At 41.4% G+C, this 57671-nt stretch carries 56 protein-coding genes and 1 tRNA gene (2 of these 57 cut by a window edge); 28 read left to right on the top strand and 29 right to left on the bottom strand.

What is annotated here, in order from left to right; translation table 11 throughout:
- Both U0R10_RS10450 and U0R10_RS10455 read left to right on the top strand, forming a co-directional pair.
- Window positions 1-785 carry the 3' portion of an AGE family epimerase/isomerase gene (locus tag U0R10_RS10450; RefSeq protein WP_377983917.1) on the top strand. The gene continues 460 nt to the left of window position 1, outside the view, so 785 of the gene's 1245 nt are visible here — the last part of the coding sequence; its start codon lies off the left edge, out of view; its stop codon occupies window positions 783-785.
- Window positions 782-1558 carry a TonB-dependent receptor plug domain-containing protein gene (locus U0R10_RS10455; RefSeq protein WP_377983918.1) on the top strand — a complete coding sequence of 259 codons (777 nt, stop codon included), beginning with the start codon at window positions 782-784 and terminating at the stop codon, window positions 1556-1558. Before U0R10_RS10450 ends, U0R10_RS10455 begins: the two co-directional genes overlap by 4 nt.
- A gap of 52 nt (window positions 1559-1610) precedes the next feature.
- Here the strand turns inward: U0R10_RS10455 and U0R10_RS10460 are convergent.
- Both U0R10_RS10460 and fabD read right to left on the bottom strand, forming a co-directional pair.
- Window positions 1611-1681: transfer RNA gene (locus U0R10_RS10460), tRNA-Gln, on the bottom strand.
- A 96-nt stretch (window positions 1682-1777) separates the two neighbouring features.
- Window positions 1778-2665, bottom strand: coding sequence for an ACP S-malonyltransferase (fabD, locus tag U0R10_RS10465; protein ID WP_377983919.1), 888 nt, complete (start codon window positions 2663-2665; stop codon window positions 1778-1780).
- Between the two features lie 81 nt (window positions 2666-2746).
- Between fabD and U0R10_RS10470 the strand changes: the two genes are divergently transcribed.
- Window positions 2747-3862, top strand: a complete 1116-nt coding sequence (locus tag U0R10_RS10470; protein WP_377983920.1) for a sialate O-acetylesterase — start codon at window positions 2747-2749, stop codon at window positions 3860-3862.
- Here the strand turns inward: U0R10_RS10470 and U0R10_RS10475 are convergent.
- Window positions 3846-4226 (bottom strand): thiol-disulfide oxidoreductase DCC family protein, encoded by a 381-nt coding sequence (locus U0R10_RS10475; protein ID WP_377983921.1) that lies wholly within the window; start codon window positions 4224-4226, stop codon window positions 3846-3848. The two genes, U0R10_RS10470 and U0R10_RS10475, sit on opposite strands and share 17 nt — an antisense overlap.
- Window positions 4205-6979, bottom strand: coding sequence for a T9SS type B sorting domain-containing protein (locus U0R10_RS10480; RefSeq protein ID WP_377983922.1), 2775 nt, complete (start codon window positions 6977-6979; stop codon window positions 4205-4207). The genes U0R10_RS10475 and U0R10_RS10480 overlap by 22 nt, the downstream gene beginning before the upstream one ends.
- Before the next feature lie 184 nt (window positions 6980-7163).
- Here U0R10_RS10480 and U0R10_RS10485 point away from each other — a divergent pair, with 184 nt between their 5' ends.
- The 11 genes from U0R10_RS10485 (at window position 7164) to U0R10_RS10535 (ending at window position 18135) form a co-directional block, all read left to right on the top strand.
- Window positions 7164-7832, top strand: a complete 669-nt coding sequence (locus U0R10_RS10485; RefSeq protein ID WP_377983923.1) for a succinate dehydrogenase cytochrome b subunit — start codon at window positions 7164-7166, stop codon at window positions 7830-7832.
- Between the two features lie 19 nt (window positions 7833-7851).
- The gene (locus U0R10_RS10490; RefSeq protein WP_377983924.1) at window positions 7852-9831 is read left to right on the top strand and encodes a fumarate reductase/succinate dehydrogenase flavoprotein subunit; all 1980 of its coding nucleotides are present in this window, start codon (window positions 7852-7854) and stop codon (window positions 9829-9831) included.
- Between the two features lie 9 nt (window positions 9832-9840).
- Window positions 9841-10599 (top strand): succinate dehydrogenase/fumarate reductase iron-sulfur subunit, encoded by a 759-nt coding sequence (locus U0R10_RS10495; RefSeq protein ID WP_377983925.1) that lies wholly within the window; start codon window positions 9841-9843, stop codon window positions 10597-10599.
- A 48-nt stretch (window positions 10600-10647) separates the two neighbouring features.
- Window positions 10648-11232 (top strand): thymidine kinase, encoded by a 585-nt coding sequence (locus tag U0R10_RS10500; RefSeq protein WP_377984090.1) that lies wholly within the window; start codon window positions 10648-10650, stop codon window positions 11230-11232.
- 1 nt (window position 11233) lies between these two features.
- Window positions 11234-11692 carry a YkgJ family cysteine cluster protein gene (locus tag U0R10_RS10505; RefSeq protein ID WP_377983926.1) on the top strand — a complete coding sequence of 153 codons (459 nt, stop codon included), beginning with the start codon at window positions 11234-11236 and terminating at the stop codon, window positions 11690-11692.
- Window positions 11693-11757: 65 nt separating this feature from the next.
- Window positions 11758-12675, top strand: a complete 918-nt coding sequence (locus tag U0R10_RS10510; RefSeq protein WP_377983927.1) for an ROK family protein — start codon at window positions 11758-11760, stop codon at window positions 12673-12675.
- A gap of 154 nt (window positions 12676-12829) precedes the next feature.
- Entirely contained in the window at window positions 12830-13066 is a 237-nt protein-coding gene (locus U0R10_RS10515; RefSeq protein ID WP_377983928.1) for an acyl carrier protein, read from the top strand.
- A gap of 120 nt (window positions 13067-13186) precedes the next feature.
- Window positions 13187-14434, top strand: coding sequence for a beta-ketoacyl-ACP synthase II (gene fabF / locus U0R10_RS10520; RefSeq protein WP_377983929.1), 1248 nt, complete (start codon window positions 13187-13189; stop codon window positions 14432-14434).
- Window positions 14435-14437: 3 nt separating this feature from the next.
- Entirely contained in the window at window positions 14438-15181 is a 744-nt protein-coding gene (rnc, locus tag U0R10_RS10525; protein WP_377983930.1) for a ribonuclease III, read from the top strand.
- A gap of 8 nt (window positions 15182-15189) precedes the next feature.
- Window positions 15190-16143 (top strand): hypothetical protein, encoded by a 954-nt coding sequence (locus U0R10_RS10530; RefSeq protein ID WP_377983931.1) that lies wholly within the window; start codon window positions 15190-15192, stop codon window positions 16141-16143.
- 69 nt (window positions 16144-16212) lie between these two features.
- A complete protein-coding gene (locus tag U0R10_RS10535; protein WP_377983932.1) occupies window positions 16213-18135 on the top strand; it encodes a ComEA family DNA-binding protein in 1923 nt (640 codons plus the stop codon).
- On the opposite strand, the gene kdsA is transcribed toward U0R10_RS10535, so the two are convergent.
- Genes kdsA through U0R10_RS10550 form a run of 3 tightly spaced genes read right to left on the bottom strand, consistent with a single transcriptional unit; the run spans window position 18132 to window position 20713 of the window.
- Entirely contained in the window at window positions 18132-18941 is an 810-nt protein-coding gene (kdsA, locus tag U0R10_RS10540; RefSeq protein WP_377983933.1) for a 3-deoxy-8-phosphooctulonate synthase, read from the bottom strand. The genes U0R10_RS10535 and kdsA overlap by 4 nt on opposite strands.
- A gap of 1 nt (window position 18942) precedes the next feature.
- Window positions 18943-19983, bottom strand: a complete 1041-nt coding sequence (murB, locus tag U0R10_RS10545; protein ID WP_377983934.1) for a UDP-N-acetylmuramate dehydrogenase — start codon at window positions 19981-19983, stop codon at window positions 18943-18945.
- 1 nt (window position 19984) lies between these two features.
- Entirely contained in the window at window positions 19985-20713 is a 729-nt protein-coding gene (locus tag U0R10_RS10550; protein WP_377983935.1) for an ABC transporter ATP-binding protein, read from the bottom strand.
- 146 nt (window positions 20714-20859) lie between these two features.
- Between U0R10_RS10550 and U0R10_RS10555 the strand changes: the two genes are divergently transcribed.
- A complete protein-coding gene (locus U0R10_RS10555) occupies window positions 20860-21765 on the top strand; it encodes a prohibitin family protein (RefSeq protein WP_377983936.1) in 906 nt (301 codons plus the stop codon).
- Between the two features lie 29 nt (window positions 21766-21794).
- On the opposite strand, the gene U0R10_RS10560 is transcribed toward U0R10_RS10555, so the two are convergent.
- A complete protein-coding gene (locus tag U0R10_RS10560; protein WP_377983937.1) occupies window positions 21795-23015 on the bottom strand; it encodes a bifunctional 3,4-dihydroxy-2-butanone-4-phosphate synthase/GTP cyclohydrolase II in 1221 nt (406 codons plus the stop codon).
- Between the two features lie 89 nt (window positions 23016-23104).
- On the opposite strand from U0R10_RS10560, the gene U0R10_RS10565 reads away from it, so the two are divergent.
- The gene (locus U0R10_RS10565; RefSeq protein ID WP_377983938.1) at window positions 23105-23812 is read left to right on the top strand and encodes an ABC transporter ATP-binding protein; all 708 of its coding nucleotides are present in this window, start codon (window positions 23105-23107) and stop codon (window positions 23810-23812) included.
- On the opposite strand, the gene U0R10_RS10570 is transcribed toward U0R10_RS10565, so the two are convergent.
- Genes U0R10_RS10570 through U0R10_RS10580 form a run of 3 tightly spaced genes read right to left on the bottom strand, consistent with a single transcriptional unit; the run spans window position 23805 to window position 26733 of the window.
- Window positions 23805-24590: an amidohydrolase gene (locus tag U0R10_RS10570; protein WP_377983939.1), complete on the bottom strand. Its 786-nt coding sequence runs from the start codon at window positions 24588-24590 to the stop codon at window positions 23805-23807. The two genes, U0R10_RS10565 and U0R10_RS10570, sit on opposite strands and share 8 nt — an antisense overlap.
- Window positions 24591-24602: 12 nt before the next feature.
- A complete protein-coding gene (locus U0R10_RS10575) occupies window positions 24603-25973 on the bottom strand; it encodes a DUF4270 family protein (RefSeq protein WP_377983940.1) in 1371 nt (456 codons plus the stop codon).
- On the bottom strand, window positions 25924-26733 hold the full coding sequence (locus U0R10_RS10580) for a glycogen/starch synthase (RefSeq protein ID WP_377983941.1): 810 nt from the start codon (window positions 26731-26733) through the stop codon (window positions 25924-25926). Before U0R10_RS10580 ends, U0R10_RS10575 begins: the two co-directional genes overlap by 50 nt.
- 130 nt (window positions 26734-26863) lie before the next feature.
- On the opposite strand from U0R10_RS10580, the gene U0R10_RS10585 reads away from it, so the two are divergent.
- Genes U0R10_RS10585 through U0R10_RS10595 form a run of 3 tightly spaced genes read left to right on the top strand, consistent with a single transcriptional unit; the run spans window position 26864 to window position 29005 of the window.
- Window positions 26864-27856: a lysylphosphatidylglycerol synthase transmembrane domain-containing protein gene (locus tag U0R10_RS10585; RefSeq protein WP_377983942.1), complete on the top strand. Its 993-nt coding sequence runs from the start codon at window positions 26864-26866 to the stop codon at window positions 27854-27856.
- Window positions 27843-28319, top strand: a complete 477-nt coding sequence (gene rfaE2 / locus U0R10_RS10590) for a D-glycero-beta-D-manno-heptose 1-phosphate adenylyltransferase (protein WP_377983943.1) — start codon at window positions 27843-27845, stop codon at window positions 28317-28319. The genes U0R10_RS10585 and rfaE2 overlap by 14 nt, the downstream gene beginning before the upstream one ends.
- Window positions 28320-28324: 5 nt before the next feature.
- A complete protein-coding gene (locus U0R10_RS10595; protein WP_377983944.1) occupies window positions 28325-29005 on the top strand; it encodes a zinc metallopeptidase in 681 nt (226 codons plus the stop codon).
- Between the two features lie 125 nt (window positions 29006-29130).
- Here U0R10_RS10595 and U0R10_RS10600 read toward each other — a convergent pair whose 3' ends face one another.
- Window positions 29131-30849, bottom strand: coding sequence for an amino acid permease (locus U0R10_RS10600; RefSeq protein ID WP_377983945.1), 1719 nt, complete (start codon window positions 30847-30849; stop codon window positions 29131-29133).
- A 73-nt stretch (window positions 30850-30922) separates the two neighbouring features.
- Between U0R10_RS10600 and U0R10_RS10605 the strand changes: the two genes are divergently transcribed.
- Window positions 30923-31927, top strand: a complete 1005-nt coding sequence (locus tag U0R10_RS10605) for a glycosyltransferase family 2 protein (RefSeq protein ID WP_377983946.1) — start codon at window positions 30923-30925, stop codon at window positions 31925-31927.
- On the opposite strand, the gene U0R10_RS10610 is transcribed toward U0R10_RS10605, so the two are convergent.
- Window positions 31924-32145 carry a PspC domain-containing protein gene (locus tag U0R10_RS10610; protein ID WP_377983947.1) on the bottom strand — a complete coding sequence of 74 codons (222 nt, stop codon included), beginning with the start codon at window positions 32143-32145 and terminating at the stop codon, window positions 31924-31926. The two genes, U0R10_RS10605 and U0R10_RS10610, sit on opposite strands and share 4 nt — an antisense overlap.
- A 319-nt stretch (window positions 32146-32464) precedes the next feature.
- On the opposite strand from U0R10_RS10610, the gene U0R10_RS10615 reads away from it, so the two are divergent.
- Window positions 32465-32659: a cold-shock protein gene (locus U0R10_RS10615; RefSeq protein WP_130895221.1), complete on the top strand. Its 195-nt coding sequence runs from the start codon at window positions 32465-32467 to the stop codon at window positions 32657-32659.
- A 122-nt stretch (window positions 32660-32781) separates the two neighbouring features.
- On the opposite strand, the gene lysS is transcribed toward U0R10_RS10615, so the two are convergent.
- On the bottom strand, window positions 32782-34494 hold the full coding sequence (gene lysS, locus U0R10_RS10620) for a lysine--tRNA ligase (RefSeq protein WP_377984091.1): 1713 nt from the start codon (window positions 34492-34494) through the stop codon (window positions 32782-32784).
- A 152-nt stretch (window positions 34495-34646) separates the two neighbouring features.
- On the opposite strand from lysS, the gene U0R10_RS10625 reads away from it, so the two are divergent.
- The gene (locus U0R10_RS10625; RefSeq protein WP_377983948.1) at window positions 34647-36116 is read left to right on the top strand and encodes a Do family serine endopeptidase; all 1470 of its coding nucleotides are present in this window, start codon (window positions 34647-34649) and stop codon (window positions 36114-36116) included.
- 150 nt (window positions 36117-36266) lie between these two features.
- Here the strand turns inward: U0R10_RS10625 and U0R10_RS10630 are convergent, their stop codons facing one another.
- Entirely contained in the window at window positions 36267-37250 is a 984-nt protein-coding gene (locus U0R10_RS10630) for a pyruvate dehydrogenase complex E1 component subunit beta (RefSeq protein WP_377983949.1), read from the bottom strand.
- Window positions 37251-37393: 143 nt separating this feature from the next.
- Between U0R10_RS10630 and aroB the strand changes: the two genes are divergently transcribed.
- Window positions 37394-38422, top strand: coding sequence for a 3-dehydroquinate synthase (gene aroB, locus U0R10_RS10635; RefSeq protein ID WP_377983950.1), 1029 nt, complete (start codon window positions 37394-37396; stop codon window positions 38420-38422).
- On the opposite strand, the gene gatC is transcribed toward aroB, so the two are convergent.
- Genes gatC through U0R10_RS10655 form a run of 4 tightly spaced genes read right to left on the bottom strand, consistent with a single transcriptional unit; the run spans window position 38423 to window position 40768 of the window.
- Window positions 38423-38710, bottom strand: coding sequence for an Asp-tRNA(Asn)/Glu-tRNA(Gln) amidotransferase subunit GatC (gene gatC, locus U0R10_RS10640; RefSeq protein ID WP_377983951.1), 288 nt, complete (start codon window positions 38708-38710; stop codon window positions 38423-38425). It abuts the gene before it with no gap.
- Window positions 38691-38885 carry a hypothetical protein gene (locus U0R10_RS10645; protein ID WP_377983952.1) on the bottom strand — a complete coding sequence of 65 codons (195 nt, stop codon included), beginning with the start codon at window positions 38883-38885 and terminating at the stop codon, window positions 38691-38693. Before U0R10_RS10645 ends, gatC begins: the two co-directional genes overlap by 20 nt.
- Window positions 38882-40390: a glutamate--tRNA ligase gene (gene gltX, locus U0R10_RS10650; protein ID WP_377983953.1), complete on the bottom strand. Its 1509-nt coding sequence runs from the start codon at window positions 40388-40390 to the stop codon at window positions 38882-38884. The genes U0R10_RS10645 and gltX overlap by 4 nt, the downstream gene beginning before the upstream one ends.
- A gap of 3 nt (window positions 40391-40393) precedes the next feature.
- Window positions 40394-40768: a RidA family protein gene (locus U0R10_RS10655; protein WP_377983954.1), complete on the bottom strand. Its 375-nt coding sequence runs from the start codon at window positions 40766-40768 to the stop codon at window positions 40394-40396.
- A 69-nt stretch (window positions 40769-40837) separates the two neighbouring features.
- Here U0R10_RS10655 and U0R10_RS10660 point away from each other — a divergent pair, with 69 nt between their 5' ends.
- Window positions 40838-41734 (top strand): DMT family transporter, encoded by an 897-nt coding sequence (locus U0R10_RS10660; protein WP_377983955.1) that lies wholly within the window; start codon window positions 40838-40840, stop codon window positions 41732-41734.
- A gap of 136 nt (window positions 41735-41870) precedes the next feature.
- Here the strand turns inward: U0R10_RS10660 and U0R10_RS10665 are convergent, their stop codons facing one another.
- A complete protein-coding gene (locus U0R10_RS10665) occupies window positions 41871-42965 on the bottom strand; it encodes a chorismate mutase (RefSeq protein ID WP_377983956.1) in 1095 nt (364 codons plus the stop codon).
- A 113-nt stretch (window positions 42966-43078) separates the two neighbouring features.
- On the opposite strand from U0R10_RS10665, the gene U0R10_RS10670 reads away from it, so the two are divergent.
- Genes U0R10_RS10670 through U0R10_RS10680 form a run of 3 tightly spaced genes read left to right on the top strand, consistent with a single transcriptional unit; the run spans window position 43079 to window position 45590 of the window.
- Window positions 43079-44278, top strand: a complete 1200-nt coding sequence (locus U0R10_RS10670; protein WP_377983957.1) for a proline dehydrogenase family protein — start codon at window positions 43079-43081, stop codon at window positions 44276-44278.
- Window positions 44278-44859: a lipoprotein signal peptidase gene (locus tag U0R10_RS10675; protein ID WP_377983958.1), complete on the top strand. Its 582-nt coding sequence runs from the start codon at window positions 44278-44280 to the stop codon at window positions 44857-44859. Before U0R10_RS10670 ends, U0R10_RS10675 begins: the two co-directional genes overlap by 1 nt.
- A gap of 5 nt (window positions 44860-44864) precedes the next feature.
- Window positions 44865-45590 (top strand): sulfite exporter TauE/SafE family protein, encoded by a 726-nt coding sequence (locus U0R10_RS10680; protein WP_377983959.1) that lies wholly within the window; start codon window positions 44865-44867, stop codon window positions 45588-45590.
- Window positions 45591-45705: 115 nt separating this feature from the next.
- On the opposite strand, the gene U0R10_RS10685 is transcribed toward U0R10_RS10680, so the two are convergent.
- The 9 genes from U0R10_RS10685 to U0R10_RS10725 all read right to left on the bottom strand — a co-directional run bounded on the left by U0R10_RS10685 (window position 45706) and on the right by U0R10_RS10725 (window position 55534).
- Window positions 45706-46311: an OmpH/Skp family outer membrane protein gene (locus U0R10_RS10685; RefSeq protein WP_377983960.1), complete on the bottom strand. Its 606-nt coding sequence runs from the start codon at window positions 46309-46311 to the stop codon at window positions 45706-45708.
- Window positions 46312-46372: 61 nt separating this feature from the next.
- Window positions 46373-46912, bottom strand: coding sequence for an OmpH/Skp family outer membrane protein (locus tag U0R10_RS10690; protein WP_377983961.1), 540 nt, complete (start codon window positions 46910-46912; stop codon window positions 46373-46375).
- A gap of 2 nt (window positions 46913-46914) precedes the next feature.
- A complete protein-coding gene (locus tag U0R10_RS10695; RefSeq protein WP_377983962.1) occupies window positions 46915-49581 on the bottom strand; it encodes a BamA/OMP85 family outer membrane protein in 2667 nt (888 codons plus the stop codon).
- 26 nt (window positions 49582-49607) lie between these two features.
- A complete protein-coding gene (locus U0R10_RS10700) occupies window positions 49608-50369 on the bottom strand; it encodes an isoprenyl transferase (RefSeq protein WP_377983963.1) in 762 nt (253 codons plus the stop codon).
- 38 nt (window positions 50370-50407) lie between these two features.
- The gene (locus U0R10_RS10705) at window positions 50408-51091 is read right to left on the bottom strand and encodes a DUF6089 family protein (RefSeq protein ID WP_377983964.1); all 684 of its coding nucleotides are present in this window, start codon (window positions 51089-51091) and stop codon (window positions 50408-50410) included.
- Window positions 51092-51095: 4 nt separating this feature from the next.
- Window positions 51096-51998 (bottom strand): DUF6089 family protein, encoded by a 903-nt coding sequence (locus U0R10_RS10710; RefSeq protein ID WP_377983965.1) that lies wholly within the window; start codon window positions 51996-51998, stop codon window positions 51096-51098.
- A gap of 92 nt (window positions 51999-52090) precedes the next feature.
- Window positions 52091-53632, bottom strand: coding sequence for a DUF1501 domain-containing protein (locus tag U0R10_RS10715; RefSeq protein ID WP_377983966.1), 1542 nt, complete (start codon window positions 53630-53632; stop codon window positions 52091-52093).
- Between the two features lie 2 nt (window positions 53633-53634).
- Window positions 53635-55005, bottom strand: a complete 1371-nt coding sequence (locus tag U0R10_RS10720) for a DUF1800 domain-containing protein (RefSeq protein WP_377983967.1) — start codon at window positions 55003-55005, stop codon at window positions 53635-53637.
- A gap of 55 nt (window positions 55006-55060) precedes the next feature.
- Complete coding sequence (locus tag U0R10_RS10725; protein WP_377983968.1) at window positions 55061-55534, bottom strand: hypothetical protein; 474 nt, start codon at window positions 55532-55534, stop codon at window positions 55061-55063.
- 152 nt (window positions 55535-55686) lie between these two features.
- Here U0R10_RS10725 and secA point away from each other — a divergent pair, with 152 nt between their 5' ends.
- Window positions 55687-57671, top strand: partial view of a preprotein translocase subunit SecA gene (secA, locus tag U0R10_RS10730; protein WP_377983969.1) — the 5' portion only. Its footprint extends 1375 nt past the window's final position; the window shows 1985 of its 3360 coding nt (coding positions 1-1985); the start codon lies at window positions 55687-55689; its stop codon lies beyond the right edge, outside the window.

A 57671-nucleotide genomic window follows, 5' to 3' on the forward strand; every position in this document is an offset into this window, starting at 1 on the left:
GAGGTTACTGGGAATTTTTTGCGGAAGATTGGTCACTTATGGGACCAGGGGCTCCAGGTGGCGATCGCAAAACGTTGGATGTACACATGCATTTAATGGAAGCATTTACGACACTTTATGAGGCGAGTGGAAAATCCCTACATCGCCGGAAATTAGCGGAAGTGATTGAGATTTTGATATATAAAATCATGCATCCTGAAACAGGAACAGGCATTCCTCAGTTTTGGGCTAATTGGGAGGTTGCACCGCAAATAAAATTTGACATTGTGTGGGGTTGGGATCGATTTGCAGACGGAGGACAAAAAGCATCGTCGACAGATAATACGTCTTATGGACACAATGCTGAATTTGGATGGCTTCTGATGCATGCCATTAAAATAGGCCAATTTCATTTAGAAAAGTACCGTCCACATTTAGAAAAAGCTTTTTATCATGCACTTAACCATGGAATTGATTGGGAATATGGAGGCGTATTTGTGGAAGGCTCACATACGGGAGATGCCTCTGATTATGAAAAAGAATTTTGGCAACAAGCCGAAATGCTGATCGGCATGCTGGATGCATATAAATTAACGCATGACTCTCGTTTTATCGATGCATATAAACAAGTGCATCGATTTGTATTCGATAAAATGATCAATCAACAAACCGGTGAATGGTGGCCATTAATGACCCGCGAAGGCGAGCCTATTTGGCGCCACATGGCACATAATTGGAAAATCAACTACCATAACGTTCGTTCGATGATTCTCTCCTATGAGAAACTAGGCGAATTAAATCTATGAAAAATAAACTCCTTTTTTTAATGCTTATTAGTTTGCAAGCATTGGGACAATCTGAGTCAGCTGAAGGTATACTACAAAAATACTTTCATAGCGATCGCCAGCAGATCAGTATTCGAAAAGATACTTTATGGGTTATTTGGAATGAGCCTGCCGACAAAATAAATCCACAAGAATTTAGGGATACCTCCGCGATTCCATTGAATCAAATTAATCAGGTTAAGTTTATTAAAGGTCGAAATGCCCAAGGTGAGCCTGGAATTGGGATGCAATTAATTCCATGGGTTTCCGTTGAAAAAGTGAAATCAAAATCATTAAATGACGTGGATAATCAAACATTAAACCAAGTAAATGTTGCCACGGTCAATCAAAAATTGCAAGGACAAGTGTCCGGGGTAACCATAGGAAATGATAATTCACCTGGTGGTGGTGCCATGGTGCGCATTCGTGGAATTGGTTCAATCAACGCGAATAGTCCCTTGTATGTCGTCGATGGTGTACCAATTAGTGGTAATATTAACTCGATTAATCCAGGTGACATCGCCTCTGTTAGCGTGCTAAAAGATCCTTCTCAAACTGCCATGTATGGCGTTCGCGGAGCCAATGGGGTGATTGTCATTAGTACAATCAAAGGGGGAACAACAGCTACTGGAATTCCTGAGGAATTTCAACGAGGGGTAACCTTGCCGTTAACGCTATGGACTTGGGGAAAACAAAGTAAGGATTTTAAAAAATCTGGAAGCGACAAAAACCTCAAAAAATTACTCTCCGAGTAAAACAAAAAAAAGCCTTCTGCATTGCTGCAGAAGGCTTTAATCTGTTATTCTGTTGACCTACCAGGATTCGAACCTAGAAAACCAGAACCAAAAACTGGTGTGTTACCATTACACCATAGGTCAATACCAAAATGTGATGCAAAAGTAAGGTCTATCTCGGAAAAAATCAAATAAGACTCAAAAAAAAATGATTTATTTGACCTCTCGCAAGGCGACTCCCTATAAATCAGCTAATTCCATAGAAGACACAACTGCCTCCGCATGAATCTTACGAACCAATCCTTGTAAAACTTTACCTGGACCACATTCAATAAACTCAGTTGCGCCGGCAGCTACCATAGCTTCAACAGATTGCGTCCAACGAACCGCACCGGTTAATTGGTCAATCAAGTTGGCCTTGATTTGACCTGAATCTTGAGATGGCTGGGCATTTACATTCTGGAAAATCGGACAAACCGGATTAGCAATGGCGGTCGCTTCAATAGCCGCAGCTAATTCAATGCGTGCAGGTTCCATAAATGGTGAGTGAAACGCCCCTCCTACCGGCAATGGCAATACACGCTTCGCTCCTGCTTCTTTTAGTTGTATGCCAACTGCCTCAATGCCTTCCAAAGAACCAGAAATGACTACTTGACCCGGGCAATTATAATTTGCTGCAACGACCGAAGGGCCATATGCAGCACAAATCTCTTCAATTGTTGCATCAGGCAATCCTAAAACGGCTGCCATCGTAGATGGTTGAATTTCGCAGGCTTTTTGCATCGCTAAAGCACGCTTATAAACTAACTGTAAACCATCTTGCCAAGCCAATCCACCTGCCGCAACCAACGCAGAAAATTCCCCTAATGAATGCCCTGCCACCATACCTGGCATAAAATCTTTGCCTAATTTAGCAACCAAAACGGAATGCAAGTAAATGGCTGGCTGTGTCACGCGTGTTTGCTTCAATTCCTCTTCCGTCCCCTCAAACATCACCTTCGCTAATGAGAACCCTAAAATTGAATCCGCCTCATTGACAATGGAACGTGCCAACTCATATTGCTCGTACAAATCCTTGGCCATACCTGGAAATTGAGAACCTTGACCCGGAAAAATATATGCTTTCATATTATATTTATTAAATTTGGACTAAATTTTAGCTCGGCAAAGATAATTTTTTCTTGCTGCTTTTAAAAACAAAGCCAACTAATGCACAAACGATTATTAACCGTAAGCATTCTATTCATATCCATTTTTATCTTGGGTGCATGTTCCTCAGACAAGGAACCCATTTCACCTAATGATACCTTTTTAGCACCAGCTACTGCAAGCCTAGATCTTCAAAAAAGTAAAACTTTTGTGCAACGATCTAATACTAATGAAGGTGAAATTGTCATTCAAGGTCAAGCCGGCGCTGCCTTCCAAACAGCCAAAATTAAATTTACCAATAGAGTTGGCGGACAATCGACTGATTGGCAAAATTTGAATGTAGATGTGGCCAACAAGCAATTTTCGGGTAAGTATAAATTAATTGGCGGTGGATATTATGCGCAAATTCAGCTGATAGCTGACGGAAAAGTGGTGACCGATGGTTTGTTGCCCACTACAATCAATGTGGGTGAAGTATTTGCCGTTATTGGTCATTCGCTCGCAGAAGGACAAGAGCCCTATGTTATTTTGGATTACGACAGAACCTGGTGCCAGATTAAATTATGGCCAATTCCAGGCGCTAACCCAGGATTTTGGGGCCGCGTGGCAGAATACACGAAAAAGAATTTAAATGTGCCTGTTCTCATTTACAATACAGGCCAAGGCGGAACCACCTCCATTCAATGGGGAAAATCAGCTTACGGAGAACCTTTCGAAAATAAAATCTATGATTGGAAAATCCGCTATCCATATGCGCGTTTCGAACAAAGCTTATTAGCAGACATGAGCAAAACTGGCCTTCGTGCCATTTTAGTTGTTCATGGGGAAAACGATTATAACGAGTCAGAAAATGACATTATCTATTTTACCAGACGGTATATTCAAAAAACACGCGACCTGATCAAGCAACCCAACCTCCCATTTTTAATTGCATTATCCAATGCAGGCCAAGATACCCCTGATCAAATTAAAGTAAGGCGAGCACAAAAGAGAATCTTACAGGAAATTGATAACACATTTGAAGGTGCTAATCTGCAAGCAATTAAAGACGGAGGCATGCGCTGGGATGGTGTTCACTACAATTTTGCTGCTCTAGAAATAGCCGCAATCCAGTGGAAAGAAGTACTTACACCTTTATTCTTCCAGGTTTCAAAACCATTTACTCCTGCGAATTAATCTGACAAGCATTTTTTCCGTTGAAAAAGTATCGATGCTTGGCCACGAAATCATACATCCAATCCAATAGCCTTTCAGGCAACACAAATAACACCCTAAGGGGCAAAAACGGCCATTTTGCATGCTTGAGTACCTCGGAAATCGCTGCAGACTTAATGTACAATCGACCATCTGATATTACTTGTACTGTGGCTAAAGACCAACGAGCATCTGGAATTTTTTCTTGATAGGACCGACAAAGATCCGTGGATTGAGCATAAATAGCTAAGTCCTCAGCAGAAATCCGACGAAGGATACCACTGGCCCATTGACAAAAACCACAATCCCCGTCAATAAAAACGACTAACGAATTAACTCGACCCATCCCTTCAGTGATTTCTTTTTCTTCGATTCATCAACTACCTCAAACTGGACATCACAAGTATAAAAATAAGATCCCGGCGGAACATCGCGACCATTCAATCCTTTCCCATTCCAACCAAAACCGAGTAAAGGACCATTGTATTTATAAACAACCTGACCCAAACGGTCCACGATGGTACATGTGACTAGGTCAACAAATCGTGGGCAGCGCATCGGTAAGAACACATCATTCTTATTGTCTCCATTGGGACTAAATAAATTGGGCAAATCAAACGCAGGACAATTATCTTGACAAACCGTGTTACTCTTCGCACTTTCTTTCCCATCAAAATTTACCGCAGTGACATAATAGCAACCTACAAATGAAGTTGTTTGGCTATGTAAGAAAGTCAAATCCTTTTTCTCACCAACCAATCCATACCTTCCATCCGGAGTCTTCGAGAAATAAACACGATAGGTCTCTATTTGCGGATCACACAAATTTGTGACCGTAGGAGTCCAAGTTAAGGTATTTGTGAAGGTTGTTGGCAAACAATCCCCGCCCGGCGCATCACACGGATTTGAACCTATTTTCAATACAGGCGGACAGGGGTTCAACTGAATTACGGATTTGATTGACACCACTTGAGAGGCATTAACCAATCCCTTCGCCCAAACTGGCCGCGCATATTCACCTACGGTCTCTACAAAATAACTATACGTCGAATCAGGTGAAATGACCACATCGAATTTGCCATCTGTTGTCACAAAATCAACACCTAGATCTATGTATTGAAATGTACTTGGATCAGCAACGGAGATCTCATTAATTTGATTAAACTGGCCATTGGGGCGTGCGCGATAAATACGATGAACTTGAAATGAATTATTCCAAGGAACATTTGCCTCCCACGCTAATTTGATGGTCTTTCCAGCAGTCACCCCCTGCAATCGCACTGAACTAGCCGGCGAAGGCGAATCCAAAAGTTCCAATTTCTGGTTCTTGACAAAATAGACATCTACCTGGTAGCGGTAACCACGCTCCAGGGTATTTAAGCCTTTGTCAACAAACAGTGTATCGGTCATCGGAGTACCAATAGCTTTAAATTCCACCGCTGAAATACTTTCAGCACGCTTCAATTGATATTGATAAGGACCTGGAAATAACAACGTATCCAAATTGATCGGTCTGGACCATTGAACGCGAATTTCGCCAACAGTCTTCGAGGTCTTTACAACAGATACCTGCGTCATAACAGGTGCGGCCGTAGCAATCAAGGCACAAACACCCGTTGACATCGGACTAAAATCCTCCAATCCCTTCGAATTCGTAAATGCAACGACAATCACATAGGTATAATTGGTATTCTTCTGAAGTGACTTATCCTCAAAACTTGTTTCAGTAGCCTTCAAACGGCCAATCTCCACAAAACCAGGTAAGGTCATTCCAGTCCCACACGACTTATTGACAACGGTAACACATGGACCCGATTTTCGATAGATAATCAAAGAGGTATTGGGCAACAAACAAGTATAGGCGGTCCAGGATAAGGTAGCACTGGAAGTTCCTGTCACCACTTTTAACCCTTGAACAACAGGTGCTAAAACACGAATTTTCCATATTTTACTGTCAACTAATTTGATGGAATTCCCGATGGCCGTTGGCGGATTATCTTCCACTTTAAACAACACATCATACGACTCTTTTCGAATATGCTGACAGGCTGTCTGCCACGAAAAGCTTGCCCTGGCAGGAGATGTTTGGCGAGGAATCGAGTTAAATGACGCAAATGGCTGTAAAACAGCATAGATTGGATCAACATTCGCATACACATTTCCCGAACTAAATATCGTCAATGGGTCGATTCGTCCAGTCTTGGAGGCAATATCTTCTGCCGTTATCGTTTGAACAATGTTGGTTCCGGCTAACACACAGACATCGGCGGGAACGGTTAATTTGGGTGCTCTGTTATCCGCATCTTTCACCTCGATTTGCATATCACGAACCGTCTCGGAAATTTTGACACCATTGCGCCACTCCTCCACAATAAAAGCACAGTTATATAAACCTAATTCTTGCGGCGTATCCCACACTAAATCCCCGGTTAAAGCATCTATGTCAAACGTAGATTTGATGGATGAAACCTCATTTGGCTGACGAAAATTAGGAGTTGTAACCCCACGACTAACGGAATTACACGTTTCGCTTTCACCTGTTTTTGAAACAGATAAGCGATAGGCTAAACTATCTCCTTCAGCATCCACGGCATTGGCATTGTGAATGAATTTTTGACCCACAATCGCTGTTAGGTCCACAGCTGGATTTAGCAGTAAAGGAGTTGAATTTAACCCAAGGCCCGAATTAATGGAAAAACTTGTCTCTACATAAAAGGCAACATCCACAGATCGAGTCATATTCCGGACACCATCATTCCGATTCGGAATGGCAGCGGATACGCGGTAAACGAGTGAGGGCGCTGGATAAGTATATTCAATCTTATATATATTCTTTAAGGTTCCATTACCTAAATTAATAGGCGTCCCGCAGCAGCGTTTGGCTTTAAAAATTCCCGAGCCATCACCGAAACAAAAGTTAACTTCTTCTTGCTGATCATTCGCTGCGTTATTTTCAGTATAAGTAGTTAACGTAAACTCATACGTTAGTGATTTATCTGAAATACGCTTCACCGTAATCTCTCCACCTTTTAAATGTGTAGCCATCAAACGACTTCCTGAAAAGAGGAGTAAAAACAAGAAAAATATATATTTCCGCATAAAACAAATGAGAAGAGAGGCAAGTTAATAAGGGCAAATTGAATAATTAAAAAAAATAGATTTTTTAAGCGATTAATTTGATTGACAAGCGTTTGGATTGTAGTTTTGAGCGCTAAAATTCAGTAGCATAGTTTAAATCAACAATCGCTTAGATTGTTTTTACGTTAATCTAATAACCTTATTTATGGCTTGGCTAGCAAAATCATTTAATTCTTCCCTCGGAAAAAAGCTCCTCATGGCAATTACAGGCCTATTTTTGATTAGCTTCCTCATCGTTCACTGCGGCTTAAATGCAACTATTTTCCTTAATGACGGAGGTGTCGCATTTAATGAAGGTGCTGAATTCATGGCACACAATCCCATCATTCGTACCATGGAAATTGTCTTGTTCGGTGGGTTGTTACTCCATATTTTTGATGGCCTTCGTTTGTGGTTAGATAATAAAAAGAAAAGACCTGTCGCTTATGCCGTTGTAGATGGTGCGGCAAACAGCAAATGGTACTCGCGTTCGATGGGACTTTTAGGAACTTTATTATTATTGTTTCTAATTATGCACTTGAAGCATTTCTGGTATTTCTCCCGTTTGACAAACGACTTAACAGAGTCTCATACGTTGTACAACGAAATGCAAGTTGTCTTCCAAAGCCCAATCGTCGTTATTGTTTATGTGCTTGGTTGTATTTCCCTAGGATATCACTTATTACATGGTTTTCAAAGTGCATTCCAAACGATGGGTTGGAACCACCCAAAATATACGCCTACGATTAAGGCCATTGGGGCAATTTATTCAATTGTTATCGCCGCATTATTTGCTGCTATGCCAGTTGCCTTCTATTTTAATTTGATTCAATAATTCCTCAGCAGATACGGTTATGACAAAATTAGACGCTAAAATTCCAGAAGGTTCACTGGCTGAAAAATGGACCAAGTATCGCTCAAGCGTACCTTTAGTTAATCCGGCCAACAAGCGTTCACTAGAAATTGTGATTGTAGGCTCAGGTTTAGCTGGAGCTTCCGCTGCAGCCTCGTTAGCTGAGTTAGGTTATAAAGTAAAAGTATTTTGCTTCCAAGATTCTCCACGTCGTGCGCACTCCATTGCGGCACAAGGTGGTATCAATGCAGCAAAAAACTACCAAAATGACGGAGACTCTGTGTACCGTTTATTTTACGATACTATTAAAGGTGGTGACTACCGCGCACGTGAGGCAAACGTTCACCGTTTAGCTGAAGTATCTGGCAATATCATTGACCAATGTGTGGCTCAAGGTGTTCCTTTCGCACGTGAGTACGGCGGTTTGCTTTCTAACCGTTCATTCGGTGGAACGCAAGTTCAACGTACGTTCTATGCAGCGGGACAAACAGGCCAACAATTATTATTAGGAGCTTATTCTTCCTTGCAACGTCAAGTGGGAATGGGTAACGTAAAAATGTATACACGCCACGAAATGCTTGATGTCGTAACGATCGACGGAAAGGCTCGTGGAATTATCGCACGTGATTCAGTAACAGGAGCTTTAGAGCGCCACTTCGGACACGCGGTTTTATTGTGTACCGGTGGATACGGAAACGTATTTTATTTGTCGACAAACGCGATGGGGTCCAACGTAACAGCAGCTTGGAAAGCGCACAAAAAAGGTGCTTTCTTCGCTAACCCATGTTACACACAGATTCACCCAACGTGTATCCCAGTTTCTGGTGATCACCAATCGAAATTAACCTTAATGTCCGAGTCCCTTCGTAATGACGGTCGTATTTGGGTTCCTAAAAAGGAAAACGATACCCGCAAGGCGAATGAGATTCCAGAGGACGAAAGAGATTACTACTTAGAGCGTCGCTATCCTGCGTTCGGTAACTTAGTACCTCGTGACATTGCGTCACGTGCGGCGAAAGAGCGTTGCGATGCAGGTTTTGGTGTAGGAACGTCTAAAATGGCGGTTTACTTAGACTATGCTGCTGCGATCATCCGATACGGAAAAGGAGAAGCCAATAAAAACAATATGCACAATCCATCTGACGAAGAGATTCAAGCGATGGGTAAGGCAGTCGTAAAAGAGAAATATGGCAACTTGTTTGACATGTACAAGCAAATTACCGGTGAAGATCCTTACGAGGTGCCTATGCGTATTTATCCAGCGGTTCACTACACGATGGGTGGACTTTGGGTTGATTATAACTTAATGACGACAGTTCCTGGTTTATACGCTTTAGGAGAGGCTAACTTCTCTGATCACGGTGCTAACCGTTTAGGAGCTTCAGCCTTAATGCAAGGTTTAGCGGATGGTTATTTCGTGATTCCATATACTATTGGAAATTACTTAGCCTCTGAGATTCGCACACCTTCTATGTCAACGGATTCTGAAGATTTCGTCGCGGCAGAGAAAGCGGTTCGCGATCGTTTAGAGACTTTGATGAACATCAAAGGAAATAAACCAGTGGATTATTTCCACAAGCGTTTAGGAAAAATCATGTGGGATGAATGTGGAATGGCACGTAGCGAGAAAGGCTTAAAAGCGTCTATCAAAGAAATTCAAGAACTACAGAAAGAATTCTGGTCGGATGTGAAGATTCCAGGTGAGATTGACAACTTAAACCCTGAATTAGAGAAAGCAGGTCGCGTGGCCGACTTCCTTGAATTAGGCGAGTTAATGTGTATTGATGCCTTAGATCGCAACGAGAGTTGTGGAGGTCACTTCCGTACGGAATACCAAACAGAAGATGGGGAAGCCCTTCGTGATGACGAGAACTACGCTTATGTAGCCGCTTGGGAATACGAAAAACAATCGAAATTCAAACTTCACAAAGAAGAATTGAAATACGAAAACATCAAAATTGCTCAAAGATCTTATAAATAATTCGATACAATGGAAGGACATTTAAACCTGACACTCAAAATTTGGAGACAAAAGAATGCAAGCGTAGCTGGTAAGTTCGAAACTTATCAGGTAAGCGGCATCTCCACAGATATGTCATTTTTGGAAATGATTGACGTGTTAAACAACCGTTTGATCGAAGAAGGAGATGATCCGGTAGCATTTGACCACGATTGCCGTGAAGGTATTTGCGGTATGTGCTCGATGTACATTAACGGTCGTCCGCACGGACCAAACCGCGGTGTGACGACTTGTCAATTACACATGCGTTCATTCCAAGATGGCGAAACCATCACGGTAGAACCTTGGAGAGCAAGTGCGTTCCCAGTTATCAAAGACTTAGTGGTGAACCGTTCTGCTTTTGATCGTATTATTGCGGCGGGTGGATTCATTTCTATTAATACGGGAAATGCGCAAGATGCGAACTCATTACCTATTCCAAAAGAAGATGCGGATGATGCGTTTGCAGCAGCAGCGTGTATCGGTTGCGGTGCGTGCGTTGCCGCATGTAAAAATGCTTCAGCGATGTTATTTACATCAGCGAAAATCTCACAATTAGCGCTATTACCACAAGGTAAAGTAGAAGCTGCGAAACGTGCGGAAGCGATGGTTGCTCAAATGGATGAAGAAGGTTTCGGTGCTTGTTCTAATACAGGTGCATGCGAGGCGGAATGTCCTAAAGGTATTTCGCTTGAGAATATTGCACGCATGAATCGTGAATATTTCTCAGCTACTTTTTCTTCGAAATAACACTTAATTAATAGCCCCTGAATGCAATTTCAGGGGCTTTTTACGCCCTTGTTTTTAGAACCTACCCATTCACGCTCTGCCCAACATAAACCATCACTTGGATGGATTGAAGTTATCTGTGGTTCGATGTTTTCTGGTAAAACAGAAGAACTAATTCGACGCTTAAAACGGGCAAAAATAGCTCAATTGCGGGTAGAAATTTTCAAACCTGCTTCCGATACGCGGTATCACGACGAAGACATCGTTTCACACAATCAAAACTCCATTCGTTCCACGCCTGTACTTAGTGCCAGTGAGATCTTATTGCTTGCCGGCGATTGTGATGTAGTAGGTCTTGATGAAGTCCAATTTTTTGATGAATCCATTGTTGAAGTAGCTAATTCCCTAGCTAATCAAGGAAAGCGCGTTGTCATCGCAGGTTTAGATATGGACTTTAAAGGAATTCCTTTTGGCCCCATGCCACATTTAATGGCTATCGCAGAATATGTAACCAAAGTACACGCCGTTTGCGTGCAATGCGGTGACGTTGCCAATTACTCCTACCGGATTGTTGACAAAGAAGAAACCGTACTTCTAGGAGAAACCGAATCTTACCAAGCGCGGTGCCGAGCCTGCTTTCAAGCGTCCATTTAGTATGCCGAAAGATCCTAGCTTTAAAAAAGTGTTCCAACGGATCAAGGCCAAAAAGCCACGTGATCTTGATTTGCAATTTGAAAAGGCCCATAATCAAGTTTTTGAAGAGCTAGATTGCTTAACCTGTGGGAATTGTTGCAAAACAACGAGTCCCATGTGGAATGAAACGGATATTCAGCGTGTGGCCCATCTACTTAAGATGAAAGTGACCCAATTTCTAGATCAATATTTGATTAAAGATGCGGATGGCGACTGGGTATATCCTGCAGCTCCTTGCCCTTTTTTAACCACGGCTGACAATACGTGTCAGATCTATGAACACCGACCAAAAGCCTGTCGGGAATACCCACATACCAACCGCAAAAACATGCAGGGAATCATAGCCCTAACTCAAAAAAATGCAGTAATATGCCCTGGGGTCGCGCAAATCATGGAAAAATTGGAACGAATTTACAATTGAGGCACATCAGATTTGAAATTGACATGAAAAATCAGGAAATTGAACTTTCAATTTAATAGCACAACATGTCAGCAGCAGAATATTTAGGCATAGATGTCGGAGGTACCGGAGTTAAAATGGGTATTGTTCATTCCGACACAGGCCAAATAAATAACTTTCAAAGTTACGATACAGCCACTTGGCGCGAATCACATCATTTTTTAGATCGTTTAGCTGACGCGATTGCGTTGCAATTATACCAACATAAAAACGTCAAAAAAATTGGTATTGGTCTGCCAGGCATCCTGACAAAAAATCGCCGTACGTTAATTGAAATCACCGCAATTCCTGAAATTGATGGTTCTCCGATGATTGATATGCTGGAAAAAAGATTTCCTGAGCATCAATTTTTCATGGAGAATGATGCCAATGCAGCAGCATTAGGCGAGTTTTACTTCTCCCCTGAGAAGGCAACTATGCCAGAAGATTTTGTGTTCATCACATTAGGCACAGGTGTAGGTGGAGCAGCCGTGATTGACCGTAAAATATTTTTAGGTGGTGATGGCAATGCCATGGAGCCTGGACACGTACCTTCTAAAAATGGAAAGGTGCTGGAACGCAATGTGGGAAAAAAAGAATTACTTCAATTAGCCACTGAAATGCGTGCCGCATATACTGGAAAAACTGTATTAGCTTCTGATGGAACAATTTCAACCACCGCTTTAGTTGTGGCTGCCGAAGAAGGTGATGAATTAGCTTTAGCAGTATGGCATGAAGTAGGTACACTATTAGGCGACATGCTCGTTTCGCTGATTCGTATACTTGATATCAAGAATATTTTCATTGGCGGAGGTTTATCAGCCTCGTATGATTTTATTTTGCCTAGTATGGAGAAGCAATTAAACTATTGGCTTACCCCAGCCTACCTTGAAAAGTTAACGATAAAAAAAGCCTTACTAGGGAATGATGCAGGATTATTAGGTGCTGCGTCACTTTGTTTTTAATTGAAACAGCCTAGAGGAGTTGAATATTTTCGAAAAAGAATTAGATAGATTATACTTAATATTTTTATAGTGCAAAATGGAATAAAATTTGTTTGATATTGTAACATTTAATTCTAATCTTTGCATCGTTTTTGAACCCCAAAATTTTTATAAAATGTCAGATATTGCAGAAAAAGTTAAGAGCATCATCGTTGAGAAGTTAGGTGTAGAAGCATCAGAAGTTACTCCTGAGGCATCTTTCACAAACGATTTGGGAGCTGACTCCTTAGACACGGTAGAATTGATCATGGAATTCGAAAAAGAATTCAATGTTTCTATCCCAGATGACCAAGCTGAAAACATCCAAACAGTAGCACAAGCTGTTGCTTATTTGGAAGAAAACGCAAAGTAATCGAATTACGATAAAAAATGATGTCAATTGGTACATGGTAGTTCCTTCGGATGTAATCCTAAGTTAATACCCGTTACTAATTGACATTTTTTATTGGAACCAGTTTATTAATATCAAATTATGGAGTTAAAGCGAGTAGTAGTAACGGGTCTAGGAGCCCTAACACCGATTGGCAACACGGTAGATACATTTTGGGAAGGCTTAGCCGCTGGAAAAAGTGGATGTGCGCCAATCACCCGATTTGATGCGGAGAAATTCAAAACTCGTTTTGCTTGCGAATTAAAGGACTTCAAAGTAGAAGATTATATCAATACGAAAGAAGCTCGAAAAATGGATCCATTCACCCAGTATGCGGTGATTGCTGCCGATGAAGCCATTGCGGATGCGGCATTTGACATGGAGACATTAAATAAAAATAAGGTAGGTGTCATTTGGGGCTCGGGTATCGGCGGATTAAAAACCTTTGAAGATGAAATGATTTATTTCGGACAAGGGGATGGAACGCCAAAAATCAACCCTTTCTTCATTCCTAAAATGATTGCAGATTCTAGTTCAGGTCAAATTTCCATTCGTAATGGATTTCGCGGACCCAACTATGTAACAGTTTCTGCTTGTTCTTCGGCAAACAATGCCATCATTGACGCATTTAATTACATCCGCACGGGACGCATAAACGTCTGTGTCACAGGAGGTTCTGAGGCACCGGTAACCATCGCGTCTGTTGGTGGATTTACTGCCATGCACGCCATGTCTACACGTAATGACGATCCTACGACCGCTTCACGTCCATATGACGTTGATCGGGATGGTTTTGTCGTTGGCGAAGGAGCAGGTGCCCTTATTTTAGAAGAATATGAGCATGCCAAAGCACGAGGTGCAAAAATTTACGCAGAATTAATTGGCGGAGGATTTTCATCTGATGCCCATCACATAACAGCCCCACATCCAGATGGATATGGCGCATTATTATCCATGATTGACGCATTGGAAGATGCACAAATCAAACCGGAAGCCGTGGATTACATTAATACCCACGGTACTTCTACGCCAATTGGTGATCCACAAGAGATCAAAGCAATCGTAGATTGTTTTGGTGACCACGCCTACAAACTATCCATTTCATCGACGAAATCCATGACAGGCCACTTATTAGGGGGAGCTGGAGCCGTGGAAGCTGTTGCATCCGTTTTAGCGATTAAACATCAGTTTGTACCACCTACAATCAATGTCTTTAATCGTGATCCAGAGATCGATCAACGCATCGACTTGACAGAAAATGTGGGTAAATCACGTGAAATCAATGTTGCATTGAGCAATGGCTTTGGTTTTGGAGGCCATAATGCAACCGTTATCTTTAGAAAGATCTAGTTTATGACGATTTTTTCTCCGTTTTTCTTGTTCTTTCAAAAACCCAAAGACGAACGTGAGAAGCACCTTTATAAATCAGTCAAACATCTTATTGGGGCTAGTCCGTCAAATTTAAATTTGTACCGACTAGCCTTTTTGCATGCCTCTGCCTCCAAAGAATCTGTTGCCAAATCCTACAAAGAGTCAAATGAACGTCTCGAATTTTTAGGCGATTCCGTCCTTGGCATGATTACAGCCAGTTACCTTTTCCAAAAATTCCCATTTAAAGATGAAGGATTTCTAACCGAAATTCGCTCCCGAATGGTTAGTCGAGAATCGCTCAATGTACTGGGACGTAAATTAGGATTAGAGGAAGTAATCGAATATGAGAGCCTAAAACGCAGTTCCATGTCTCGCTCAAGTATGTATGGAGATGCATTAGAGGCATTTATTGGAGCTGTATACCTTGACAAGGGATTTGCCTTTACACAGCAATTTATTGTCAAGAAAATTTTGACACAGTATTTCGATTTGGATACGGTTGTTCAGAATAATCCTAACTTCAAGTCTTTACTCATCGAATGGGCTCAAAAAGAAGGAAAGAAAGTTCAATTCACCTTGGATGAAGAAGGCACGCATCACGATAAGGAATTTACAGCGCTTGTCCTGCTCGAGGGAGAAAAAATTAGTAGCGGCAAAGGATATTCCAAGAAAAAAGCCGAACAAAATGCAGCCATGAAGGCCTGCGAAGTATTAGCCATAAAATAACGCACACCATGCAAACGCCCAATATTTTTCTTCATTACTATAACAGCGACGAAGCGGCTGTCTCTTTTCTGGAAATCATGCAATCTGATGTTGCACCTGAAATATTAACAGTCATTCAAGAAGAATTAGTACATCAGTTATCGGGCGCGGTATTGGCTGAAAAATTACCGAATTTCGACTGGCAAAATGCCCGCATGCAAGAAAAATGGCAGTCGGCAGTGAACTTACTCCTACCCCATGTAATACTTCCAGACATGATTTGGCAAAGTTGGATCGCCTCCCTGAGTCAAGATAACTCAGCACCAGCCGATGAAATTCCAAGTTTTTCGGATCTATTAACCGCAGATGTGTATTATGCATCTCCAAGTGATTCACTTCCTGACCTAATTGAAGTCGCGGAGGAACCGATTCCTGAGGAAATAATTGAAGAGGAGATCGTGGTAGAAACACCAATCATCGAAGAGGAAATTGTGGAAGAAATACCTGCTGCTATCGAAGCAGAGATCGTGGAAGAAATACCGGCCGTAGCAGAGGCTATTCCAGACTATTTTGAGGTTAGTGATGAATTACCGGAAATACAGCCTATCGAAGAAATACAGGAAGAAGAACCGACTGAAATCGAAAAACCTAAGTCCATTAACGAACTTCACGCAGCATCAAGTGAAGAAAAAGTATTGGATACCATTCAGGTGACAGACCACTCATTGAAAAATATGGTGGAAATCAACATGACCAATTCGTTAGGAGAGAGCATTTCGTTGTTCCAAAAATTGAATTTCATCCAAGATTTGTTTGAAGGAAATGCCGATGAATTTCAGCGCCTGATCGAATTTGTAGATACACAAGCTTCAGCCACCAAATGGAAATCTGAAATTGAAGGCAAATTTGGCCAATATCTGAACGCTGAAAACGAAGATACGTGGAATGAATTCTACATTTTAGTAGATCGGAAATTCAACTAGTTGATATTCATTATCAGTTTTTAGGCTATAGTTGACATACACATAACCTAGTTTCGCAAAAACTAGTTTGTGAAGTATTTCATTCTATTACTAATCTGCTCTTTTCGTGCCCTAGCGCAGTCGCCTGCTCCAGACTCAGTACTTGAGGTGGAGGAAACCCGACTGCAATTTTTCCAACAAAACCCGTTTGATCTAAACCAGGTTAGCGCGGAGGAATTACAAGGCTTACATCTTTTCAGCTTAAGCCAAATACGTGCCTTCTTTGCATACCGTGCTTCCAACGGTCCACTACTATCTGTCCACGAACTGCAGGTGATTTCGGGGTGGGACGCGGAAACACTACGAAAAACAGTTGGCCTACTCATTTGCAATCCTCCTCAAAAAAAATGGTATCGACCTGAGGAGATGAGCCAACAGCTCTTACTGAAAACGGAACGAACCCTGGAGGAAAAGGTAGGATTTAGCCAGCCCACCGCGCGGTCGAAAACTCGGTATTTCGGTAATCCCTGGGGGCAAAACATACGCTACCGTGGCAAATGGAATAGCCATATCCGGGCTGGATTCACATTACAAAAAGATCCAGGCGAGGTGACATTGACTGATTTTGTAAGTTATTACGTGGAAATAAAACCTACTAAATGGATCGATAAACTAATACTGGGCGATTACATACATCAGTGGGGCCAAGGCTTACTGCAAGCAGGCGGCTTTTCGTTGGGCAAAACATACGAAAGTATTCGTGCCACACAAAAATTCAATTTGGGTAGCCTCCCCTATTCGTCGAGCGGGGAATCCACATTTTACAGAGGTATAAGCATGCAGGCTCATGGAGGACCCATCATATTTGCAGCATTTCGGTCGGTGAGATTCCTTGATGCATCGATATCCAAAGACAGTTTGAATCGTTCATTTTATCAAAGTTTGGATACCGACGGATTCCACAGAACAAGTACAGAAAGAACAAATAAAAACAGTCTGACTGAACACGCTTGGGGATTACAAGCGCTCATACCAATCAAGCAAGGATTTATTAGTTTTTCAACCACCCAACATCAATGGAATCATCCCAAAAGAAACACCTCCCTATACAATCAAGGTGAATGGCATGGGCAGGTTTTGACAAATTTTGCATTCGCACATCACATACCCTGGAAACAAGTTTTTATTGCTGGAGAATTCGCTTCTGCTAACCCAAAATCAATTGCCCTCACAGAATCTGTCGCATTCCCAATTTCACAAAAACTAGATTTTTCAGCCTTGTTTAGATATTACACTAAAGGGTATTTTAGCCCCATGGCACAAGCCCTTGGCGAAAGTTCACAAACTAAAAATGAAGTGGGGCTCTTTCTGGGGAATCAATTCCAAATTTCAAAATACAAACGGCTCTCATCCTATCTTGACTATTTCTTTTTCCCCAAGCGCAGTTTTACGTATGCATTTCCGGGAGCTTGGGGAATTGAAATGCTCACGCGTTTTCAATGGGATCGAAAACGCAAAGGTCAATACTTTGCGCAAATGAAATGGACGAATCAATCAATAACACATAACCAACGAAAAAACCATCTGCAAGCTAGTTTTGATGTACACTACGATGTACACAGCCGATTTAAATGGCACAGCAGAATTATGCTGAGCTACCTAGTTTCGCCCGTTCAAAATGAGTTGGGTGCCATGTGGCTACACGATATCACACTAATTCGCAAATGGTATCGAGTTCAAGCGCGTTTGGCATGGATTCAAACACCCAGTTACGATACACGCTTATATGCGTATGAACCCACCTTACGATATTCATTTAGCCTCCCTGCTTATTATGATCCCAGTATTCGAAATACGATTTTAATCAGCATCAACCCAACTAAACATTGGGATCTGGGCATAAAAATAGCCAGAACCCATTATTTCACAAGAGAAACGGTAGGTTCTGGCTTAGATTTAATCCCAACAAACCATAAATCGGATGTTGGTTTACAAATCGTTTATCAATATTAAGCGATTGCTTCGCGCACTTTTAATAACTTTTCAAGCAAGGCCTCTAGTTGATCCAATGGAAGCATATTCGCTCCATCTGATTTAGCTACCGAGGGATTCGGGTGGGTTTCAATAAAAAGCCCATCAGCTCCTACTGCAATCGCAGCTTTGGCAATCGTCTCAATCAAAGCCGGTTGGCCACCCGTCACACCACTTCCCTGATTCGGACGCTGCAACGAATGCGTACAATCCATAATAACAGGTACATTAAATGCCGACATCTCCGGCAAGTTACGGTAATCAACCACTAAATCACCATAGCCAAACGAATTCCCACGATCCGTTAAATACACGGGAGCATTAGGATTTTCATGTAACACTTTTTCAACGGCAAATTTCATCGAGGCGCCGGACATAAATTGACCTTTTTTGATGTTAACAGCTTTACCCGTTTGCGCGGCAGCGGCCAATAAATCTGTTTGTCGGCATAAAAAAGCCGGAATCTGCAACACATCCACATACGCAGCGGCCATGGCAGCTTCGCCACTCTCATGAATATCAGTAACAGTAGGAATATCATAATGCGCACCTACTGCCTTTAAAATTTCAAGTGCTTTGATATCACCTATCCCCGTAAATGAATCAATTTTCGTCCGGTTCGCTTTTCGATATGACCCCTTAAAAATATAAGGAATACCCATCGATTGGGTCATAAGATGAATACGTTCCGCAATCTCAAAAGCCAAATCATTACTTTCAATCGCGCAACTTCCGGCCATTAAAAAGAAAGGGCCCTTGCCGATGGATGCTAAACTAGGTAATTGCATGTTATATAATGTTTACTTCGGTCTCCAGAGGAACACCAAATTTGGCTAAAACGGAAGCTTTGATTTGTTCCGATAATTCTTTGATTTCATTGCCGCTAGCCTCCCCATAATTAACGAGCACTAAGGCCTGATTGAGGTGCACACCGGCATCACCCTTTCGGTAACCTTTCCAACCAGCTTGTTCGATAAACCAGCCAGCCGGAAACTTAATATCCGTACTTCCTGTCACGGCATAATGTGGAATACCAGGAAATTCATCTTGCAAACGCGAGGCCTCAGCAGCAGAAACGGTTGGATTTTTAAAGAAACTACCTGAATTACCAATGTCTTTGGGATCTGGTAGTTTACTTTGACGGATCGCAATAACAGCGTCAGCCACATCTCTGATACCAGGATTTGAAATTCCTTTAGAGGCTAATACGTCTTTAATGGCTCCGTAAGAGGTTTGAGGTGAAGGCTTTTTGGCTAATTTAAAACAAACTGAAGCGATCAAATAACGACCTTTACCAGCATGTTTAAAGAAGCTTTCGCGATATCCAAACTGACATGCAGCCGTATCAAATTGTTCAACCGCCAATGTCTCTAAATTAAATGCCTCCAAATGATCAAATGTATCTTTAATCTCCACCCCATAGGCACCGATATTTTGCATTGGAGCCGCACCTACCGTTCCAGGAATAAGCGATAAATTCTCCAAACCTGCCCAGTGATGATCTACGGTATATTGCACAAATTCATGCCAATTAACACCTGAACCCGCACGCACCCAAACAAAATCATCTGATTCGTCCAGTACTTCGATGCCAACAAATGAAATTTTTACAACAAGAGCCTCTACATCTTTGGTCAACAATAAATTACTACCACCACCTAGAAAAAGATGCGGAACGTGGCTATAGTTTTGTTCCTTTAAGAGCTGCACATATTCTTGCAAATGGTTAATTTCTACAAAATAGCGCGCAGAAACATCGATACCAAATGTATTATAAGGCTTTAATGATACATTTTCTAAGACAAGCGGTGCCGAATAAACTTGAGGCATACTAGGTTAATTTGGTAGATAAAAATTCTTGCAAATCGGGGATATCTGATAGTAACAGATTCGTATTGTTGCCTTCCCAGACTTTATGACCATCTTTTAAAAACATGATGTATTCCCCCATACGCATGACGGAGTTCATATCATGTGAAATGACAATCGTGGTCATATTAAATTCTTTGGTAATCTCTTGAATCAATAAATCAATCTTGACGGCTGTCAAGGGATCCAAACCCGAATTGGGTTCGTCACAAAAAAGGTATTTGGGATTCATGACAATAGCGCGGGCAATTCCCACGCGCTTTTTCATTCCACCAGATATATCTGAGGGCATTTGATGTGCAGAGGCTTCAAGACCTACACGTTGCAAGCAAAGCATGGCCTGCGCATTTTTTTCTTCAATCGTTTGAGAAGTCAAGGTATCCAAAGGAAAACGAACATTTTCCAATACCGTCTTCGAATCAAAAAGAGCGCCACCTTGAAACAATACGCCCATTTCCCGTCTAATCTCCTTCACTTGATCCAGATCAGATTTAATAAAATCCCGACCATCGTATAAAACAGCCCCTTTTTCTGGTGTCAAAATTCCGATCATGCACTTCAAAAGAACTGATTTCCCTGTTCCACTACCACCGATCACCATATTAACTTTACCTTGTTGAAAGGCAGCATTAATATCCGCTAATACAACGCGGCCATCAAATTCTTTGTGAATATTTTTGATCTCAATCATGCCCAAAATTAGGGATTTTTTGCCAATTTATCGTTGGCACGCAAAGAGTCCAACAAACTTATTATCTACTTTTCTGCCTATTTTAATTGCGAATTTAGTTGTACTATTGTGTTCTCACAGAGAAAAAACCTTAAATCAACAAGCGTATGTTTTTTATATTCATCGGCGTCATTCTATTCATTGCTAGTCGCGCCATCTCAAATCCAAATTTGATTTTCTCCAAATATGCTAATCCGTTACGGATAGTTGCTTTCGTACTTTTTCTTCTCGGACTTTCCAGCTCAGTAATCAAACAAGTAAACGCAGGTGAAGTTGGCGTTCAAAGTATCTTCGGAAAGGTTCAAAATCAAACACTTACCAGCGGACTAAACTTCGTGAATCCTTTAGCCTCAGTTACCGTATTTGATACCAAGACACAAAATTATACCATGTCGGCTGTGCATGACGAAGGAGATAAAAGCGGCGATGACGCCATTCGAGTACTTACTGCAGATGGACTTGAAGTGGTTGTTGACCTAACAATCCTCTACCGCATACTTCCATCAGAAACACCGCGCATACTTAAAGAAATCGGAGAAGATTATCGGGACAAAATTGTAAGACCAGTAACCCGCACCATGATCCGAGATAATGCTGTTTATTATGATGCAGTCGGCTTATACTCATTAAAGCGAAATGAATTTCAAGGAAGAATTTATGCTGACATTGAAAAGAACTTCAAAAAGCGTGGACTAGTATTGGAACAGTTATTAATTCGAAACATCAACTTACCGAATTCCGTAAAGCAGACGATTGAGTCAAAAATCAATGCCGAGCAAGATGCCCAGAAAATGCAATTTGTTTTACAGAAAGAAAAACAGGAAGCAGAACGAAAACGCGTTGAAGCACAAGGAATTGCAGACTATCAGAAGATTTTATCTACGGGTTTAAGTGATAAACAATTGCAATATGAAGCAATCATCGCACAGAAAGAACTTGCCAAATCACCCAATGCAAAAGTAATCATCATGGGTGGAGGGAAATCAACTCCTATCATACTCGGAAACAACTAACAAAAAAGGCTCCTAATTGGAGCCTTTTTTTATGATTTTAATATGGTGTGTCCCATTTTGTCTCGCTTAGTTGTTAAGTAAGCTTCATTATGCGGGTTCGATGGTATTTCAATCGGTAAACTTTCAACAATCTCCAGACCGTAACCTAATAGTCCAGCACGCTTCTTAGGATTATTTGAAATCAATCGAATTTTTTGAACACCTAAATCACGTAAGATTTGTGCTCCTACCCCGTAATCACGCTCATCCATTGCAAAGCCTAATTCTAAATTAGCTTCCACCGTATCTCGGCCCAACTCCTGAAGCTTATAAGCGCGTAATTTATTTAGTAAACCTATGCCTCTTCCTTCCTGGAACATATACAATACAACTCCTTTACCAGCTTTTTCAACCATTTCCATCGCCTTGTGTAGCTGACCACCGCAATCGCACCGACAAGACCCAAAAATATCTCCGGTCACACACGAACTATGAACACGCACTAAAACAGGTTCATTTTTTTCCCAGGTACCTTTCACTAAGGCTAAGTGGGTATCACCCGTATTTGTTTGTTTAAAGGCAATCAAATCAAAATGTCCCCACTCGGTAGGCATATCTACACCTATCTCCCGCTGGATCAATGATTCTGTATTTAATCGATATTCGATCAAATCTTTGATGGTCACCAATTTAAGATCAAACTTATCTGCAATTTTTCGTAGATCTGGTAGGCGGGCCATAGATCCATCTTCATTTAAGATTTCAATCAAGACGCCCGATGGCTTAAATCCTGCAAGTTTAGCGAAATCCATGGAGGCTTCTGTGTGACCAGTCCGGCGCAATACACCTTCTGATCTACTCTTTAGTGGGAAGATATGTCCCGGACGACCTAAATCAGTTGGCTTTGTCTCTGAGTCAACTAATGCTTTGATTGTTTTGGAACGATCCTGTGCGGAAATACCCGTTGTGCAGCCATGACCTAATAAATCAACAGATACGGTAAACGGAGTTTCATGCGAAGTGGTATTTTGATCCACCATCATTTCAAGACCTAACTCTGCGCAACGCTCATTGGTCAACGAAACGCACATCAGTCCGCGCGCTTCACGGATCATAAAATTAACGATCTCTGGTGTGATGGCTTCCGAAGCACAAATCAAATCCCCCTCATTTTCTCGATTTTCGTCATCAGCCACAATAATCATTTTCCCTTGGCGAATTGCTTCAATGGCATCCTCAATACGATCTAAACGTATACTTTCCTCTTGCATGTATTTGATTTTTGAAACGAAAACACAAAGGTAATCAGAATTAGTTCCCATTTTCCTACCTTTGTCAGATAAAATATGCCTTTGCAGCTATGCCCATTCAAGTTTTAAATTTAGGTAAAAAATATGGCCAACAATGGGCTGTAGAAGGATTGAATTTTCAAGCACAACCTGGTGAAATAATCGGGTTCTTAGGTCCCAATGGCGCAGGAAAATCGACCACACTTAAAATGCTTGTTGGCCTACTAAATCCATCCATAGGAACTGCCAGCATACATGGAATCGAAGTACAATCAGATGCCATTGCGCTCAAAAAACAAATTGGTTATTTAGCTGAAAACAATCCGGTTTACCAAGATATGTATGTTAAGGAATTTTTGGCGTTCATTGGTAATTTACATGGATTCTCTGCTGAAAATTGTGCTCGAAGAATAGCCGAAGTCATTGAACTCGTAGGCCTATCCCGTGAACAATCGAAAAAAATAGGTGAACTCTCTAAAGGCTACCAGCAGCGGGTTGGCATTGCGCAAGCCATATTTCACAACCCAGACATCTTGATTTTAGATGAACCAACGAGTGGACTTGACCCAAACCAAATGGAGGAAATACGTCATTTGATTCTATCGTTAAAATCGAATAAGACTATTTTATTTTCAAGTCATCTGTTGAGCGAGGTAGAGAGTATTTGCGATCGCATTCTACTTATCAATAAAGGTACATTAAGAGCTGATTGCAGTATGCAGGAGGCAAAGTCTTACCCGGGTGGATTACCAGCCTTTTTTCAAGATAAAACTAAATAAGTTGAAAGGAATCTGCATCTAAATGTGCAGGAAACGATTCCCTAAAAGATCTCAATTGATCTAGACTTAAGCTAAACGTTTGAATCGTAGCAGCAGAAGCCAGTTGGCCTATTTCCTCGCCTTTAAACGAAATCAAAGCAGAGCTACCTGAGTATTCCAGTGCATTTCCATCCAAACCAATTCGATTAACACCAGCCACATAGGCTAAATTTTCAATGGCACGCGCCTTTAATAAGACATCCCAGGCATGCGTCCTAGCTGCTGGCCAGTTCGCCACATAAACAGCCAAATCATACCCCAAATCTACATTTCGAGACCAAACAGGGAATCTTAAATCATAACAAATAAATGGAGAGATCCGCCATCCTTTTAAAGAAAAGATAAGCTTTTTAGTACCAGGCTGATAATGCTCCTGCTCGTTCCCCATCCGAAACAAATGCTTTTTATCGTAGGTCTGGATCGAGCCATCTGGAAAAGCGACAACCAGGCGATTAACTAAACCGAATTTCTCTTTGATTTTTAAACTTCCGATGATGACCGCTTGGGTGCGTTTGGCTTGCATCTGCATCCATTGGGTGCTAGGACCTTGAGGGATTTCGGCGTTTACTGCCGACATACTAAAGCCGGTGGTAAACATTTCAGGGAGGATAACTAGGTCTGTTTGACCTATTAGTTGCGTTAACTGTTCTTCTACATGTCCACAATTAGCGAGCGGACTATCCCAAACCAAATCGGTTTGAACTAAACTTACGCGTAAGTTAGAAGAAGCATCAGACATCTTGCCAGTAATTTATTTGGCAATATAAGAATAATACACACGCAACCTAGCTTTGAGCGCGTTCAAAGGCACAAAACGTGCACTTTCGCTGACCATTTTAGTCATGCCAGTAGTCGCAGTAGCTAAGGTAGGTGTAACTAGATAACCCACATTTGATTTACGACCAGCCATAATGGATTGTAACTCAGTCGTCACATTGAATGTGTAGGAATTAAATGCTGCATTGTAATTCGCAATTTGAATACCGCCACCACCTTCAGAAATTATGTAACCCAAGCCCGAGGCATTACGAATCGGTTTATTATTCCCATCCGCTTGTAACAAGGTCAACTGACCCAATGTGTTATTCAAATCCAAGCCGTCTACTCCCGAAAGAATTAGTTCCGCCTTATTGATCGCCACATTATTTTTACCTTTTAAATTTAACAGCGTAGGTAATTTAATTTGCGTCACGATACCAGATCCAGACTGCACATACGTCGTATTATTTGTCCTTGTGGAAGGAACCACATCACCAGGTTTTACAAGCGACGCAAGTACACCTGTTTTCGTGATTTGAAATTTATTGAATCTAGCTTGCACTTCCGCCGAAAGGGAGGTCGATAAACTAAAATAATAAGTCAACGAATATTGAGTCGCATCACCTGGATTACGCCAGTAGATTGTCATACTCGAATAAGTGGGTGAGAAGCCTAATAAGGCTGCTTTCGATGCACTGGTAGATTTGAAATACAAACCTGGGAAAGAAGCTCGAAACGTTTTTCCTCCTCCAGATAATGTCTTATCCGAAAAATTCTTAATCAATTCATTTCCCCATGCGGCCGACATGCGAAAAGATAGAGTATCCAATTTCAATGAATCTCCGTTGTTTGAACGTGCTCTAATCACGCGTGGCTTAAACGTGTGAACTGCCACCGGATTAGCGTCAAAAGGAATGCTAGAATTTGTATAATAACTCGCTGAAAGACTCAAACTATCCTTCAGTTTATACACAGAAATCGTCTGAGGCTGCAAAGTGTCACCCTGATATCCACTGTAAACCAAACTCATACGCACGGAATCCAATACCGATGTAGCCTTAGAAGTTAAGGTATCTGCATTCGAAATCTGTGCAAAAAAGGAAGATTGGAAGGTACCAAGTTCTGGATGCTGATAGGAACCAAGTAAGAATGTACTACCGCCACCTGTTTGAATCGAATCAACCAAAACAGTAGATGACTCAACGCGAAGGGTATCCGTTAAATTAAGACCTACCTCAACACTGAAAAGATCAGCACCAATTTCTTTAGGCGTATCACATGAAGCAAGAAAAAGGGAAATAATTCCCAACCATTTAATTGCCGGCCAGTTCAATGTAGGCTTTTTCGAAGAAATCGAGGTCATTTTCGGCAATATTTTGGAAGGTTTTATCTTGAAATTCATCAATAATCGATTGGATACGGGAATTATCCGCATTTTCTAAGGATACTATTCTGTCGGCAAACTCTGCCCCTATTTTAATAAATGCAGCATAATCTGCTGTCTTCAAACTGGACAATTCTGAATCATCCATATCGCCAATTTTCACTTTCTCATTCAAATCCTCTGATGAGAACGTAAAATCAAATCCAGAATTGTGTGGAGAGAAAATTGTTTTTGAATCTTTGAAAATTGGATGACTACGGTAGTACGTCGAAATGTATAAAGGAACCAAACTCGCCATCCAATCATTGCAATGTACAACGTCCGGTGACCAACCTAATTTAATTACAGTCTCTAATGCACCTTTACAGAAGAAGATTGCACGCTCATGATTATCTGCATAAAACGCATCCTCTTTGTCGGTCAATACATATTTCCGCTGGAAATAATCCTCATTATCAATAAAATACACCTGCAATTTAGCAGCAGGTATACTAGCTACTTTAATGGTTAAAGGTTTTTCCTCATCTCCCATCGGAATCGTAATTCCTGAAAGACGAACTACCTCATGCAAGCGATTTTTACGTTCATTTATAGAACCAAAACGAGGAACCAAAATTCGAATTTCCATTCCGCGCTCTTGCATCGCAGTAGGTAACGCGCGAACAAAATCAGCTATTTTGGAAGTGTTGAGGAACGGATCTACCTCGCTGGAAACGTAAAGAATACGTAATTTAGACATGCTAAAATTAGTTAGGGGAGTTTATCCCAAAAAACAAATGCAAAAATATAAAAAATTAATCGTAAATCCGCATCATTAATTCACTAAAGGTCTTTATTTTGCCCTTTGATATCGAATTCGCCACAGCTAAATGATCAAATCATTCCTCAAATACACCTTCTCAACCCTACTAGCAGCCGCATTGCTCTATTGGGCAATAGACAAAAGTGATTTACGCTGGAATGATATATATCTGACATTTCAGCAAGCCAATTACACATGGGTTGGCATTTCATTACTCATTGCATTGATTTCACATATTTTTCGGGCTTTGCGCTGGGAGCAATTACTGGGCGCGATGCACTATTACCCCGGAACAACACGCACGCTTTCGGCTGTTTTGATTGGTTATTTTGCCAATTTTCTAGTTCCAAGAATGGGTGAAGTATCTCGATGTGGATCCTTGCAAAAGACGGCCGACATACCCTTTGAGAAATCATTTGGTACAGTAATCACGGAGCGCATTGTTGATTTGCTAGGACTTGTACTCTTAGTGGGTTTAACATTTTTAGTGGAATGGAAGCCGATCCAACAGTTCTTGTTTCCTAACTTCAAGCTTCCTTCCGCACTGACCCTGGCTGGATTAGCTAGTGGGGCAATTGCGATCCTGGCCCTACTCTGGGTTAAAAAAGGTGCATTATTGGACCGCTGGGGGTATTTTACAACAAATACAGGTATTGGAAAAAAAATACAGGGCTGGGTTCTAGGTATCAGCAGTATACAAGAGGTAAGCAATCCCGGCAAATTCATCATTTACTCGATAGCCATTTGGATCGCCTATTTCGCAAATACATACGCCTTATTTTTGGCATTTCCGGTAAGTGAATCATTAGGTCTTTCGGCGGCATTAACCGTGCTGGTCATGGGTACGTTTGGTATGGCAACACCTACCCAAGGAGGAATAGGCGCATATCATAGTCTGGTGGCATCCGCACTTGGATTTTACCTCCTTCCACTGAAGGAAGCTACCTTACTTGCCACCTTTTTTCACGGAACTCAAATGGCCCTCATCTTGTTATTGGGCGGATTAAGTTTTTTATTAACGCTCTTTTTACCAAAGAAACATGCCCATGTCAACGAGTGATAAAATTTGTGAATTAGCCGATGCGGTTCAACGCAGAAGTGCATGGAAGAAGGCAGGCGAACAAGTCGTATTTACGAATGGGTGCTTTGACATTCTACATTTAGGACATGTTGATTACCTAGAAAAGGCCCGCCAAACTGGCACCAAAATGATTGTTGGCGTAAATTCAGACGCATCCGTTCGCGCGTTAAAAGGGCCAGAGCGCCCAGTCAACACAGAATATGCGCGAGCGCGTTTAATCGCCTCCCTACAATTTGTTGACCTAGTTATCGTTTTTAATGAGGAAACTCCTTTGGAATTAATCAATCAACTTCTGCCCGATATATTAGTGAAGGGAGACGATTACACCATCGACACGATTGTTGGCGCCAAAGAAGTCATCGCTGCAGGCGGACACGTAAAAACCATTCCACTTGTACCTAGTTATTCAACCACAGGAATTATTCAAAAACTAAAACAATAAAACATATGTATATCATTGCGATTATTTTCGGTGTTATGGGCATGCTCATTTCGTGGCGCTTAAAATCTAAGTTCAAAACCTATTCTGAGCAAAGCCTTCAAAGCAATCTTTCAGGTGAGGAAATTGCAAATAGGATGTTGGCCGACCACGGAATCACCGATGTGCGTGTCATTACAGTAGATGGCCAGTTGACAGATCATTATAATCCAGCCGACAAAACAGTTAATTTAAGTGCTGATGTATTTCATGGCAGAAATGCGGCGGCAGCGGCAGTTGCGGCGCATGAATGTGGACACGCTGTGCAGCATGCGCGCGCTTACAGTTTTTTACAATTCCGCAGTGCGATGGTCCCTATGCTAAATTTTGCAAATGGATTTATGCCCCTATTGTTAATGGGAGGCATGATGTTGCTATATTCCACTGGAAATACTACCGTATTACAAATCGGGGTACTCCTTTTCGCGATGGCTACACTTTTCAGCTTTGTGACACTACCGGTTGAATTTGATGCATCAAATCGTGCATTGGCTTGGATTAAAGCAAACAATATTGTTACCCCAGCTGAATATAGCATGTCCAAAGATGCACTTTGGTGGGCAGCCATGACGTACGTAGTCGCTGCACTAGGCATGTTAGCTCAACTGCTTTACTACGTTAATTTGTTGGGGGGGAGAAGAGAAGACTAGGTAAGGTAAGAGGTAGAATTATTAGGTGAGAGGTGAGAGGTGAGAAGTAAGAGGTAAGAATTAAGAGGTTGCGGAAAATTTAAATTCCACTATTACTCTTACTTCTTACCTCTCACCTCTTACTTCTAGTTAAGTTTACTCTTCCGATAACTATATCCAAAATAGATAATCACTCCAGCTAGACACCAGTAAAAGAAACGTTCCCAGTTCGTGGCGCCCATCTGCGTCATTAAATACAAATTGACAAGTAAGCCTAGAACAGGTATCAATGAAAGCTTGTGTGAAATACTAAACACCGACAAGACTAACCAAATGATGAAAAATCCAGTCATGATTGCATGGTCCGCTTTGGCATCGCCTTCAAAATAGCCTTGAATCCACGTAGACCATGAAGCTGCATCCGGCAATGAAAGATATAGGGCAATTAACCACGCGGCACCTATCCAAATTCCCGCATTGACATAAGGAATTTTAAACTTGGATTTTTTCTGATTTTCAGGATCCAAATCCAATACCAATACACCTCCACAAACGAGTACAAAGGCGAAAAGCGTTCCAATACTACTCAGATTAATCACCTCTTCCAAATTCGCAAACAAGGCAGGTACACCCACCAGCACACCCGTCATGATTGTAGAAAAAGAGGGCGTATGGTATTTAGGATGAATACGAGAAAAAGCCTTTGGCAGTAAACCATCACGGGACATCGTCATCCAAATACGCGGCTGACCTAGTTGATAGACAAGCAAAGCAGAAGTTAACGCGATGACTGCACTCGCAGCCACAACTCCAGCTACCCCGGGCAAATTAACCTTCATAAACATAAAGGCCAAAGGGTCTTCAATACCTGCCAATAAATGAGATGGAACAATACCCGTTAAGACCAATGTCACCATCACATACAATACAGTACAAATTAACAAAGCCCACATCATGGCTTTAGGGATATCTCGTTGCGGGTTTTTACACTCCTCTGCTGTAGTTGAAATGGAGTCAAAACCGATATAAGCAAAACAGACGGCAGCCACACTCTTCAATACGCCTGAAATTCCGTTCGGTGCAAAAGGTGTCCAATTTTCAACCTGAACATAAAAAGCACCTACGCCAACAACAATTGCGATAACGGCCAACTTCAATACTACTAATACATTGTTGGTATTTTTCGATTCCTTGATACCTATATAAACTAAATAGGTAATGGCAACGGTGATGACTAAAGCGGGAATGTTTGCCACAAAGTGCCAGCCAAAAATGGTGGGTGCTGAAGCAAAGGCAGCATAACCTTCTCGAATATTAACCGACATAGATTCAATCGACTGGCCGGATTGCATACCTACCTCAGCTGCGGAAAAGGCACGTTTTGCCGACAAATAATCCATGGTTAAATATTCCGGCACATGAAAACCAAGGCCTTCGACTAAGTCAACAAAGTATTTTGACCAAGAAATAGCTACAGCAACGTTTGAAATGGCATATTCCAACAATAAATTCCAACCTAATATCCAAGCCACAATTTCACCTAAACTCGTATAGGCATAGGTATAGGCACTACCTGAAATAGGAACAGTAGCAGCAAAACGTGCGTAACAAAAGGCCGTAAACATACATGCCAATGCAGTAAAGACAAACAACATCGAGACAGCTGGACCACCATTTGCAGATGCCTGGCCAATCGCAGAAAAGATACTTGCACCAATAATTGCGGCAACTCCCATGAATGTCAAATCGCGCACGCCCAAATTGCGGACTAAATGATCTCCTGCCAAATTCTCCATTTCCAACTGATCAGAAAGAATTTTATCGATAGACTTTTTTCTAAAAAAGGATTCCCACATAAGTTTCATTTGTTGACTAAGCAACAAAAATACATCTTTATCAAAGAAATTCTAATTAAACGAAAACACTTACCTTTGCAACATGTCGATCGCAGTGGTTATCTTAAATTTTAATGGCCAACATTTCTTGGCGAAATTTCTCCCCAAAGTACTCGAAACAAGTACACAAGCTGAGGTGATTGTAGCTGATAATGGATCGACAGATAACTCAGTAGCCTGGATGGAAGAAAATTTTCCACAGGTTAGATTAATTCGATCTTCGATCAACGAAGGGTATGCGGGCGGATACAATACGGCCTTAGCACAAGTGGATGCAGATTACTATGTTCTCATGAACTCCGACATCGAGCCTAAACAAAATTGGCTCAATGGAATCATGTCATACATGGAGAGCAACCCAAGCGTAGCAGCCGCTCAACCCTATATACTTTCATTTGACAATCCTTCTAAATTCGAATATGCAGGTGCAGCTGGAGGATATTGGGATGCCTTTGGTTATCCATTTTGCCGAGGTAGACTTTTTGATACGGTCGAAGAAAATTGCGGGCAATACCCTACGAGTCTGGTTAATTGGGCCACAGGAGCATGTCTAGTCGTACGGGCTAAAGCATATTGGGAAGTAGGTGGTTTAGATGCCGACTTTTTTGCCCACATGGAAGAAATAGATTTTTGTTGGCGCCTACAACGAGCCGGCTACCACGTAGCAGCTGTGTCCGCCAGCGAAGTGTTGCACGTGGGCGGAGGAACACTTCCGCAAGGAAATCCGCGCAAAACTTATTTGAATTTTCGAAACAACTTGATTTTACTCTATAAAAATTGGGATCCTCAATCAAAATGGCGTACCATTTTTAGTCGCATGGTATTAGATGGAATAGCAGGTATTCAATTTATCTTGAAAGGAGAATTCAAACAGTTATTTGCCATATTGAAAGCCCACCGCGATTTTTACAGATATGTGTTTGGCCAAAAAGGGAAGTCGAATTTGACCGTGAGCCAACAAAAATACTGGGTAAAAAGCTATCCGAAATCAATTGTTTGGGCCTATTTCATTCGAGGAGTAAAATCCTTTCAATCCTTAAAGTTCTAGATATCCCAGACAGATGGATTGTTTCGCTGTCGTAAATAGCGACGAATATTCATCCAAAAGGCAAGGATCAAATAAATAATAATGGGGGAGCCTAACGTCAGAAAAGACGTGTAAATGAAATACAATCGGATACTACTGGTAGAGATTTTAAACTTTTCACCGATATGTGTGCAGACTCCAAAGGCTTGATTTTCAACGAAGTATTTTAATCTGTTCATAAAGTGAAAAAAATTAGAACCCAAAAATACTTGAAAAAATAGGTATTTGCAGAATCAAAATAGCAATAATTGGAATTATTATATAAATTATAAATAAAATACTAAATTATTTTTCATAAACTGATAATTTATTTTAAATAGCTTGCATACAATTTAATTTTTTATACATTTGAGCACTTAAAAGATTTAATTCAGCCATAGCTCAGACCTTCCCTCTCTAGTATCTTCCTCTTTAATTAGTTTTTGATTCTACAGTTTGCAAAGTTTGACTTGATCGCAGAAAGGTTTATTTAGGTATTAATTTTTAACATTTTTTTTTATGCAAACTGGTAAAGTAAAATTTTTCAACGAAACTAAAGGATTTGGATTCATCGTTGACGATCAAACAGGTGAAGACATTTTCGTACACGTAACTGGCCTTTCAGGTGTTACAATTCGCGAAAATGATTCAGTATCTTACGAAGTTACTGACGGAAAGCGTGGAGCAAACGCTATCAACGTAAAGAAAATCTAATTTTCTTACGGATTTTTGATTAGAGCAAATCAGTAGATTTCAATATATATTTATTGCCCCATTGATCTCTAGTTAAAGAGAAATAAAAAAGCCTTCTTTCGAAGGCTTTTTTATTTGGTGGCTTATCCAATCCAGGCAGTCACCTCATCTTTCGTAGGCATGGCTGCATCAATCTTCAATTTCTTCCGCATACCTCCCAAATCATTAAATACTTTATTCGGGTTTGCCTCTTTTAAAGCATCTAATGTCAGGATTCCCATTTTTTGTAAAGCTGGAATCCATACCTCAGGCACACCTGCTCCAACAAAATCACTATCAGAAGAAACTTCTTTAATCACTTCTGGTCTCATTTGAGGGAAAAACAATACTTCTTGAATAGAAGATTGGTTGGTCATCAACATAGTCAAACGGTCAATCCCAATACCAATACCGGAAGTTGGCGGCATCGCATATTCAAGCGACCTTAAAAAATCGAAATCCATGGCCATTGCCTCATCATCTCCCTTCTCAGCCAAACGTAATTGATCTTCAAATCGCTCTTTCTGATCTATTGGGTCATTTAATTCCGAATAAGCATTGGCAATCTCCTTTCCATTGACAAACAATTCAAATCGCTCAACCAAACCTGGCTTCGACCGATGCTTTTTGGTCAATGGCGACATTTCAACTGGGTAGTCGGTGATGAACGTAGGCTGAATTAAATTCGCTTCCACCTTTTCACCAAACAACTCATCGATCAACTTACCTTTCCCCATTTGCTCGTCTACTTCCATACCTAATCCTAGGCAATGTGCACGTAACTCAGACTCGGACATAGCATCTACATCCACTCCGCCGTACTGCAAAATAGCTCCAGATATAGTTAAACGTGGATATGGTCCGGCAAATTCAATTAGATTTTCACCTACCTGAATCTTGGTTTGACCATGTAATGTTTGCGCAACAGTTTGAAATATCGTTTCCGTCAAATCCATCATCCAATGATAGTCTTTGTAGGCCACATAGAATTCCAAAGAGGTAAATTCTGGATTATGCGTCCGGTCCATCCCTTCATTACGGAACATCTTTCCAAACTCATATACTCCATCAAAACCCCCAACAATCAAGCGCTTCAAGTACAATTCATTTGCAATACGCAAATAAAGTGGCATATCTAATGTATTGTGATGGGTATTAAATGGTCGCGCAGCAGCACCACCATGGACAGCCTGCAACACAGGAGTTTCTACTTCTAACCAGCCACGCGAATCGAACATTTGACGCATCGTGGAAACGATTTTGGCACGTTTGATAAAAATATCTTTAACCTGCGGATTCACGATTAGGTCCACATATCGCTGACGATAACGCATTTCTGGGTCAGAAAATGCATCGTACGTTTGGCCATCAGCCTCTTTGACAACAGGTAAAGGACGTAAAGCCTTCGATAAAATAGTAAACTCACGAACGTGAACTGAAATCTCGCCTACTTGGGTAGTAAAGGCGTATCCTTTGACACCGATGATATCGCCGATGTCTAACAATTTCTTGAATACGGTATTATATAGGGTTTTGTCTTCCCCTGGGCATAAATCATCCCGACGAAAATACAATTGAATGCGTCCTGCTGCATCTTGTAACTCAGCAAAAGAAGCATTCCCCATAATTCGAAAACCCATTAAACGGCCCGCCAAAACGACTTCTTGATAATTATTCGCTTCCGGTTTATACTGAGCCAAAATTTCAGCTGAATGCACATTTACAGGGTATTCAGCCGCTGGATACGGATCAATACCTAATGCCATCAACTCATTTCGCTTTTGTCGTCTTAATTGTTCTTGCTCACTTAAAATCATTCGAATGTTCGTTGGGTAAATTGAAGCCACAAAAATAGCCAATTCCCTTGGCAAATAAAATTTTAACAAAATTCTTAAAACTTGTTAACAACTCAATATGCAATTCATTTTTGCGTTAAATTCGTGAATCATTAAACAAGCAAAAAATGGAAATGAAAAATCAGTTAAAATCCTATGTAGTCATTGCCTTATTATCTAGTGGTGCCACCCTAGGGGCTTATCAATTATTCAATTTAGGCTCACCCGCTTCGATCAGCGATGCGCCATCTGCTTTCACAAGCAACGTTTCCAACATCAACACGCCAGGCAATCCAGGTGAATTCACGTATGCCGCTGAAAAAACCACGCCTGCCGTTGTACACATTAAAACTAAAATGGAACAACGCGCACGCCAATATTCAAGCCCATTTGATGATTTTTTTGGTGGATTCGGTGATCCATTTGGCGGAGGAGGGCGCAGACAATCACCTCAGCAACAAGAAGCATCCGGATCTGGTGTTATTATCAGTTCAGATGGATATATCGTTACCAATAATCATGTGGTAGCAGAGGCCTCTGAAATTACCGTCATGTTAAATGACAAACGTGAATTTAAAGGAAAAGTAATTTCAACAGATCCATCATCTGATCTAGCGGTTATTCAAATCAAGGCAACGGGCCTACCCTTCTTGAATTTTGGCGATTCCGATAACTTAAAAGTAGGCGAATGGGTGCTTGCTGTAGGTAATCCTTTCAACTTAGAATCGACTGTTACCGCTGGTATTATCTCAGCAAAAGGTCGGCAAAATATCATCGATCGCGATGGTGCCGCGAACCCGCTAGAATCATTTATCCAAACAGATGCAGCTGTTAATCCAGGAAATTCTGGAGGTGCTTTAGTCAACCTTAAAGGAGAATTAATCGGAATTAACACGGCGATCTATTCTCGTACTGGTCAATTCGCCGGATATTCGTTTGCCGTTCCTGTAAGCATCGTTAAAAAAGTTTCAGGAGATTTGATCAAATATGGCAATGTACAACGCGGATTCCTAGGGGTAAATATCTCAGAGGTCAACTCAAAACTTGTGGAAGAAAAAGATTTAAAAACAACCACAGGAATTTATGTAGGTGGATTCTCTGAAAATTCAGCAGCTAAAGATGCGGGTGTAAAAATTAATGATGTCATCACTAAAGTAGATGGTATAGAAACAAAATCAACTTCTAAATTAATGGAGATTGTTGGCAGTAAGCGTCCAGGCGAGCCAGTGCGCGTGACAGTTAACCGCGATGGTCAAATCAAAGAGTTCAACGTGACGCTTAAAAACAAAGACGGAAATACATCCATCATCAAAGGCGAAACAGGCGAATCTTATAAATCAGAGTTCCTGGGAGCGAAATTTGGCCCGATTACGAATGCCGACAAAGAGAAATTCAATGTGAGTGCAGGAGTGAAGGTAGTTGAGGTGTTGCCAGATGGCCGCTTGGAAATGTATGGCTTATCGAAGGGATCAATCATAACCAAAATCAATGATAAAGCGGTTACGAATCCAAAAGAGGCAGCTGAATTACTAGAAGCTCGTAAGGGAAGAACGAAATTAGAAGGCGTCGATGTAGATGGTTCTCGATTTATTTATGTACTGTAAACAGTTGTCAGTGGTCAGTAGCTAGTTGACAGTTGCTAGTCTTTAGTCACTAGTCGACAGTCGCTAGTGACCAGTAATCTAAAAGCCCTACCTGGATTTCCAAGTAGGGCTTTTAATTTAACTTAATGACTGACGACTAGCGACTGACTACTACTTCCGATATGTCACCGTTTTAACCGCTGCAATCGTACGCTCAACACTAGGTAAAATCTCATCGATCAACGTAGGTGCATAAGGTAAAGGTAAGTCACGTGAATTAACACGAACAACCGGCGCATCTAAATAATCAAATGCCCAACGCTGTAAGTGATACGTAATTTCAGATGAAATAGCTGCCAATGGATTAGCTTCCTCGACAACAACACAACGATTCGTTTTCTTTACTGACTCAACAATCGTCGCATAATCAATCGGACGAACCGTTCTCAAATCAATTACCTCTACGCTAAAGCCTTGTTTCTCTAATTCCTCCACCGCTGGCATAACCACGCGAGAAAGCATTTTACCAAACGTAACTAACGTAACATCTTTTCCTTCTTTAACAATTGAAGCTTTTCCGATAGGAATTAAATATTCACCCTCTGGCACGAACCCTTTGTCACCATACATCACTTCTGATTCCATAAAAATTACAGGATCATTATCGCGAATAGATGATTTCAATAATCCCTTTGCGTCTGCTGGATTAGAGGGAACAACCACTTTTAAACCGGGCGTATTAGCAAACCAATTCTCGAAATTTGACGAGTGTTGCGATGACAATTGTCCCGCATTACCTGTTGGCCCACGAAAAACAATTGGACATGAATATTGACCTCCTGACATAGACATCAACTTCGCTGCAGAATTGATCACTTGGTCAATAGCTACTAATGAGAAATTGAATGTCATAAATTCAACAATCGGACGAAGGCCATTAGCGGCTGCACCTACGGCAATTCCTCCAAAACCCAACTCAGCAATCGGTGTATCAATCACGCGATCTGGACCAAACTCATCCAACATACCTTGTGAAACTTTGTAAGCACCGTTATATTCAGCAACTTCCTCTCCCATCAAAAAGACGGTATCATCACGTCTCATTTCCTCTTGCATCGCCTCACGTAAGGCTTCTCTAAATTGAATTTCTCTCATAATATGTTCTTAGTTGTGGGACTACCCAAGCGGGAACAAAATTAGGTAAGAAAAAGCATTCCACAAAACCAAAATTCAGGTTAGAAAACACCCATTTTGCCAAATTCCTCGTATTTTTGAATTTAAATCGAAATATTTCGCACATGTCTGTTCAAATCGGCCCAATTTCCGCATCACTTACTCGCTACTTAGCCGAAAATACCTATTCGCATATAGCGATCATAGTGGATGAACATACAAACAAATATTGCTTACCAAAGATAAAGTCACTACTTCCTGCCAAATTCACTAAAGTCATCATTAAATCTGGCGAAGAGCATAAAACCATTCAAACGTGTGCGCGTATTTGGGATTCGATGACCAAAGCTAATATGGACCGACACGCCCTGGTGATTAATCTAGGTGGTGGGGTAATCGGCGATATGGGCGGTTTTTGTGCGTCAACCTACAAACGTGGTATCGATTTTATTCAAATCCCAACGACCCTATTAGCCCAAGTGGACGCTAGTGTAGGTGGCAAATTAGGCATTGACTTTCAACATTATAAAAACCACATTGGTGTATTTCAATTACCCAAAACGGTACTCATTGACCCAGAATTTATTCAAACACTTCCTGAGCGAGAAAAACTGTCTGGATATGCCGAAATCATTAAGCATTGCCTGATTCGTGACGAAGAAAAGTGGGAAGAAATTAGCCACAAAGCATTTGATGAAGTTAACCTGGCCGACTTGATTAGCCATTCCGTTGACATTAAAAAGGCGGTCGTTGCCGAAGATCCCAAAGAGGCAGGATTGCGAAAAATATTAAACTTTGGCCACACCCTAGGTCATGCAGTGGAAACGTATTTACTAAATTTAGGTAAACGACGCATTTTACACGGCGAAGCGATTGCAGTAGGTATGATCATGGAGGCATTTATTGCCTTTGATCGTAACTTAATTAGTCAAGAAGAACTTGAGTCGATAGAGATTTATCTCTTTGAAACCTACGGTCGAGTGAAATTAACTGCAGACGAAATTCCTGCCATCATTAAATTGACCGCACAAGATAAGAAAAACAAAGGAAGTGAAATTCGATTCTCGCTACTCACGGGTATCGGAGATTGTGGCTATGATATCCCCGTGACAGCTGCTGAAATGAAAAAGGCAATTGCCTATTACATCGGTTAATTACTCAATTACTTGAGGAACTTTAAAATATTTCTCGTTCGCATCAGGACCTAAAGCAAGGGCCTTGGAGCGATCCAAGCCATCTAAGGCAACATCCTCACGCAAGTGATTTAAGGCAGAAGTCATGTGCACTAAAGGTGCAACACCAGTTGTATCTACAGCATTCAATGCTTCCATCCAATCCAACACTTTGTTTATGGAATCCTGCATTTCCCCTACTTGCGTTTCCTTTAACTCCAAGCGAGCTAAATGCGCAATTTTGACAACATCATCCTTCGTTACTTTCATCTTTTTTTGGCTTTAACTTTTTATCCTCTGGCATCTCCTTATCCAAAAAACTATTGAGCACATCGCGATTAAATGTCGTGGTTATCTGTCCAAATGAATCAATATTCATTTCAAATCCCGCTAAATCAGGATGCACTTTAGGTCCCTTAGGAGCTACTTTAGATTTGTTTTTCATGACGCAAGTTTAGGGAAAACGGACAAAGCCGCATGTAATCGTTCAATCACTTCCTCTTTCCCCCACAATTGCATAGATATCATCAAATCGGGACCAGCACCGTTTCCACTCAATGCAACACGTAACATTTGCATTACTTTTCCCATCTTAATTCCAGATTCCTCTAGGGCTACTTGAATCGATTGCTTAATTCCTTCAGCTTCCCATGTAGTACAAGATGGTAACTGAGCTGCAATCACTTCCAAGCCATTCTTAGCCTCTACATTCCATTTATTAGCCATTACAGCTTCATCATATACGGCTGGCCGATTCGAAAATTCATGAACTAATTGCCCGATTTCCTGAGGAAACGTAACCCGATCTAAAAACAAATGAACAAATGCCTCAGCATCTTTCAGTGGCAAACTAGGTAAATGGACCTGAGCTAATTCAGCGATATCCGCTTGCTTTAAGTATTGCTGATTAAACCATTTGGCTTTATTTACATCAAATTTAGCACCTGCTTTATTGATACGCTCTAATGAAAACGCATCTACAAGTTCCGCTAAACTAAACAATTCCTGCTCCGTTCCTGGATTCCAACCTAAAAAGGCTAGAAAATTTAACGTTGCTGCAGGCAAATAACCTTCCTGCTTAAAACCTTTTGACACAGCTCCAGTTTGTGGATCAATCCATTCCATCGGAAAAACAGGAAAACCGCCTAAATCAGCATCACGCTTGGACAACTTACCATTTCCCTCGGGCTTCAATAAAAGTGGAAGGTGGGCAAATTGTGGTGCTTGCCAACCAAAAGATTGATACAATAAAATATGCAAAGGTGCAGATGGCAACCACTCCTCACCACGAATAACATGGGTGATTTCCATGATGTGATCATCGACCACATTGGCCAAATGATACGTGGGCATGCCGTCCGACTTCATTAAAACTTTATCGTCCATACTTGAGGTATGCACATGTACCCAATCGCGTACACTGTCTTGAAAGCGAATTTCCCCTTTGGCAGGAACTTTTAATCGAATCACATATGGCGTGTCTGATGCTAACAATGCATCCACTTCAGCCGGTGGCATGGCAAGCGAATTGCGCAATTTTACCCGAGTCAAGGCATTATATTGAAAAGCGGAACCTTTGCTTTCAAATAACGTACGCATGGCATCTAATTCCTCCGATGAATCAAATGCGTAATAAGCTTTACCTTCTTTAAGTAACTGATCCGCATACTGCTTATAAAGTGCTTTTCGTTCACTTTGGCGGTAAGGTGCATGGGGGCCATCGGAACCTACACCTTCATCTGGACTAATGCCAAGCCAAGCTAAACTGTCTAATATGTATTGTTCCGCACCGGGTACAAAACGAGTTTGATCGGTATCTTCGATACGCAAAATGAACGTACCGCCCGTTTTTCGAGCAAACAAATAATTATATAAAGCTGTTCGTACACCACCAATATGCAATGGACCCGTAGGACTTGGGGCAAACCGAACGCGAACTTTTTGAGACATAATTTAAGATTTATAGGCAATACAAGAAATTTCAACGCGTACATCTTTAGGTAAACGAGCTACCTCGACAGTCTCCCGTGCAGGGAAATGATCACTAAAGAAAGAACCGTAAACTGCATTGATTTGAGCGAAGTGCCCCATGTCTTTGACGAAAATGGTGCATTTTACAATATCCTGATAGGAATAACCGCCAGCAGTTAAGATATGACCTAAATTTTTCATCACCTGATTCGTCTCGTCTTCGATCGTAGCACCAGCTTCAAACGCAGCGAGTGCAATTTGACCGGATACGTACAAGGTGCCGTTTACTTCTACTGCCTGTGAATATGGACCAATAGCAGCGGGGGCATCAGGAGAAAAAATGATTTTTTTTGTCATACCTTTGAAATTGAGATGCAAGTTACCAAAATTTGCTCGAATCCCCGAAGAGCCAGAGACTGATTTTTCATGCGTACAGACTTCAGAAAACTAATTATCCGGAATAAAGGAATTGGCTATATGCTAATTTCCTCCTTATGTTTCGCGCTCATGTCTGCCATTGCAAAATCCATGAGCACTCGGTTCGGATCCGTTGAACTTGTATTTTTCCGCAGTGCGGTGGGCTTACCATTTTTATTGACAAGTCTTTATCAAAAACCAGCAGTTCAAAAAGGCGGCAAGTTATACTTCATCATACTTCGCGGATTATTGGGTGCATTTACCCTGTATTGCCTATTTTACACATTGGAGCACCTAGGCCTTTCCTTAACAAATACCTACGGCCAAGCATTTCCACTTTTCATCGCCATCTTTAGTTTTTTTATTTTCCCCAATGAGCGCCTGTCTACGAAGCAAGTTTTGTTTTTATTAGTTGGCTTTTTTGGAATCATACTCATTTTCCAACCAGAGGCGCAAGGCCAACTCGTCCATCACGCTACCGGAATCATCTACGCGATGGGAACAGCGCTGGGATATTTAGCCATTAAAGAAGCTCAAAAATATTATGATTCGCGCTGGGTCGTAGTTTCATTTATGGCCGCAGGTTTTGTGGCATCAAGTATTTCTTTAGCCTTGGGTACGTGGGGTGATTACCCTAACAGCTTTTTCACGGGACAATGGGTTACACCCATAGGCTGGGAATGGGTTTGGGCATTAATCATGGGCTTGTTGGCCTTAGGCGTCCAATATTTCACAACGCAAGCACTACTGCATGAAAAGACTAGCATCGTGGGCGCTGCAGGCAATAGTGCCGTTTTATTTTCCATACTAATTGAAATTAGTTTAGGACATGGGTTCCCTTCGGCAATCGTATGTATCGGGATGGGGTTAGTTGTGTGGGGGAGCTATCGAGTAAGTAAGAGGTGAGAGTTAAGAAGTAAGAGTTAAGAGGTTGACGATTATTTTTATACCTCTCACCTCTTAACTCTCACCTCTCACCTTGTTTTGCATAAAAAAAGCCCCAAGAATTCTCCTGAGGCTTTTTGAAAATAAATATCAAACTTTAAGCTGTTGCAGCATTCATCACTTCCGTTTGCTTACGGATAGACTCTAAGTGCACCAATTTAAATAGTTCTTCAACAAATTCTGGATATAAGGCTAAGCCTTTCGCTTGGTTTGCGCGATCATTGTGCAATTGCTTCCAACGATCCAATTGTAAAACCGCTACGTTATTATCACGCTTGTACTCGCCTAATTTTTCAACAACCGACATACGAGCTGCTAGAACTTCTAACAATTCACGGTCGATGTTGTCAATTTTCTCACGAAGACCTGCTAACTCATCAGAGAAGTCGGCCCCGTAATTTGCATTACGAACCTCTAATTCACGCAACATCTCCCCTAATTTCTCAGGCGTAACTTGTTGTGAAGCATCAGACCAAGCAGCATCCGGATCGCGGTGCGTCTCGATAATCATACCATCGTAGTTCAAATCTAAAATACGTTGAGATAATTCCATCAACAAAGCACGCTTACCCGCCATATGCGAAGGATCTCCGATCAAAGGCATTTGTGGGAACAAACGCTTTAATTCTACCGCCATTGCCCACATAGGTGAATTACGATATTTCGTTTCTTGCGCATTCGAGAAACCACGGTGAATAGCACCTAATTTCTTAATACCAGATCCTTGTAAACGCTCAAAAGCACCTACCCAAAGAGCTAAATCTGGATTAACCGGATTCTTAACCAATACCGGAATATCCACGCCCTTCAACGCATCCGCTAAATCTTGTACATTAAATGGATTAACAGTCGTACGAGCTCCAATCCACAAAACATCAACACCATATTTCAATGCCAATTCAATGTGCTCCGGAGTCGCTACCTCAATCGCAAGCGGTAATCCTGTTTCTTTCTTAGCTTCTACTAACCACTTTAAAGCTGGCTCTCCCATCCCTTCAAAACTACCTGGACGTGTACGTGGCTTCCACACACCTGCACGCATAATGTGTGCATATCCTTCCGCTTTAATACGGCGAGCAGTTTCTAATACTTGCTCCTCAGTCTCGGCAGAACAAGGACCCGCAATAATCAACGGTTTTCCCCCTGTCTGAATCCACTCCTGCATAGGTACTATGTCTAAATTGGCATTCATATTTTTTGGATTAACAAGGACCAAAGGCCCCTAATTTTTTGTTTATTAATTTCTAAAAATTCCGAAAATCGGAAGATATTATCGCTTATATTTGCACCCTACTTTTGAAATAAATGAATCAACCTTCGTATTCAAAGACCTTGAATCAATTATCATTCGAAGACACAAAAATTGCCTTCTCATCAAAAACTGATTTCAAACTCAGCAAATCCTATTGGATTTTCGCTGCTATGAATCAAATTTGGATTGTAAAGTTAGGGACTTTTTTCATCAAATTGCTCCTTTTCCTACATTTTCCCATCAAAAAACTCATCAAATCAACCCTTTTTGAGCAATTTTGCGGTGGCGAAAGCATCGAAGAGTGCCAAAAAATTATAGCCGAACTTCACAAAGGAAAAATTGGCACCATCCTAGACTACTCCGTGGAAGGTGAAGAAAGTGAAAAATCTTTCCAAAAAACTAAATCAGAAATTCAGGAAACGATCCGAAAAGCCCACCAAGATTCAGCAATCCCTTTCGCTGTATTTAAAATGACGGGAATTTTTCAAGCAGAACTATTGGAAGAATTTCAAACCGAATCCGGACTAACAGAAGAAAACGAAGCTGCGTTTCAACATAGCAAAGATATCTTAACGGAGATTTGCCAACTCGCCGCTGATTTGCACGTAAAATTATTCATTGACGCCGAAGAAAGTTGGATTCAAACAACGATTGATGTTTTGGCGTACGAAATGATGGAAAAGTTTAATAAAGACGAAGCCATTATATTCAATACCTACCAGATGTACCGCGTAGATATGTTGGCAAATCTCACCGAGGCCATCGCTACCGCTGAAACGAAAGCATACCATTTAGGTGTAAAACTTGTCCGCGGCGCCTATTTAGAAAAAGAAAGACTAAGAGCTCATGAAGACGAATACTCTGAGCCCTTACATAAAGAAAAAGAAGCAACAGATCACGATTTCAACCAAGGCATGCTTTTGTGCTTAAAACACATTGGAGCAGTCAATTTTTGCTTAGGAACACATAACGAAGCAAGTTGCCTCCAGTTAACTCAAGCCATGGCTGAGGTACACATCCCTAACAACCATCCACATATCTATTTTGCCCAATTGCTGGGCATGTCAGATAACATCAGCTATAATTTAGCCGCTGCCGGATACAATGTAGCTAAATATGTGCCTTACGGGCCGGTTGAATCGGTGATGCCCTATTTATTCCGTCGAGCAGACGAGAATAGCTCAATTGCCGGGCAGACATCCCGTGAATTCTCACTCCTACAAAAAGAAGTACGTCGTAGAAAAACTGCCTAATGAAATCTAACTACCGTTATTTTCTGCTTAGTCTACTCATTATTTTCTTGGATCAATTGATCAAGATCAGTGTACATTTCTTCATGGAACCTGGGTATTTCGGTCAGATTGAACTCATTGGGCCCTATGTGAAATTACATTATACATTAAATCCAGGTATGGCTTTTGGGATGCAATTAGGATCCGAATACGGCAAATTGATTCTTACCTTGTTTCGCATTGTTGCCATGTTTGCGATTGGTTATTTCTTGTACCAACTAACCACCAAGAATAATAAGCCTCTTTTGCTTACCAGCGTTGCACTCGTTCTTGGAGGAGCCGTAGGGAATTTAATTGACTCAGTGTTCTATGGAATTTGGTTCGATAACGCACCTGTTGAGTCGCCCATTCGACTTTTTCATGGCCAAGTCATTGATATGTTTTTCTTTGATTTCTGGGAAGGTATTTTGCCCACGTGGATACCCGTTTGGGGTGGTAGCTATTACTCTACACCCATTTTTAACTTTGCCGATGCTGCGATATTTTGTGGAGTAGTCATTATCTTACTCTTCCAAAATAAACTCTTCCAAAAAGAAGAATAACGCACATGGGCGACTATTCGCTTTTCCTATTTCTAGCGCTGCTTGCAGAGATTATTGGCACCGTCAGCGGATTTGGCTCATCCATTCTTTTTGTACCCATTGCCTCTATTTTTCTAGACTTCAAATTGGTACTCGGCATAACCGCCATTTTTCATGTGTTTAGCAACCTGGCGAAAATCTATTTATTCCATGAGGGGATAGACAAAAAAATCGTCATCAAACTTGGCGTACCTGCCGTTATCTTCGTTACCATCGGTGCCCTACTAACGAATTACATTCCTCAGAATTCGATCGAATTAGCGATGAATATGCTCATTCTTGCCCTTGCGATTTATTTAATATCCGGACATGCGAGATCACTACAAAAAACAAACACAAACCTGTATGTAGGAGGAACCATTTCTGGTTTTTTGGCTGGATTAATTGGCACGGGTGGAGCCGTTCGGGGCATTGTCTTAACTGCTTTCGGCCTAGAGAAAAATGTATTTATTGCCACCTCTGCCATCATTGACCTAGGTGTGGATTCAAGCCGCGCTGCGGTCTACATCGCCAACGGTTATTTTACAAAAGAACACCTAATCTTAATCCCTTTTTTAATCCTAATCAGTATCGCAGGCTCTTATCTAGGTAAATTAGTTTTACGTCGCATTCCAGAAAAAGCCTTCCACTATGTGGTGCTCAGTGTAATCGGCGTGACCGCTCTACTACAAACCATCAAGTATTTCTGGTAACATGTAGCGACGCGATACCTAGCGTCTAAATCAAAATAGACGCGAAGTATCGCGTCCCTACAAAACAAAAAAGCCCCGACAATAGTCAGGGCTTTCTAAAAGATTTTAAGAAATCTTATTTTTTCTTCGGTGCTGCTGCTGGAGCTGGAGCAGGTGCTGCTGCTGGAGCTGCTGCCTGAGTAGCTGGCTTTGGCGTGATACCCATTTTCTTCAATACCAAATCCGAGATGTTCGCCTCAGTTGGGTAATGTAACAAAATTGGAGCTGTTCCCATACCTGCATCGTAATTGAATACATAAGTATATTGGTTCTCATTAGCCACCGCATGCATGTTCTCTTCTACTTTCTTCAACAAAGGTTGCAACAATTGTGCTTGCTTCTTTTGTAAAGAAGACTGTGAATTTTGTTGGAACTCTTGAATCGAAGTCTGCAAGTTTTGCAATTCTTTCTCCTTGTCTTGCTTGATGATATCAGCTGCCTTTGGATCTGCACTTAACTTTTCAAATGCGGCTAATTTATCTTGAAAATCTTTCACTTTACCTTGATACAAGGTCTCGTATTGCTTTTGCGTATTTTTCAAATCCTCTTCCACTTGCTTTGCTTCTGGCATTTGGCTTAAGATATAATCCGCGTTAATAAATCCAATTTTAACTTGTGCTTTTGCAGGTAAGATAGCCATACCAAACACAAGGCTCATAGCTAAGAATAGTTTGTTTTTCATAAAAATTTAATCTAGTTGTTTTTTGTTTTTTTTATCTACTATGGGTACGATAATCGTATCGTTACTTCTTTATATTAGGATCCAGTTCCAACCCAAGCTCCTCTAACACATAATCAGAATAATCATGTACTGGATTCGTATAGATCATCGCTAAACCCTCGCTTGCTTTATCGAAGACAAAATCCAATCGCTTTTGGCGCACAACACGCTCCACTGCTTTTGATATCTCATCTAAGATTGGCTTAAATCCATTTAATTTGGCCTTAAACAATTCTCCTTCTGATCCGAAGATCTTATTTTGAAAATCTAAAGCCTCCTTATTCTTCAGACGAATTTGCTCTAAACGCTGCCGACGTAATTCATCCGTCAGCAATAATTCCTCCAAATGATAGTCTTTCTCCAGCTTGCGAACTTCCTCGTTCAAGACATCTATTTCCTTCATCCAAGCTTCCGTCATCTGGTCAATTTTTACTTGAACCTTCTGATACTCTGGCATCTTAGACGTAATAAACTCCGTGTCGATATATCCAAATTTCTGCGCATAGGTCCGTTGACCTATTAAAGCAAGCACCAAAATTAAGAAAAAAATCGACTTTTTCATGCTTATCTAATTTGCTGGCCAATCGAGAATGTAAAGGCTTGTCGGCCAAAATCCGAATCACCCGGTCTCGGCTTATCCAACGCAAATCCATAATCAATACCAATCATACCAAATGCCGGCATAAAAATACGCGCGCCGAAACCAGTTGTCCGATACAAATTAAACGGACTATACTCCTTTAAAGTAGCGAAGTTATTCCCCGCCTCAGCAAATCCTAAAACAAATATCGTCGCAGACGGATTCAATGAAACAGGATAACGCGCTTCCAATACAAACTTATTGTAGGCAACTCCACCATTACCATACGAGCCTGATGGCCCAATCACCCGATCTTTATACCCTCTTAACCCGATAATATCGCGGTTAAATTGAAATCCTTGCACCATTCCAGAACCACCTACATCAAATCGCTCGAATCGTGTCGTCTCCCGATTCCCATAAGAACCTAAGAAGCCTAAGTGGGCACGGGTGTGTAAGACGAGTTTGCCGATGAGTGGTGTAAACCAACTCGCATCAAACATCCATTTGTGGTATTCAATTAAGTTGCCCGATTTATTACCGCCCAACAAGGAGAACGGGGGTGTCAGTGAACCCGTCAGTGAAAAACTAGAACCACTACGTGGGAAAGTAGGGTTATCTATACTGTTACGTGAAAAGTTCGTCATGAAGGTGATCGACGTAGAAATACCCTGCGGATATGCCCAAGTATAATATCGATCTACATCAAACGAAGAAAAAGCAAGTGAATTACTTAACGAGAAATAGTCGTCTGGCCATTTCAAGCGTTTACCCAAACTAAATGTAACGCTTGTCACATTAAAGTGAGCGGTACGCAATGAATCAGGTACGGCAAACTGATTAAAACCACCTAATCCTCCATTAAATCCACCTAAGCCACCATTAAATCCACCTAGTCCGCCAAAGCCTCCGCCGCCAAAACCGCCTCCACCGAATCCGCCACCACCAAACTGATTTTGGCCACCAAATCCCGTGTTACGGAATTGATAGGGATAAGATACACTACGATTCAATGAAACTGAAAATGAATTCGGCTTTTTACCCCCTAACCAAGGCTCCGTAAATGTTAAGCTATAGTTTTGAAAGGCAGCACCATTCGCTTGAAAACGAACAGATAACTTTTGACCATCCCCGGCTGGCAATGGACGCCATGAAGATAAATTGGTTAAATTCTTCGCAGAAAAATTGTTGAATACCACCCCAAGTGTTCCCACAAATCCAATAAATCCACCCCAACCACCAGATAATTCAATCTGATCCGAAGGTTTCTCTTCCACATTATATTCAATATCCACCGTTCCATCAGGTCTAGGCTGAGGATTTGGTGTAATCTTTTCCGGGTTAAAATAACCGATGGTAGATAACTCGCGAACGGTACGAATAATGGCCGACTTGTTGAATTTTTGACCAGGAAGCGTACGAATTTCACGCATAACTACGTGATCAGACGTTTTGGTATTTCCATTCAAAATTACCTTGTTGATGGTCGCCTGTTTCCCCTCACTAATACGTATCGTTAAATCAATCGAATCACCCACGATAGCTGTTTCTACCGGCTCCGCATTATAATACAAATATCCATTATCCATGTACACAGAGCTTAAATCCTCCCCAGGATTTCCAGCCATTTTCTTATCTAACTCCTCTGTGTTGTACACATCACCTTTTTTAATCCCCAATACATCATGTAAGACAGAATCTGGATAAATGTAATTGCCATCAAAGGTGATGGAACGATAGTAGTATTTCTTTCCTTGAACCAAATTAATGGTCAAATTCACAGACTCATTATTAAATCGAGAAATAGAATCCGACTCAACTTGAAAATCACGGAAGCCTAATTTATTCATCGCCTCCAGTAATTTCTCCTTATCCTCATCCCATTTTTTAGGAACAAATTTTGACGGCTTAAATACCCGACCAAATCGCTGCTGCTTCGTATTCTTGATTTTTCGCAAAATCAATGCGCGCTGCTTGGGGTCAATACCATTCAAAATGATTTTGTTGACCTTAACTTTAGGACCTTTGTCAACGGCAATAACCAGCGTTGCATTGTTTCCACGCAAGGTGTCCACGATAATTTGTGATTTCGTTTTGATGTTTAATCGACCTTTTTCTTGGTAGTATTTACGCACCACCAATTCTAAGTTTTTACGCAACGTTTCCGTAATAATTTTACCCTTATAGGTCTTCACTTTCTCATTAAGACTCTCCGTCTCACCCTTACGAATACCAGTATATTTGAGCGCAAACAAACGTGGACGCTCTTTCAGTTGGATCCCCAACCATATTTTAGTCCCTTCCGTTTTGGCAACGTAAATCTCAACTTCATCCAAAATTCCTTGATCCATAATCTTACGAATCGCCGTGGCAATGGCATCTCCAGGAACTTTAATCTTATCCCCTACCTGTAAACCAGAGATATTAATCATGGAGTTTCCATCATAAAACTGAGAACCCGTAACTTCAATTCCGCCAATCTCATATTCTTGAGGATCCGCAAATGAGAACGTAGGACCTGAAGGGGTAGCTGATGGAAATAATCGTCCCCCACGAATCTGAGCAAAACTTAATTGACCACTAAAAAGAATCAATCCCACTAAAAATAAGCGAAATAAATTGACACGTTTAGATTCTTTTTTACACTGCATGCACTTGATATTTTTCATGGATAGGCTTAGCCCTCGCGTTTAACTTGTTCACTTGTTTTTCCAAACCGACGTTCCCGCATTTGGAAATCTAAAATTGCCTGATGTAAATGCTCTTTACGGAAATCAGGCCAAAATAACTCTTCAAAAATATATAACTCTGCATAGGCTAATTGCCACAACATAAAATTACTAATTCGATGATCCCCACCTGTGCGAATCATTAAGTCTGGATCCGGCATCCCTGCGGTAGCCAAATGTTGATCAATCACCTCTGCATTAACTGCATCAGACGATAATTCACCGGCAGCTACTTTCAACGCCACCTGCTTTGTTGCCTGTACCAAATCCCATTTACCTGAATAGGATAATGCCAAAACTAAGGTTAAACCTGTGTTATTAGCCGTCTGGCTAATGGCATCCTGCAACACCTTTTGGGAATTAGCAGGCAATGAGCTGATATCACCTATGGAACGCAAACGCACCTTATTCTTCATCATCGTAGGCAATTCATCATGAATGGTACTGATCAATAAACTCATCAATGCCTTCACTTCTGATTGTGGACGATTCCAGTTCTCCGTAGAGAAAGCATATAAGGTTAAATAACCCACGCCCAATTCCCCACAACCCTCAATCGTCTCCCGAACGGCTGTCAACGCGTTACGGTGACCAAAAATACGATCTGCAAATCCCTGCTGTTTTGCCCACCGACCATTCCCGTCCATAATAACGGCAATGTGCGCCGGCAGATTGCCTAGGTCAATAGATTCTTTTAAATTCTGATTCACAACTAACTAAACTTACACATAGGTGGCAAAGGTAGGGATTATTCGCGAGGACAAAAAACGGATTTGATCACATACGTTACGGTAATTGAACTCTGTAAAACCTGATCCGTTCGTTGGGTCGTAAAGTTACTAATACTCCCTCCTTCGGAAGGCGTATTATCCAGCATATCCGAAAATGCCTTACTCGAACCAAACTCCCACTGCAATCCTAGCCGAGGAGTTAATTGATACTTCACGCCCACCCCATACGGGATAGCCCAAGTGAAAAATGGCAAGCCAGGATCAGTTCCACCTTTTGGATTTACAAAAAGATAGGTAAGCCCCGCATATAAATAAGGCGACCAATTCTTAATCTTCTTATCCGTCTGATAGTCTAAAAAATTATAATCAACTATACCTGAAAATTCTACTAGAGAAGATTTAAATGAATCTGAATTAAAATCAAAGTTCGGACTAGGATTGTTAAATCCAGATCCATTTATACGCCCAATACTAACCTGTCCTCGATAAGCAAATGCTTGAGTTCGTTGGTAACGAACATCAAATTTGACTGTGGAGGTAAAATCTTTCAATTGATTTAAATTTGGCAATAATTTCCAATCACTTAAATCTCCCTTATACAAATTAGTTCCCGTAGTGGCCGATAAAGCCCAGCGTTGCGCTTGCAACTCTGACACCATCGAACAGCAGATTAAGCCCACAAAAAGAAGAAAACGATTCAAAAGACTACTTTTTAGGGATGTGATAGACCAATTGAATTTGGGTCGTAAAATACTGATCCAGGCCCCAAGAAAACACAGAAGGAATATTGGGATTCGAAATATTGCGAACAGCTAAGGTATTAGGTGCTATCGGTAGCGTCGAACGATTCGTATAAAAACTAGTTGCCGGTGCAACAAGTTCAGGATTCATTCGATTATCAGATACATCATCCAAATAATCACTAAACGCCACCCGATGCATAAGTTCAAATGATACGTCAAAATCATCCGTTAAGCGGTACCGAAAACCTACGCCCACCGGTAGCGCAAGCCCCACCAAACTATATGAATTGCCTTCAGATGGAGTATTTTGCCCATGTAAACTAATCCACCCACTTTTCGTTACGGTTCCATTGGATACATTGGCATCTTTTCGAGCCATGGGATCATGCGAATATGCCGCGATCCCGGCCATGATGTACGGCGCAAATTGTGGTCTTTTGCGAATAAATTCCTTATTCCCCATCAATTCAAAAACACCCAAAACGGTCAATTCTTTCAAATCATTCTTGAAGTGTAGATTCCGGTAATAACTACCCGCAAAATCTCCCGATTGATCAAAATAATTGTCATCCCCGGCCAGACGCACATACGACAAGCCAAAACGTGCACTAAAATTTTTCGAGAAATGACGGGTAAATTGGGCCCCTAAATTCCAACGCATGGATTGAATACCCACCTGAGTTAAACCTCCCAAAGGAGCTAAATCTCCCACATAATTGGTAGTCCCAACCCCTAACGAAACAGACGAATGGGCATCAAATTTGTCTACGTACCGACCATCCCGCTGACCTAAAAACCAAAACGGGTTTTGAGCCATCGATGGAAGTCCGATCAAGCATAAACATACCAGCAGAAATAAACGCATGTTGTAAAAATTTGATGAATAACGAACCAAAAGAGGAATTGTTGCCTCCGTTTAATCATCAAAGGTAAGAAATAATGCTTGGCTGGAAAAAATTAATCATTTTGAATCTGAATGCTACGTGTCAATCGACCCCCGCGCTGATCTTGCAAACTCAAAATATAATGTCCAGATGCAAACGACGAACCCTCTAGCGTAACGGCATAAGAACCCACGGCACGCTTGCCTTCAAACAAGGTCTGCACCAAGCGACCTTGCATATCATAAACACCTAATAAAATAGTCGCCTCCGCAAAAATACCATACTGAATCAAGGCAGATTGACGAATTGGATTCGGCCAAGGAACCAATAATTCCATGGTAGTTTGCTCAGGCATACCCTCAATCGAGTTCTTGTAAATCGGCAAACGCTCAAAGGTCGATTGAAAAATTGCAGCCGTACGTACATTGTCTAAGCCTAAGTGATCCCGTAAAACCGTACTATATACTTGGCGGTAATCGTATGTAAACTTGATGTCCCCATTGGCATCAACCAATTTTAAATCCGGATTAGCACCTATAATACCTCCTCGTACGGTCTTCCCAATAACAAACATCGGAGCGGCCGTTCCATGATCGGTACCCAGAGTGCCATTTTGATTAATGCGTCTGCCAAACTCCGAAAAGGTCATGACACTAATTTGATCAGCCAAATTCTGATTCGTCATGTCCGTTTGGAATGTACTAACAGCCTCTGAAATGGTCTTCCATAAATTGGCATGTTGCGTTAATTGATTCGCATGCGTATCAAATCCACCAATATTAACGAGGTAAACAGGCGTGGTCAAACCGCCAGCAATCAATCTAGACACGATACCAAGTTGTCTACCTAAACCGGTAGTTGGGTAGGTCAACGAATTTTTTCCCTTCGTCGCACTCGACTGGATCACATTAGCAAATTGAATCGAAGACGCCGCCACTTGCTTCAGAAAGCCTAATTCATCGCCAGCCTGCGTCGCAGGTGGCGCATCCGTGTCCGCCGTGGACCCATTGACCAATTGATAAAACTGGTTCGGATCTTCAAAAACAGTACCAAAACGGCCCACGTCCGACTGTAAAGCAAGCGACTCCACAGAACCTAGTTGAATGGCCATCGGATGCTTTGGCATTTCAATCGGGAAATTAGGGTATTGCGTCATTAAATAACGACCAGCCCAACCCTCTTCCCACATCACATTAGCCGCTGAACCGGTATTCCAAATATCCGTCGCGCGAAAATGGGAACGATTCGGATTCGGATACCCAATATTTTGGGCAATGGCAACTTGCCCCGCATCATATAATTTTTTGATCCCCACCATCGAGGGATGCAAATACATATCTTGATCTAACTTTAAAGCATTTGTCTTTTGAATCGCAATATTCGGTCGGGCTGCGTAGTACAAATCATCTTCACCAGGAATGACCGTATTCAATCCATCATTTCCTCCGCCCAATTGAATAATCACCAAAATCTTACCTGGCTCAGCCTGCCCCGCATAGGCAGCAGGAATCTGCGCAAATGCTTTTCCAGGCATAGAAGCAATGCCAAATGACACACCTCCTGACAAAATTGCCATGGATTGTAAAAATGATTGCCGACTGATCTTCTTTTTCATCCTTAATTCAATTGAAATTCGGGCATTCGCATCATCGCTTTTAATAAACGTAAGATTCGCACATCTGCCTGGGCTGTATTCGTTGACCAGTTGGCCGCAATCGTTCCATCTAACATCGTCTCGAGCAAAAAGCTCCGCTTAGCATCCGAGATTGGAAATAAAATAAACAAATCAATGAGTTGGTTCACAAAAGCAACGGCCTTCTCACTCGTTGAAAAACTACGTGCATACGCCAATGCATTTATTTTTCCTGTTACATTGGCGCCGTTATAACGCTTGCCTGAAAGCAATGAGTCCGTAAATCCTCCCCGATGTGAATAGGTCGTTGAGCTAATCCACTCGCGCTGACCAGGCCAACCGGCCACATCGGGTGGCTGAAATAATTGCATTTGCAACATACGTGAAAGCGCATCCACGTTCGCCCAATCAGGCGCTGGAATTTGCAATACCTTTAAGGCTCCAATCATTAATTCCTGAGGATTTTTGATTCGGCTCGCTAAGATGGTAGGCTTATAAAACTCATCCGAAAGCAATAGAAAGCGAAACAAAGGTTTCAACTCATAATTATTTGCCCGAAATACGTCGGCCATTTTTTTGACAAAAACTTCATCCGCTTTATAGTACACGAAATTTTGGTAAATCTTTCGGCAGATAAATTCGGCTGTTTGTTTTTGTTCGAATATCAGGTCAACCAACGTATTCACATTAAACTTGGCTGTTTTACCTAATATCGTTAACGAAGCATTTGTGTAGGAACGAGCGGGGTCATAGGTAACCGTTAAACCACGCACTTGATATCCAGAAAGTGCTTTGGCAGCTTGTTTGACATCATTCTCCGAATAGTTACCGATTCCGATGGTAAATAACTCCAACAATTCCCGACCATAATTTTCATTAGGCGCTGACCCACGACTATTGTTACCATCGAGGTAGATCAACATCGTAGGATCTATACTGATTTCTTTGACCAGCTGTTTAAAATTGCCAAAGGCAAATTTCCGAAACAACTGATTTTGTTGATACATGTATTGAGGATAATTCACCTTATCCCTTTCACAAGCAAAATGACTGTGTAAGAATAGAACAATCTTCTCTTGCATGTTTAACCCTTGTGTGTACATGCGTTTGTTCCACCATTGAGATAGCTCGGTATACCAGCGTCCCGCATCACCCGAATCTTGTTGCGCCTGCGCTGGAGTGAGTGAAACCCATGCATTAGGAGGAGCAGGAAGAGGTATTGGAGCTAAAATAGCTTGATCAACGAGGGACTCCAATGAGCCATAGCCCATCGCCTTTTCGTAATCTAAAGCCGAAAAACCGAATAAGGTTCTGGCTAAAATATGTTTATAATTTGCTGGAGATGCGACCGGCATATAAGTATGTTATAACTCAAAATTATACGTTATAACCGAATAATCAATAAACTGATTATTTTTTTATCATCCTGATATTCAACACGGTATCTGGTTTAGCATATCTAATTACGCGAACAGCAAGACTTCCAGCCTCTTTTTTTAATCGCATGGGAACGGCTACCTGATCGAAAAAATTAGGATCCGCTAAATACAAATCGATTTTTTTACGGGTATCTCCTTTTTCCTTAACAACCAAAATGTAATGGATTTCATTTTTATTGGAGGCATCTGCATATTTTTTTCGAATCGCTCCATCTAACGTCAACTCTGTCAATTCATCCGGCGTATCATATAACTTTTCTGCCCAAAGTTGAGGCAAATAAATTTGTGCCACCATCATCACGGCCACAATCCCAAAAAGATAGGTCGAAAAATTCTTTCCTGAATCCGCTGGCCCCGCGGAAGAACCACCCATCATGTTGCCGAAAATTGGCATTTTTAACTTTTTGCGCGGAGCGCGACGCGGAGGTACAGGATAATCAGCCATGGAAAATCTTAAATTGACATGCAAAACAAAACAATTTCAAACGCAAATTCTCAAAAAAACTGGATTAATTGTTCGAACATAGCACGGATAAAAATTCAAATTGGTAAATTGCAATTTAAATTTTCACCAAGCCTAGGTAGGCACTGTTATACATGTTTTCAATACTAAGCAAAACCGTTACAAAGATATTTGGTACTAAGTCGGACCGCGACATCAAAGCGATCCTACCGATTGTTGACAAAATCAAAGAAGCTTACGCCCAGCTGCACCAGATTTCAGATGATGCACTTCGGGGCAAATCCATTGAATTCAAGCAACGCATTGCCGATTTCCTTTCGGATATCGATACGCAAATCAGCGAATTACACACGCAAGGGATGGCCACAGCAGATGTGGATGAGAAGGAGACATTTTTCCAACAAATTGATAAATTAAACGAAGAGCGCAACAAGCAATTGGAAATTGTGCTTTTAGAGATTTTACCCGAGGCCTTTGCGGTCGTGAAGGAAACAGCTCGTCGTTTAACTGAGAACAAGAAATTAGTCGTTACGGCTACGATTGAAGATAAATTCATCGCCTCGAAAAAGGCTAATGTTGTGATTGAGGGAGATAAGGCTATTTGGCATAATCAGTGGTTAGCAGCCGGCAATCAAATCACCTGGGAAATGGTGCATTACGATGTACAGTTGATCGGTGGAATCGTATTACATCAAGGTAAAATATCTGAAATGGGAACAGGAGAAGGAAAGACCTTAGTGTCTACCTTACCTACCTATCTAAATGCTTTGGCAGGTCGGGGTGTACATATCGTAACGGTCAATGATTATTTGGCCAAACGTGACTCCGAATGGAATGCCCCATTATTTGAGTTTCATGGCTTGAAAGTGGATTGCATTGATAAGCATGAGCCGAATACGGAAGAGCGCCGACAAGCCTATTTGGCGGATATTACGTATGGTACCAACAATGAATTTGGCTTTGATTACCTACGTGATAATATGGCGCGAAGCCTGGAAGATCAGGTGCAAAGACCACACCATTTTGCGATGGTGGATGAGGTCGATTCCGTTTTGATTGATGATGCACGTACGCCATTAATTATTTCTGGTCCGATACCAAAAGGCGATGAGCAGGAGTTTGAGACGTTTCAACCGCGTGTTCATAAATTGGTGGAAGCTCAAAAACAAATCGTACAAAATTTCTTAGTTGAGGCCAAAAAACTAATCGCAGCGGGTGACCGCAAAGAAGGTGGATTAGCCTTATTCCGTGCACACCGTGGACTTCCTAAGTCCAAGCCATTAATCAAATTCTTGTCGGAAAGCGGCATGAAGCAATTGATGAATGAGACGGAATCGATCTATTTGGCAGAGAATCAAAAACTGATGCCTCAGGCTGATGAGCCTTTATTGTTTACGATTGAGGAGAAAAACAATCAGGTCGAATTGACTGAAAAAGGCTTAGCGTTCATGAGTGGAAATACAGAAAATCCTGATTTCTTCGTGTTACCTCACTTGTCGATTGACTTAAATAAAATCGAGCAAAATAAGGAGTTGAGTGATGGGGATCGTTTAGCTCAAAAGGAGCAACTGATTTCTGAATACAACGAAAAAGCATCCCGTATTCATACGGTTAGCCAGTTATTGAAAGCCTATGCCCTATTCGAAAAAGATACCGAATATATCTTGGTTGATGGTAAAGTGAAGATTGTGGATGAGCAGACGGGTCGTGTGATGGAAGGTCGCCGCTATTCGGATGGTTTGCATCAGGCGATTGAGGCGAAAGAAGGAGTTAATGTGGAGGATGCGTCTCAAACGTATGCGACGATTACCCTGCAAAATTACTTCCGTATGTATCACAAATTAGGTGGTATGACGGGTACAGCAGAAACAGAGGCGGGCGAATTCTGGACGATTTACAAATTAGACGTTGTTTCCATTCCAACGAATCGCGTGATCCAACGAAAAGATCATGAGGACAAAGTATACCGCACCGTTCGTGAGAAATATAATGCAGTTGCAGAGGAGATTCAGGAATTGGTTACGGCAGGCCGACCGGTCTTAGTGGGTACGACTTCGGTTGAAAACTCGGAATTATTGAGTCGTTTGTTGAGCATTCGTAAGATTCAGCATAATGTATT

Source organism: Aquirufa avitistagni (genome assembly GCF_042715545.1).
GTDB lineage: Bacteria > Bacteroidota > Bacteroidia > Cytophagales > Spirosomataceae > Aquirufa > Aquirufa avitistagni.

What these genes read in the sequence shown, in the direction of transcription:
- U0R10_RS10455 (WP_377983918.1), top strand. Translation starts at nt 782, where the DNA reads ATGAAAAATAAACTCCTTTTTTTAATGCTTATTAGTTTGCAAGCATTG.
- fabD (WP_377983919.1), bottom strand. Translation starts at nt 2,665, where the DNA reads ATGAAAGCATATATTTTTCCGGGTCAAGGTTCTCAATTTCCAGGTATG.
- U0R10_RS10470 (WP_377983920.1), top strand. Translation starts at nt 2,747, where the DNA reads ATGCACAAACGATTATTAACCGTAAGCATTCTATTCATATCCATTTTT.
- U0R10_RS10475 (WP_377983921.1), bottom strand. Translation starts at nt 4,226, where the DNA reads ATGGGTCGAGTTAATTCGTTAGTCGTTTTTATTGACGGGGATTGTGGT.
- U0R10_RS10480 (WP_377983922.1), bottom strand. Translation starts at nt 6,979, where the DNA reads ATGCGGAAATATATATTTTTCTTGTTTTTACTCCTCTTTTCAGGAAGT.
- U0R10_RS10485 (WP_377983923.1), top strand. Translation starts at nt 7,164, where the DNA reads ATGGCTTGGCTAGCAAAATCATTTAATTCTTCCCTCGGAAAAAAGCTC.
- U0R10_RS10490 (WP_377983924.1), top strand. Translation starts at nt 7,852, where the DNA reads ATGACAAAATTAGACGCTAAAATTCCAGAAGGTTCACTGGCTGAAAAA.
- U0R10_RS10495 (WP_377983925.1), top strand. Translation starts at nt 9,841, where the DNA reads ATGGAAGGACATTTAAACCTGACACTCAAAATTTGGAGACAAAAGAAT.
- U0R10_RS10505 (WP_377983926.1), top strand. Translation starts at nt 11,234, where the DNA reads ATGCCGAAAGATCCTAGCTTTAAAAAAGTGTTCCAACGGATCAAGGCC.
- U0R10_RS10510 (WP_377983927.1), top strand. Translation starts at nt 11,758, where the DNA reads ATGTCAGCAGCAGAATATTTAGGCATAGATGTCGGAGGTACCGGAGTT.
- U0R10_RS10515 (WP_377983928.1), top strand. Translation starts at nt 12,830, where the DNA reads ATGTCAGATATTGCAGAAAAAGTTAAGAGCATCATCGTTGAGAAGTTA.
- fabF (WP_377983929.1), top strand. Translation starts at nt 13,187, where the DNA reads ATGGAGTTAAAGCGAGTAGTAGTAACGGGTCTAGGAGCCCTAACACCG.
- rnc (WP_377983930.1), top strand. Translation starts at nt 14,438, where the DNA reads ATGACGATTTTTTCTCCGTTTTTCTTGTTCTTTCAAAAACCCAAAGAC.
- U0R10_RS10530 (WP_377983931.1), top strand. Translation starts at nt 15,190, where the DNA reads ATGCAAACGCCCAATATTTTTCTTCATTACTATAACAGCGACGAAGCG.
- kdsA (WP_377983933.1), bottom strand. Translation starts at nt 18,941, where the DNA reads ATGCAATTACCTAGTTTAGCATCCATCGGCAAGGGCCCTTTCTTTTTA.
- murB (WP_377983934.1), bottom strand. Translation starts at nt 19,983, where the DNA reads ATGCCTCAAGTTTATTCGGCACCGCTTGTCTTAGAAAATGTATCATTA.
- U0R10_RS10550 (WP_377983935.1), bottom strand. Translation starts at nt 20,713, where the DNA reads ATGATTGAGATCAAAAATATTCACAAAGAATTTGATGGCCGCGTTGTA.
- U0R10_RS10555 (WP_377983936.1), top strand. Translation starts at nt 20,860, where the DNA reads ATGTTTTTTATATTCATCGGCGTCATTCTATTCATTGCTAGTCGCGCC.
- U0R10_RS10560 (WP_377983937.1), bottom strand. Translation starts at nt 23,015, where the DNA reads ATGCAAGAGGAAAGTATACGTTTAGATCGTATTGAGGATGCCATTGAA.
- U0R10_RS10565 (WP_377983938.1), top strand. Translation starts at nt 23,105, where the DNA reads ATGCCCATTCAAGTTTTAAATTTAGGTAAAAAATATGGCCAACAATGG.
- U0R10_RS10570 (WP_377983939.1), bottom strand. Translation starts at nt 24,590, where the DNA reads ATGTCTGATGCTTCTTCTAACTTACGCGTAAGTTTAGTTCAAACCGAT.
- U0R10_RS10575 (WP_377983940.1), bottom strand. Translation starts at nt 25,973, where the DNA reads ATGACCTCGATTTCTTCGAAAAAGCCTACATTGAACTGGCCGGCAATT.
- U0R10_RS10580 (WP_377983941.1), bottom strand. Translation starts at nt 26,733, where the DNA reads ATGTCTAAATTACGTATTCTTTACGTTTCCAGCGAGGTAGATCCGTTC.
- U0R10_RS10585 (WP_377983942.1), top strand. Translation starts at nt 26,864, where the DNA reads ATGATCAAATCATTCCTCAAATACACCTTCTCAACCCTACTAGCAGCC.
- rfaE2 (WP_377983943.1), top strand. Translation starts at nt 27,843, where the DNA reads ATGTCAACGAGTGATAAAATTTGTGAATTAGCCGATGCGGTTCAACGC.
- U0R10_RS10595 (WP_377983944.1), top strand. Translation starts at nt 28,325, where the DNA reads ATGTATATCATTGCGATTATTTTCGGTGTTATGGGCATGCTCATTTCG.
- U0R10_RS10600 (WP_377983945.1), bottom strand. Translation starts at nt 30,849, where the DNA reads ATGAAACTTATGTGGGAATCCTTTTTTAGAAAAAAGTCTATCGATAAA.
- U0R10_RS10605 (WP_377983946.1), top strand. Translation starts at nt 30,923, where the DNA reads ATGTCGATCGCAGTGGTTATCTTAAATTTTAATGGCCAACATTTCTTG.
- U0R10_RS10610 (WP_377983947.1), bottom strand. Translation starts at nt 32,145, where the DNA reads ATGAACAGATTAAAATACTTCGTTGAAAATCAAGCCTTTGGAGTCTGC.
- U0R10_RS10615 (WP_130895221.1), top strand. Translation starts at nt 32,465, where the DNA reads ATGCAAACTGGTAAAGTAAAATTTTTCAACGAAACTAAAGGATTTGGA.
- lysS (WP_377984091.1), bottom strand. Translation starts at nt 34,494, where the DNA reads ATGATTTTAAGTGAGCAAGAACAATTAAGACGACAAAAGCGAAATGAG.
- U0R10_RS10625 (WP_377983948.1), top strand. Translation starts at nt 34,647, where the DNA reads ATGAAAAATCAGTTAAAATCCTATGTAGTCATTGCCTTATTATCTAGT.
- U0R10_RS10630 (WP_377983949.1), bottom strand. Translation starts at nt 37,250, where the DNA reads ATGAGAGAAATTCAATTTAGAGAAGCCTTACGTGAGGCGATGCAAGAG.
- aroB (WP_377983950.1), top strand. Translation starts at nt 37,394, where the DNA reads ATGTCTGTTCAAATCGGCCCAATTTCCGCATCACTTACTCGCTACTTA.
- gatC (WP_377983951.1), bottom strand. Translation starts at nt 38,710, where the DNA reads ATGAAAGTAACGAAGGATGATGTTGTCAAAATTGCGCATTTAGCTCGC.
- U0R10_RS10645 (WP_377983952.1), bottom strand. Translation starts at nt 38,885, where the DNA reads ATGAAAAACAAATCTAAAGTAGCTCCTAAGGGACCTAAAGTGCATCCT.
- gltX (WP_377983953.1), bottom strand. Translation starts at nt 40,390, where the DNA reads ATGTCTCAAAAAGTTCGCGTTCGGTTTGCCCCAAGTCCTACGGGTCCA.
- U0R10_RS10655 (WP_377983954.1), bottom strand. Translation starts at nt 40,768, where the DNA reads ATGACAAAAAAAATCATTTTTTCTCCTGATGCCCCCGCTGCTATTGGT.
- U0R10_RS10660 (WP_377983955.1), top strand. Translation starts at nt 40,838, where the DNA reads ATGCGTACAGACTTCAGAAAACTAATTATCCGGAATAAAGGAATTGGC.
- U0R10_RS10665 (WP_377983956.1), bottom strand. Translation starts at nt 42,965, where the DNA reads ATGAATGCCAATTTAGACATAGTACCTATGCAGGAGTGGATTCAGACA.
- U0R10_RS10670 (WP_377983957.1), top strand. Translation starts at nt 43,079, where the DNA reads ATGAATCAACCTTCGTATTCAAAGACCTTGAATCAATTATCATTCGAA.
- U0R10_RS10675 (WP_377983958.1), top strand. Translation starts at nt 44,278, where the DNA reads ATGAAATCTAACTACCGTTATTTTCTGCTTAGTCTACTCATTATTTTC.
- U0R10_RS10680 (WP_377983959.1), top strand. Translation starts at nt 44,865, where the DNA reads ATGGGCGACTATTCGCTTTTCCTATTTCTAGCGCTGCTTGCAGAGATT.
- U0R10_RS10685 (WP_377983960.1), bottom strand. Translation starts at nt 46,311, where the DNA reads ATGAAAAACAAACTATTCTTAGCTATGAGCCTTGTGTTTGGTATGGCT.
- U0R10_RS10690 (WP_377983961.1), bottom strand. Translation starts at nt 46,912, where the DNA reads ATGAAAAAGTCGATTTTTTTCTTAATTTTGGTGCTTGCTTTAATAGGT.
- U0R10_RS10695 (WP_377983962.1), bottom strand. Translation starts at nt 49,581, where the DNA reads ATGCAGTGTAAAAAAGAATCTAAACGTGTCAATTTATTTCGCTTATTT.
- U0R10_RS10710 (WP_377983965.1), bottom strand. Translation starts at nt 51,998, where the DNA reads ATGCGTTTATTTCTGCTGGTATGTTTATGCTTGATCGGACTTCCATCG.
- U0R10_RS10715 (WP_377983966.1), bottom strand. Translation starts at nt 53,632, where the DNA reads ATGAAAAAGAAGATCAGTCGGCAATCATTTTTACAATCCATGGCAATT.
- U0R10_RS10720 (WP_377983967.1), bottom strand. Translation starts at nt 55,005, where the DNA reads ATGCCGGTCGCATCTCCAGCAAATTATAAACATATTTTAGCCAGAACC.
- U0R10_RS10725 (WP_377983968.1), bottom strand. Translation starts at nt 55,534, where the DNA reads ATGGCTGATTATCCTGTACCTCCGCGTCGCGCTCCGCGCAAAAAGTTA.